Source organism: Streptomyces sp. BE303 (genome assembly GCF_036290945.1).
In the GTDB taxonomy this organism is placed as follows: domain Bacteria; phylum Actinomycetota; class Actinomycetes; order Streptomycetales; family Streptomycetaceae; genus Kitasatospora.
In genome coordinates this window covers 1-42,768 of sequence record NZ_JAQYWZ010000309.1, presented here as the reverse complement: position 1 = coordinate 42,768, position 42,768 = coordinate 1, and the positions used below count along the sequence as shown (strand labels likewise).

Annotated in this window: 35 protein-coding genes and 3 pseudogenes; 25 read left to right on the top strand and 13 right to left on the bottom strand. The window is 73.8% G+C overall.

The window, feature by feature from the left end:
- From PUR56_RS03675 to PUR56_RS03655, 5 genes and pseudogenes are all read right to left on the bottom strand, one after another.
- Positions 1 to 354, bottom strand: a pseudogene (locus tag PUR56_RS03675) (ubiquinol-cytochrome c reductase cytochrome b subunit); the annotation flags it as partial.
- A gap of 269 nt (positions 355 to 623) precedes the next feature.
- Positions 624 to 2,144, bottom strand: a complete 1,521-nt coding sequence (locus PUR56_RS03670; RefSeq protein ID WP_329879653.1) for an MFS transporter — start codon at positions 2,142 to 2,144, stop codon at positions 624 to 626.
- Between the two features lie 148 nt (positions 2,145 to 2,292).
- The gene (locus PUR56_RS03665) at positions 2,293 to 2,961 is read right to left on the bottom strand and encodes a TetR/AcrR family transcriptional regulator (protein ID WP_329879652.1); all 669 of its coding nucleotides are present in this window, start codon (positions 2,959 to 2,961) and stop codon (positions 2,293 to 2,295) included.
- A 150-nt stretch (positions 2,962 to 3,111) separates the two neighbouring features.
- Complete coding sequence (locus tag PUR56_RS03660) at positions 3,112 to 4,293, bottom strand: terpene synthase family protein (RefSeq protein ID WP_329947824.1); 1,182 nt, start codon at positions 4,291 to 4,293, stop codon at positions 3,112 to 3,114.
- Between the two features lie 78 nt (positions 4,294 to 4,371).
- Positions 4,372 to 4,959: a GNAT family N-acetyltransferase gene (locus tag PUR56_RS03655; RefSeq protein ID WP_329947823.1), complete on the bottom strand. Its 588-nt coding sequence runs from the start codon at positions 4,957 to 4,959 to the stop codon at positions 4,372 to 4,374.
- 188 nt (positions 4,960 to 5,147) lie between these two features.
- Between PUR56_RS03655 and PUR56_RS03650 the strand changes: the two genes are divergently transcribed.
- The 12 genes from PUR56_RS03650 to PUR56_RS03595 all read left to right on the top strand — a co-directional run bounded on the left by PUR56_RS03650 (position 5,148) and on the right by PUR56_RS03595 (position 18,552).
- Positions 5,148 to 6,467 carry an ATP-grasp domain-containing protein gene (locus PUR56_RS03650; RefSeq protein WP_329947822.1) on the top strand — a complete coding sequence of 440 codons (1,320 nt, stop codon included), beginning with the start codon at positions 5,148 to 5,150 and terminating at the stop codon, positions 6,465 to 6,467.
- Positions 6,464 to 7,348, top strand: coding sequence for a Rossmann-like domain-containing protein (locus PUR56_RS03645; protein ID WP_443034430.1), 885 nt, complete (start codon positions 6,464 to 6,466; stop codon positions 7,346 to 7,348). The genes PUR56_RS03650 and PUR56_RS03645 overlap by 4 nt, the downstream gene beginning before the upstream one ends.
- A 5-nt stretch (positions 7,349 to 7,353) precedes the next feature.
- A complete protein-coding gene (locus PUR56_RS03640) occupies positions 7,354 to 8,556 on the top strand; it encodes a PLP-dependent cysteine synthase family protein (protein WP_329947826.1) in 1,203 nt (400 codons plus the stop codon).
- Positions 8,553 to 9,719 (top strand): dipeptide epimerase, encoded by a 1,167-nt coding sequence (locus tag PUR56_RS03635; RefSeq protein ID WP_329947821.1) that lies wholly within the window; start codon positions 8,553 to 8,555, stop codon positions 9,717 to 9,719. The genes PUR56_RS03640 and PUR56_RS03635 overlap by 4 nt, the downstream gene beginning before the upstream one ends.
- A complete protein-coding gene (locus PUR56_RS03630) occupies positions 9,716 to 10,942 on the top strand; it encodes an MFS transporter (protein WP_329947820.1) in 1,227 nt (408 codons plus the stop codon). Before PUR56_RS03635 ends, PUR56_RS03630 begins: the two co-directional genes overlap by 4 nt.
- Positions 10,939 to 11,787 (top strand): class I SAM-dependent methyltransferase, encoded by an 849-nt coding sequence (locus PUR56_RS03625; RefSeq protein ID WP_329947819.1) that lies wholly within the window; start codon positions 10,939 to 10,941, stop codon positions 11,785 to 11,787. Before PUR56_RS03630 ends, PUR56_RS03625 begins: the two co-directional genes overlap by 4 nt.
- A 75-nt stretch (positions 11,788 to 11,862) precedes the next feature.
- Positions 11,863 to 13,416 (top strand): ABC transporter substrate-binding protein, encoded by a 1,554-nt coding sequence (locus PUR56_RS03620; RefSeq protein WP_329947825.1) that lies wholly within the window; start codon positions 11,863 to 11,865, stop codon positions 13,414 to 13,416.
- On the top strand, positions 13,413 to 14,360 hold the full coding sequence (locus PUR56_RS03615) for an ABC transporter permease (protein WP_329947818.1): 948 nt from the start codon (positions 13,413 to 13,415) through the stop codon (positions 14,358 to 14,360). The genes PUR56_RS03620 and PUR56_RS03615 overlap by 4 nt, the downstream gene beginning before the upstream one ends.
- 106 nt (positions 14,361 to 14,466) lie before the next feature.
- The gene (locus PUR56_RS03610) at positions 14,467 to 15,261 is read left to right on the top strand and encodes an ABC transporter permease subunit (protein WP_329947817.1); all 795 of its coding nucleotides are present in this window, start codon (positions 14,467 to 14,469) and stop codon (positions 15,259 to 15,261) included.
- Positions 15,258 to 16,739, top strand: a complete 1,482-nt coding sequence (locus PUR56_RS03605; protein ID WP_329947816.1) for an ABC transporter ATP-binding protein — start codon at positions 15,258 to 15,260, stop codon at positions 16,737 to 16,739. Before PUR56_RS03610 ends, PUR56_RS03605 begins: the two co-directional genes overlap by 4 nt.
- Positions 16,736 to 17,512, top strand: a complete 777-nt coding sequence (locus PUR56_RS03600; protein WP_329947815.1) for a hypothetical protein — start codon at positions 16,736 to 16,738, stop codon at positions 17,510 to 17,512. The genes PUR56_RS03605 and PUR56_RS03600 overlap by 4 nt, the downstream gene beginning before the upstream one ends.
- Positions 17,513 to 17,826: 314 nt before the next feature.
- Positions 17,827 to 18,552 carry a VOC family protein gene (locus PUR56_RS03595; RefSeq protein ID WP_329947814.1) on the top strand — a complete coding sequence of 242 codons (726 nt, stop codon included), beginning with the start codon at positions 17,827 to 17,829 and terminating at the stop codon, positions 18,550 to 18,552.
- Here PUR56_RS03595 and PUR56_RS03590 read toward each other — a convergent pair.
- Positions 18,536 to 19,177, bottom strand: coding sequence for a hemerythrin domain-containing protein (locus PUR56_RS03590; protein ID WP_329947813.1), 642 nt, complete (start codon positions 19,175 to 19,177; stop codon positions 18,536 to 18,538). The two genes, PUR56_RS03595 and PUR56_RS03590, sit on opposite strands and share 17 nt — an antisense overlap.
- Before the next feature lie 186 nt (positions 19,178 to 19,363).
- The gene (locus tag PUR56_RS03585) at positions 19,364 to 19,960 is read right to left on the bottom strand and encodes a TIGR03086 family metal-binding protein (RefSeq protein ID WP_329947812.1); all 597 of its coding nucleotides are present in this window, start codon (positions 19,958 to 19,960) and stop codon (positions 19,364 to 19,366) included.
- Positions 19,961 to 20,007: 47 nt separating this feature from the next.
- Between PUR56_RS03585 and PUR56_RS03580 the strand changes: the two genes are divergently transcribed.
- The 4 genes and pseudogenes from PUR56_RS03580 (at position 20,008) to PUR56_RS03565 (ending at position 24,712) form a co-directional block, all read left to right on the top strand.
- A complete protein-coding gene (locus tag PUR56_RS03580) occupies positions 20,008 to 20,145 on the top strand; it encodes a hypothetical protein (RefSeq protein WP_329947811.1) in 138 nt (45 codons plus the stop codon).
- A 136-nt stretch (positions 20,146 to 20,281) separates the two neighbouring features.
- A complete protein-coding gene (locus PUR56_RS03575) occupies positions 20,282 to 20,854 on the top strand; it encodes a DoxX family protein (protein ID WP_329947810.1) in 573 nt (190 codons plus the stop codon).
- Positions 20,855 to 21,326: 472 nt separating this feature from the next.
- A pseudogene (locus tag PUR56_RS03570) lies at positions 21,327 to 21,761 on the top strand (RNHCP domain-containing protein); the annotation flags it as partial.
- A gap of 365 nt (positions 21,762 to 22,126) precedes the next feature.
- Entirely contained in the window at positions 22,127 to 24,712 is a 2,586-nt protein-coding gene (locus PUR56_RS03565; protein ID WP_329947809.1) for a collagenase, read from the top strand.
- 182 nt (positions 24,713 to 24,894) lie between these two features.
- Here PUR56_RS03565 and PUR56_RS03560 read toward each other — a convergent pair whose 3' ends face one another.
- Positions 24,895 to 25,656: a PP2C family protein-serine/threonine phosphatase gene (locus tag PUR56_RS03560; RefSeq protein ID WP_329947808.1), complete on the bottom strand. Its 762-nt coding sequence runs from the start codon at positions 25,654 to 25,656 to the stop codon at positions 24,895 to 24,897.
- A 176-nt stretch (positions 25,657 to 25,832) separates the two neighbouring features.
- On the opposite strand from PUR56_RS03560, the gene PUR56_RS03555 reads away from it, so the two are divergent.
- From PUR56_RS03555 to PUR56_RS03540, 4 genes are all read left to right on the top strand, one after another.
- Entirely contained in the window at positions 25,833 to 26,429 is a 597-nt protein-coding gene (locus PUR56_RS03555) for a TetR/AcrR family transcriptional regulator (protein ID WP_329947807.1), read from the top strand.
- A gap of 107 nt (positions 26,430 to 26,536) precedes the next feature.
- Complete coding sequence (locus PUR56_RS03550; RefSeq protein ID WP_329947806.1) at positions 26,537 to 27,754, top strand: MFS transporter; 1,218 nt, start codon at positions 26,537 to 26,539, stop codon at positions 27,752 to 27,754.
- 185 nt (positions 27,755 to 27,939) lie between these two features.
- Positions 27,940 to 29,067, top strand: a complete 1,128-nt coding sequence (locus PUR56_RS03545; RefSeq protein ID WP_329879654.1) for an LLM class flavin-dependent oxidoreductase — start codon at positions 27,940 to 27,942, stop codon at positions 29,065 to 29,067.
- The gene (locus PUR56_RS03540) at positions 29,064 to 29,717 is read left to right on the top strand and encodes an FMN reductase (RefSeq protein ID WP_329947805.1); all 654 of its coding nucleotides are present in this window, start codon (positions 29,064 to 29,066) and stop codon (positions 29,715 to 29,717) included. Before PUR56_RS03545 ends, PUR56_RS03540 begins: the two co-directional genes overlap by 4 nt.
- A gap of 109 nt (positions 29,718 to 29,826) precedes the next feature.
- On the opposite strand, the gene PUR56_RS03535 is transcribed toward PUR56_RS03540, so the two are convergent.
- Positions 29,827 to 30,231, bottom strand: coding sequence for a winged helix-turn-helix transcriptional regulator (locus PUR56_RS03535; protein WP_329947804.1), 405 nt, complete (start codon positions 30,229 to 30,231; stop codon positions 29,827 to 29,829).
- A 273-nt stretch (positions 30,232 to 30,504) separates the two neighbouring features.
- Between PUR56_RS03535 and PUR56_RS03530 the strand changes: the two genes are divergently transcribed.
- From PUR56_RS03530 to PUR56_RS03520, 3 genes are all read left to right on the top strand, one after another.
- The gene (locus PUR56_RS03530; protein WP_329947803.1) at positions 30,505 to 31,863 is read left to right on the top strand and encodes an MFS transporter; all 1,359 of its coding nucleotides are present in this window, start codon (positions 30,505 to 30,507) and stop codon (positions 31,861 to 31,863) included.
- Positions 31,864 to 32,074: 211 nt separating this feature from the next.
- Positions 32,075 to 33,187, top strand: a complete 1,113-nt coding sequence (locus PUR56_RS03525; protein ID WP_329947802.1) for a Dyp-type peroxidase — start codon at positions 32,075 to 32,077, stop codon at positions 33,185 to 33,187.
- On the top strand, positions 33,184 to 33,981 hold the full coding sequence (locus PUR56_RS03520) for a family 1 encapsulin nanocompartment shell protein (protein ID WP_329947801.1): 798 nt from the start codon (positions 33,184 to 33,186) through the stop codon (positions 33,979 to 33,981). The genes PUR56_RS03525 and PUR56_RS03520 overlap by 4 nt, the downstream gene beginning before the upstream one ends.
- Before the next feature lie 51 nt (positions 33,982 to 34,032).
- On the opposite strand, the gene PUR56_RS03515 is transcribed toward PUR56_RS03520, so the two are convergent.
- Together PUR56_RS03515 and PUR56_RS03510 are read right to left on the bottom strand one after the other, a co-directional pair.
- Positions 34,033 to 34,224, bottom strand: a complete 192-nt coding sequence (locus PUR56_RS03515; RefSeq protein WP_329947800.1) for a hypothetical protein — start codon at positions 34,222 to 34,224, stop codon at positions 34,033 to 34,035.
- Between the two features lie 148 nt (positions 34,225 to 34,372).
- Positions 34,373 to 37,606 (bottom strand): AfsR/SARP family transcriptional regulator, encoded by a 3,234-nt coding sequence (locus tag PUR56_RS03510; RefSeq protein WP_329947799.1) that lies wholly within the window; start codon positions 37,604 to 37,606, stop codon positions 34,373 to 34,375.
- 294 nt (positions 37,607 to 37,900) lie between these two features.
- Between PUR56_RS03510 and PUR56_RS03505 the strand changes: the two genes are divergently transcribed.
- Complete coding sequence (locus PUR56_RS03505) at positions 37,901 to 40,066, top strand: ATP-binding protein (RefSeq protein WP_329947798.1); 2,166 nt, start codon at positions 37,901 to 37,903, stop codon at positions 40,064 to 40,066.
- A 29-nt stretch (positions 40,067 to 40,095) separates the two neighbouring features.
- On the opposite strand, the gene PUR56_RS03500 is transcribed toward PUR56_RS03505, so the two are convergent.
- Together PUR56_RS03500 and PUR56_RS03495 are read right to left on the bottom strand one after the other, a co-directional pair.
- A complete protein-coding gene (locus PUR56_RS03500) occupies positions 40,096 to 40,728 on the bottom strand; it encodes a hypothetical protein (RefSeq protein ID WP_329947797.1) in 633 nt (210 codons plus the stop codon).
- Positions 40,729 to 40,730: 2 nt separating this feature from the next.
- Positions 40,731 to 42,179 (bottom strand): hypothetical protein, encoded by a 1,449-nt coding sequence (locus tag PUR56_RS03495; RefSeq protein ID WP_329947796.1) that lies wholly within the window; start codon positions 42,177 to 42,179, stop codon positions 40,731 to 40,733.
- A gap of 447 nt (positions 42,180 to 42,626) precedes the next feature.
- On the opposite strand from PUR56_RS03495, the pseudogene PUR56_RS03490 reads away from it, so the two are divergent.
- Positions 42,627 to 42,768, top strand: a pseudogene (locus PUR56_RS03490) (electron transfer flavoprotein subunit beta); the annotation flags it as partial.

Sequence of the window (42,768 nt, the reverse complement as noted above, 5' to 3'; positions counted from 1 at the left end):
CAGGGCGGCCCAGTGGTGGATCTGGCGGACCAGCAGACCGCCGCGCACCTCGAAGCTGATGTCGACCGTCGACGCGTACGCCTCGGACATCGGGATGCCCTTGAGCGGGACGTACACGCCGTCGTAGATCACCTCGCCCATCGACGGCTTGAAGAACAGCGTCAGCCAGACGCCGGTCAGGATGATGACGACGAAGCTGTAGAGGCAGATCTCGCCCAGCATGAAGGACCAGTGGTCCGGGAAGATCTTGCGCAGGTTGGCCCGGGCCAGGGTGTAGATCCCCAGCCGGCCGTCCGCCCAGTCGGCGGCGCGCTGCCCCCGCCCGGCTCCGGGGCGGCTCTCATTCGGGGTCATGTCCACGCACCTCGGTCGAAGTGAAACGGGGATCTGTCCCCGTTTCGAAGCTGGACCCAGGATAAACGGGGGGTGATCCCCACTTCTAGTGGGGGGTGCGTTCCGGCGGTTTCCCGTCCGCCCCGCGCCCCCCGCGCCCCGCGCCCCGCGCCCCGCAGCCCTCGCGGCCCCGCCCGCCGCCGCCCCGGCCGGAGACGGCGAACGGCCCGCCCGGTGTCCTTTCGAACACCGGACGGGCCGCAGCGCACCGTCGCGTCACACCACGAGGGTCAGTGCACGAGCACCGGCACCTCGTTGGTGTTCGCCGCACCCTCGCCGGCCGTCGCGCCGTCGGGGCGCCCGGCGTTGATCAGCACGAAGGCGATCGCGGCGGCCAGCACCAGGATCCCGAAGGACCACCAGATCGCGGTCGAGAAGCCGTGCACCATGCCCTGGAACTGCACCGCCTTGGCGGCGTCCGGGGTGGTCGCGCCGCCCAGGTGGGCCGCCAGCCAGGTGGTCGTCGCGCTGGCCGCGATGGTGTTCAGCAGGGCGGTGCCGATGGCGCCGCCGACCTGCTGCGAGGTGTTGACCATGGCGGAGGCCACACCGGCGTCGCGCGGCTCGACGCCGTGCGTGGCGAGGCTCATCGCCGGCATGAACGCGGTGCCCATGCCGAGGCCCATCAGGACCAGACCGGGCAGGATCAGCGCCGGGTAGGAGGTGTCCAGGTCGATCTGGGTGAGGATCAGCATGCCGATCGAGGCGACCAGGAAGCCGGGCGCCATCAGGTACCGCGCCGGGACGCGGGTCATCAGGCGGGCGCCGATCTGGGTCGAACCGGCGATCATGCCGGCCACCATCGGCAGGAAGGCCACGCCGGTCAGGACCGGGCTGTAGTCGAGCACGATCTGCAGGTAGTAGGTCAGGAAGAGGAAGAGACCGAACATGCCGATCACGGCCAGACCCAGCGACAGGTAGACCCCGCCGCGGTTGCGGTCCAGGATGACGCGCAGCGGCAGCAGCGGAGCCTTCACCCGCGCCTCGACCGCCACGAACGCGCCCAGCAGCAGGACGGCGGCGACGAACAGGCCGATCGTGATGCCGGAGGACCAGCCGTCCGACTCGGCCCGGGTGAAGCCGTAGACCAGGGCGACCAGGCCGGTGGTGACGAGGATGACGCCGGGGACGTCGAGGCGGTTGCGGTTGCGGCCCTCGGCCGGCTCGCGGATCACCATGACGGCGCCGATCGCGGCGGCCACGGCGAACGGGATGTTGACGAAGAAGGTCCAGCGCCAGTTCAGGTACTCGGTCAGCAGGCCGCCGAGGATCAGGCCGATCGCACCGCCACCACCGGCGATGGCGCCGTAGATGCCGAACGCCTTGGCGCGCTCCTTGGCCTCGGTGAACATCACGGCCAGCAGCGAGAGCGCGGCGGGCGCGAGCAGTGCGCCGAAGACGCCCTGGAGGGCGCGGGCGCCGAGCAGCATGGCGGTGTTGGCGGCGGCGCCGCCGAGCGCGGAGGCGAACGCGAAGCCGGCCAGGCCGACCACGAAGGTCCGCTTGCGGCCCCAGAGGTCCGCCACCCGGCCGCCGAAGAGCAGGAGTCCGCCGAAGGCCAGCGCGTACGCGGTGATCACCCACTGGCGGTTGCCGTCGGTGATGCCCAGGTCCTCCTGGGCGGAGGGCAGCGCGATGTTCACGATGGTGGCGTCGAGGACGACCATCAGCTGCGCGAGCCCGATGAATATCAGGGCCTTCCATCGCCTCGGATCGGGCTGGACGGCGGGCAGGGAATCGGTTTTTGGCATGGCGGTACTCACTTCACGGTGCGAGGCGTGCGGAACGGTGCGGACGGAAACGGTGCGGATCGGAAGTACATCAGGACGAACCGCGCGAACGGGCGCGCGGAGGTGGCCGCGCGGTGGTCCCGCGGTGACGGGTCGGTGACTCGGTGGGTCAGTGGTCGGTGTGGAAGTCCTCGAAGGTCGCGGCCCGGCCGGGCAGGACGGAGCGCGCGGGCGCCCGCATGCCGTCCAGGAACAGTTGCAGGTGCCGGTGGACGAACTCGTCCAGCACCACGCAGGAGGTGCCCGGCAGGGGGCGGGTGAGCTGGCTCATCGCGATGAACAGATCGCCGTGGTCGACGTCCGCGCGCAGTTCGCCGGCCGCCTTCGCACGCTCCAGCAGACCGCCGACGACGCTCATCAGGCGCTCCCGTGCCTCGACCAGGTCCGGATCGAACATGTCGACCCGGTTGGTCAGCATCGGGCAGAGCGCGCCGATCTTCTCGTCGACGGTCCGGTGCGCGAACCGCTGGAGGGCGTCGAACGGGCCGGCTCCCTCGGCGGCCGCCGACTCCGCGTTCGCCACGATGCGGTTCTTGACGAGCAGTGCCACCTCGCGGATCAGCGCGGCCCTGGTCGGGAAGTTCCGGTAGAGCGTAGCGTTTCCGACGCCGGCCCGCTTGGCGATTTCGTCCAGCGGCGCATCCGCGCCGTGCTCGACGAAGGCGTCGCGGGCTGCCAGCACGATCCGCTCACGGTTCCGGCTCGCGTCCGCACGCAGCTTCGGCGTGCGGACCGGCGGCTCCGCGGTGCGGGTCGGCTCGACGGCGGCGGTGCTCACTCGGTGCTCCTCCCGGATTCCGGGGAATCTCTCCCCGCTTAGTCCTACGAAGAGCCAAACGGGGAATCCCTCCCCGGAAATTTCACTTTCGAATGTGACCTGCGTCACATCTCGGGGACTCCCTCGTCCGCCGGTCCGCCGGTCCGCCGGTCAGCCGGTGGCGACCGTGTAGCGGCCGGTCCGCGGGTACCAGGCGTGGTCGCCTGCCAGCCAGTCCTTCAGTCCGCCGGTGAAAGCCGCCACCGTCCGCCCGGCCTCCGGACCGAACTCCTCCGCCAGGTGCGGGACGTCCTCCCGGGCGATGCGGTCGAAGCAGTCCAGCCGGGCGTTCATCAGGTCGGTGACCGTGTCCACCGCGGTCTGCCGGGAGCAGCGCAGGAAGTGCCGGAAGACCGGGACGGCGTTGTTGAGCTCGCCCTCCAGCTCCGTCTCCTTGCGGCAGGAGTAGAGGTCGTTGCGCAGGTCCACGTTGTCGGCGAACGCCTCGATCAGCGCGGTGACGGTCGGGTGGGAGAGCAGCTCCGGCGGCAGGTCCCGTCCCCGGACGTGCAGCGGCAGCACGGTGGACAGTGGCGTCCCGGCCGTGCGGCGGCGCATCTGGAGGTACTCGACCGGATCGGGGACGCGCCCGGCGAGGGTGTTGTCCAGCTCCCAGAGGTTGGCGGCGGCGAAGTCCAGCGCGGCGTCCCGGAGCCGGCGCCGCAGGTCCGGCGGGAGCACGGCCGCGGAGCGGGCCCAGACGTCGGCCAGCGCGACCTCGACGGGGTGCTGCGGCTGTGCCGGCCCGGTCCGGTCCCGCGGATCCGGCGCTCCGGCCGTCCGGTGGCGCGGGTCCGGCGATCCGGCCCGGCGCCGCGGGCCCGGCGCGGCTGCGGCGGCCGACGGCATGCAGGCGGCCAGGCGGGCGACGAAGCGTCGCGCCCCCGCCGCGTCGCCGGTCGCCTTGACGGTGACGAAGTGGTCGTCGACGGCGAACGCCCAGACGTTCCAGTCGCCGACCAGCAGCAGTTCCTCGACCGGTAGGTCCGGCTGGGTGAGCGCCGTGAACAGCGCGAGCTCCTGCCGGTCGAAGCGCTCCCGGCTCCACACGCCCGCCGGACCGGTGAGGCCGGTCAGCTCCGCCCACTGCGCCGCCCGGGCGCGGGCGGCGGCCTGCCGGGGGTTGAGCCGGGCGGGGTACGGCATGGCGAAGACCGGTGGTCGCGACGGGAGCTCCGGGAACGCGTGGGCCCGGCGGGCCAGGGCGGCGACCGTGCGCTCGGCGGAGTCGCCCAGGCCGGAGGGCAGGCCGGTGAACACGCCCGGTGCGGCGCGGTTGCGGTGTGCGGACACGGTGGCGGCCCCTTCCTGCACGGGTCGGTCGCCAGTCTCGTGCAGGGCCGGTCCGCAGATGCGGGAGCGATCGGAGGTTCACCCGATCGGGTGACCGCCCCCGCCGCGGGCCAGTGCCACGGGCCGGCGGAGCGGGATCTCGAAGTGGACGGTGGCCACGCCGGGGCCGTGCTCGCCGGTCGGCCGGGCGTCGTAGACCTCCTCGGCGAGGCTGCGCCAGAACCCCTCGGCGCCCGGGACGGCGGTGTTGGTGTGCAGGTAGAGCCGCCGGTAGCCGCCCTCTTCGGAGGCGAACTCGCAGGCCCGGCGCACCAGTTCACGGGCCAGGCCGTGCCGTCGGTGCTCCGCCCGGACGTACACCCGGACCAGCTGTGCGGTGGTGCCCGAAGGGTAGCGCTCGGCGACCTCGCGCGGGTGCGGCGGGTGGGCCGGGCCGGTGGAGTGCAGTGCGGTGGTGGCGACCACCTCGCCGTCGCGCACGGCGACCAGCAGCGCGTGCCGGGGGTGGTCGAGGTAGTGCCCCTGGAGGTCGACCACGTCGGCGTGCCAGTCGGGCACGTAGCCGTAGCCGAACTCGCGGTAGAACGTGTCGAGGATCAGCCGGCGCGCACCCGGGACATCCGCGGGCAGTGCATGCCGTACCAGATAGGGGTATTGACGATTCATCAGGAAACTCCGACGGGACGGACCGGGGTGGGTGACTGTTAGCGTACATGAAAACCACTTTCATCTAACACGGCAACGGAAGTGCGTGCCGGCGTGTTGAAAATGAAAACGAATCCCGTTACGTTCCTCTCGCGGCCTGCCGAAACCGGCCTGCCGCCGTGTCTGCGTGTCCGTCGAGAGGGAGAGTCGTGGCGCATCTGCTGGTGATCGAGAGCTGGGTCGGCTCCATGAGCAGGTTGCTGCCAAGGGCGCTGGGGGAGAGCGGCCACCGCTTCACCTTTCTCACCCGCGACCTCCACCACTACCTGCGGGCGGCCCCCGCCGACGGCCCGCACCCGCTGCTCGCCGCCGAGAACATCCTCACCGTCGACACCAACGACCCGGCCGTGCTGCTCCCGTACGCCGAACGGCTGCACGGGCTGCTCGGCTTCGACGGGGTGCTCTCCTCCTGTGACTACTACCTGCCGCAGGTCGCCCGGGTGGCCCGCCGGCTCGGCCTGCCCGGGCCCGACCCGGAGGCGGTCACCGCCGCCTGCCGCAAGGACCTCACCCGCGGCACGCTCGCCGGGGCCGGCGTCCCCGGGCCCGCGTACGCGCTCTGCTCCGACCGCGACCAGGCCCGCGCCGCCGCCCGGGCGATCGGCTACCCGCTGGTCGTCAAGCCGGTCGACCTGTGCGCCGGGATGTTCGTCCGCGAGGTCGCCGACGAGGCCGGGCTCCTCGCGGCCGTCCGGGCCGTGGAATCCTTCCCGGTCAACGCGCGCGGCCAGCGGCGGGACCCGGTGGTGCTGATCGAGGAACTGCTCACCGGTCCCGAGGTCAGCGTCGAGACGGTCTCCTCCGGCGGTGTCGCCCACGTCGTCGGGATCACGGACAAGAGCATCGGCGGCGCGCCCGCGTTCGTCGAGACCGGCCACATGTTCCCGGCCGCGCTCGATCCCGCCGACGCGGCCGCCGCCGCCGACACCGCCGTCGCCGCGCTGTCCGCGCTCGGCCTCGACCAGGTCGTGGCGCACACCGAGATCAAGCTGACCCCCGCGGGGCCCCGCGTGGTCGAGGTCAATCCGCGCCCCGCCGGGAACCGGATCACCGAGCTGGTCCGGCGGGTCACCGGCGTGGACCTCGCCGCAGCGGCCGTCGACGTCGCCCTCGGACGCCGGCCCGACCTGGCAGTCCATCCGACCGGCGTCGTCAGCGCGGCCATCGCCTTCCTGGTCCCGGGCGAGTTCCCGGTCGCGGGGGAGGGGCGGGCGGGTGCGGGGCTGCTGGACGGGTTCGACGGCGAGGCCGAGGTCCGCCGGGACCCCGCGGTGGTCGAGCTCAGCCTCGCCGGTCCCGGCCGCGAGGTGCGGCCGGCCACCAGCAACAACGAGTACCTCGGGCACGTCATGACCGCCGACACCGGCGGCCCCGGCGCCCGCGGCACGGCCGAGCGCCTGCTCACCGGGCTCACCCCCCGGTACGCGGTGGCGGACTGTCCGGCCGAGCCCGCGGCGGTGCCCGCGTGAGCCCGGCCGCCGCTCCTGCCGCTGCGGCGACGGCCGCCACCGTCGCTCCTGCCACGGCCACGACGGTCGCCGCCCCGTCCGCGTTCGACCTGGTCGCCGACCGGGCCCGCGCCGGCTCGTACGGGCCGGACCCGGCCGGCCTGCGGATCGCGCTCGCCTTCACCACCGCGCAGGCCGTCCGGCACGCCGGCCGCGCCCAGGGGTACCGCAACGAGGTGCTCAGCCTCCGGCTCGACGCCGCCGTCGGCTCCTGCGCCGTCGAACCGGGCGAACTGCCCGCCGGAGCGCTCGACGACTGCGTCGGCGCCCGCGTCGACGAGCTGCTCGACCACCCGCTCGCCGCCGTCCGGGTCGCCGCACTCGACGCCTACCTGGGCCACTGCCGCCCGCACACCTCCGCCCGCGGCGCCCGGACGCTCACGCTGCCGGCCGGGTCCTCGCTGGAGAAGTCCCGCGCCCGGGCCGCCGCGGTGGTCCGTCTGCTGCCGCTCGCCGAGGTCTGCCGCGTGCTGGTCGTCGGCGTGGTCAACTCCCTGCTGGAACAGCTCCGTTCGAGCGGTGCCGAGTACCTCCCCTGTGACCTCAAGGGCGGTGTCACCGAATGGGGCGAGCCCGTGCACGCCGACGCCCTCGCCCGACTCGACGACTGCGACGCGATCCTCGCCTCCGGCATGACCCTCGGCAACGGCACCCTCGACCCGCTGCTCGCCCACGCACGCACCACCGGCAAGCCCCTGGTGCTGTTCGCCCAGACCGGCAGCGCCGTGCTGCCCCGGCTGCTCGGCGACGGGGTCAGCGCCGTCAGCGCCGAGCCCTACCCCTTCTTCTGGCTCGACGGCGGCCCCACCGACCTCCACCTGTACGGGGGCGGGGCCCGGTGACCGCACTGCTCGACTCCGGCGCCGTACTGGGCAACCCCGGTCTGCTGTCACTGCTCGGCCACACCCCGCTGGCCCGGATCACCACCCCGCTGCCGCACCCGCACCCGGGCTTCTGGGCCAAACTGGAGGGCCTCAGCGCGGGCGGCATGAAGGCCCGCTCCGCGGTCGCCATGCTCCGCGGCGCCCACGCGCGCGGCGAACTCCGCCCCGGCGCCACGGTGGTGGAATCCACCTCGGGCACCATGGGCGTCGGCCTGGCCTTCGCCGGGCAGGCGCTCGGCCACCCGGTCGTGCTGGTCGGCGACACCGAACTCGAACCGTCCATGCGGCAGTTGCTGCGCGCGTACGGCGCCCGCCTGGAACTCGTCGAACGGCCGGCCCGGCACGGCGGCTGGCAGGCCGCCCGGCTGGCGCGGCTGCGCGAGGTGCTCGACCGGCTGCCCGGCGCCTACTGGCCCGACCAGTACAACAACCCGGACAACGCCGCCGGTTACCTGGCCATGGCCCAGGAGATCACCGCCGACCTCGACCACCTCGACGTCCTGGTCTGCAGCGTCGGGACGGGCGGACACAGCGCCGGCCTCGCCGAGGCGCTGCGCCGCCGCTGGCCCCGGCTGCGGATCATCGGCGTCGACTCGGTGGGCTCGACCATCTTCGGACAGCCCGCCCGGCCCCGTCTGATGCGCGGCCTGGGCAGCTCCATCCACCCGCGCAACGTCGCCCACCAGGCCTTCGACGAGGTCCACTGGGTCGGCCCGGCCGAGGCGGTCGACGCCTGCCGGCGGCTGGCCCGGGGCGCCTTCGTCAGCGGCGGCTGGTCCACCGGGGCGGTGGCCCTGGTCGCGGCCTGGGCGGCCCGGGTCCACCCCGGCGCCGCCGTGGCCACCGTCTTCCCCGACGGCCCGCACCGCTACCTCGGCACGGTCTACGACGACGCCTTCTGCCGGCGGCACGGCCTGGACGCGGAGCGGGCGGCGCTCCGCCCGATCGAGATCCCGCACCCGGCTGCCGTCGAGGTCAGCGGCTGGGCGCGCTGCCGCACGGGGGGTGCGGCACCCGCCACCGCGGTGGCGGCCGTCCCCGCCGCTCCGACGGCCCCGGCCGTACCGCCGGGCCTGGTGGTCCCGCCCCCGGCCGGCCCGCCGGACCGGGCGGGCGTCGGGGCCGCGACCGGCGGCGACACCGTCCGACCCGAGGAGGACCGATGAGGCTCGACGTCCGTACCGTACGGCTCCGGCTCGCCGAGCCGCTGCGGATCTCCCGCTCGGTCACCACCGAACGCGACGCCGTCCAGCTCGCGCTCGGCCACGGCGGACTGACCGGACACGGCGAAGCCGTCAGCAGCGTCTACCTGCACCTGCCCACCGACCGGATCCGGCGCGAACTCGACGGACTGCGACCCGCGTTGGAGCGGTACCCGGACCCCGAGCAGGCGCTCGCCGAACTCCGCTTCGCCGCAGTCCCGTTCGTCTGCCTCGCGGCCGGCGTGCTGGCCGCCGTCGAGGCGGCCCTGCTCGACCTGGTCGGCAAGCGGGCCGGCGAACCCGTCCACCGGCTGCTCGGCCGGGCCGAACCGGTGGTCGTCGCGACCGCCCGCACCATCGGCATCGAACCGCCCGCGCGCGCCGCCGTGCAGGCCGCCCGGCTCGCCGACGCGGGGTTCACCGTGCTGAAGGTCAAGGCAGGCTCCGCCGATCCGGGCCTCGACCTCGTCCGGGTCCAGGCCGTCCACGAGGCCGCCCCGGACGCCCGGTTGCTGCTGGACCCCAACGGCGCCTGGACGCCTGAGCAGGCCCTCCAGCTGCTGCCCGCCTTCGCCGCCACGGGTGTCGAGGCCGTGGAGCAGCCGATCGCCCCCGGCAGCCCGGACGTGCTCGCCGCCGTCGCCGCGCGGTCGCCGATCCCGGTGATCGCCGACGAGGACGCCGTCGCCTTCGAGGACGTCCGCCGGATCGCCGGGCGGGTCCACGGGGTCAACCTCAAGCTCGCCAAGTGCGGCGGCGTCCACCAGGCGCTGCGGATCGAGGAGGAGCTGCGCGGCAGCGGGACCGAGCTGATGTTCGGCTGCCTGGCCGCCAGTTCGCTCGGCATCGCGCCCGCCGTCCACCTCGCCGACCGGGCCCGCTGGATCGACCTGGACGGGCACCTGCTGCTCGCCCACGACCCCTGGCAGGGCATCGGCGGAACCGACGGCACCGTCCGCACACCGGACCGGGCGGGCCTCGGCGTGCTGCCCGTCCCGGACGCCGCCCCGGACGCCGCCCCGGGGCCGGTGGCGGGGTCGGTGCCGGAGGCCGCCCGAGGGGCTGTCCGGGGCCCCGCCGGCGAAGCCCACCCCCGCGCCGGCACCCGCCCGGTGGCCGGCCGGTGAGAATACTGCGCGCCGTACGGTCCTTCCCCGTGCCCGTACGGCTCCTCCTGGTCAACCAGCTCGGCGTCAACACCGGCTTCTACCTCCTCATCCCGTACCTGGCCGGCCACCTGGGCCACGACCTCGGCCTCTCCGCGCTCGCCGTCGGCGCCGTGCTCGGACTGCGCAACCTCAGCCAGCAGGGCCTGTTCATCCTCGGCGGCTCGGCCGCGGACCGGCTCGGCGCGCGCCGCGTCATCATCGCCGGGTGCGCGCTGCGCAGCGTCGGCTTCGGACTCTTCGCGCTCGGTGACTCGCTCGGCATCCTGCTCGCCGCGTCGGCGCTCAGCGGGCTGGCCGGCGCGCTCTTCAACCCGGCCGTGCGCACCTACGTGGCGAACGAGGCCGCCGACCGCAAGGCCGAGGCGTTCGCGCTGTTCAACATGTTCGCCACCACCGGCGCGCTGGCCGGTCCGCTGCTCGGCACCGTCCTGCTGCTGGTCGACTTCCGGGCCGCCGCGCTCACCGCCGCCGGCATCTTCGCCGTCCTCACCGTCGCCCAGGCCCTCGCCCTGCCCGAGCGGGCCGTCCCGCCGCCGCCGCGCGGCGTGCTCGCCGACTGGCGCGAAGTCGCCTCCGACCGGCGGTTCCTGGCCTTCTCGCTGGCCATGGTCGGCCTGTTCGGGATGGAGAGCCAGCTCTACCTGCTGCTGCCCGACGCCGCCCGCCGCGCCACCGGGTGGGAGGGGGCGGTCAGCCTGGTCTTCCTGACCAGCACCCTGGCCAACCTCACCCTCCAACTCCGCATCACCACGAGGCTCCAGAGGGACGGGCCGGCCACCCGGTGGATCCCGCTCGGCCTCGCCGTCGCCGCCACCGGCTTCCTGCTGCCGCTCGTCGTCCCCGGCCTGCCCGGCGTCCTCGGCGGCGTGCTGCTGCTCCAGACCGGCCTGATGACCGCCCAGCCGTTCGTCCTGGCGCTCATCCCGGCGTTCGGGCGCCCCGGCCTCACCGGCACCTACTACGGCCTCTACTACGTCGTCTCCGGCTTCGCCGCCGCCCTCGGCAACACGGCGGTCGGCCGGGCCATGGACAGTGCCGCCACCGCCCCCTGGCTGCTCTGCGCCGCGCTCGGTCTCGGCTCCGCCGCCGCACTCACCCGGCTGCACCGCGCCGGACGGCTCCCGGCGCCCGCCCGCCCCCTTCCCACCCCCGCCCGCCCTCTCCCCAGCGAGGCCCGATGACGCCCCGGCCCCTCCCGACCGAGCCGGCCGCCCCCGCGGCCGGTCACCGCAACCTCCTCACCGACGATCCGGAGCTCTACGAACTCCGCTTCCCCGACCCGGGATTCACCGCCGCGCGGTGGGCCGAGTCGGTGCTCCGCGGCTACGGCGCCGGGCCCAACGTGCTCGACCTCGGCTGCGGCACCGGCCGGGACGCCGAATGGCTGCACCGCGCCGCCGGGCGGACCGTCACCGGCCTGGACAGCTCCGCGACGATGATCGAGTACGCCCGCGCCCACCACCCCGGGCCCGTCTACCACGTCGGCGACATGCGGACCTTCCCCTTCGCCGCCGGGCGGTTCGACGCGGCGCTCTGCCTGGACAGCGCGCTGCTCTACTGCCACACCAACGAGGACCTCGACGCCCTGCTCGGGCGGCTCGGCCGCCACCTGCGCCCCGGCGGCCTGCTGGTCGCCGAGATGCGCAACGGCGCGTTCTTCCTCGGCCGCACCGAACTCCTGGACGCCCCGAGGACCGACACCGTCACCCGGGACGGCGTGACCCACACCTCGCACACCACGCTGTGGATCGACCGGGCCGCCCAACTCCTGCGCCGCACCCGCACCTGGACCAGTGACGACGGCGCCGCGCCGGTGGCGCAGCACTCCGCCTGGCGGCTCCTCTTCCCGCAGGAACTGCGTCACCTGCTCGCCGCCCACGGCTTCACGGTGCTCGCCCTCTACGACCGCCCCGGCCCGCGCACCGAACCGCCCTGGACGGACGGCGACCTCCCCGCCGACACCGCCGACGAAGACCGCCTCCACCTGGTCGCCAGGCTGGACCACCGCACACGAAAGAGAAGTTGACCCATGGACCGTCCGCACGCCTCCCGGCCCGCCCCCGGCTCCCCGAACCCCGCCGCCCGCCCCGCGGCGCGCCCGATGGCCCGCCGCACCCTGCTCGTCGCCTCCGCCGGAGCCGCCGGAGCCCTCGGGCCGGCCGCCTGCTCCCCGGGCCCGGCCGGCACCCCCGGAGACGCCGCCGCCGGCGCGTCCGGCACCCCCCGGCGCGGCGGCCGGCTGCGCGCCCTCTTCGCCGGCGGCGGGGCCAACGAGACCCTCGACCCGCACCTGGTCAACCTGTTCGCCGACGCGGCCCGGGCCAAGGCGCTCTACGAGAAGCTCGCGGACTCCGGCTCCGACCTCGCCGCCGTCCCCCGTCTCGCCGCCGGATGGGAGCCCAACGCCGGACTCGACACCTGGACCGTCCGCCTGCGCGAGGCCGTGTTCCACGACGGCCGGCCGGTCACCGCCGCCGACGTCCTGCACAGCTACCGCCGAATAGCCGACCCCAAGCGGGCGTTCCGGGCCCGGGCGTCCCTCGAACCGGTCGACCTCGCCGCCAGCCGCGCGATCGACGCCCGCACCGTGGAGTTCCGGCTCAAGCGCCCCTACGCCGAGTTCCCCAACGTCCTGGCCGCGTTCGGCGCCTACATCGTCCCCGAGGGCACCGAGGACTTCCAGCACCCGGTCGGCTCCGGCCCGTTCTCCTTCGTCTCCTTCAGGCCCGGAACCTCGTTGCTGGTGCGGCGGTTCGACGGCTACTGGGACGGCGCACCGCACCTCGACGAACTGGAGATCCTCGCCGCCGCCGAGGAGTCCGCCCGGGCCAACGCCCTGCTCGCCGGACAGGCCGAGTACGCCCACGAGTTGACCCCCGCCACCGCCCGCGCGCACGAGCGCGGCGGACGGATCGGCATCGTCCGGCTGCGCAACAGCGCCATGCAGGGCTTCGTGATGAAGACCGACCGGCCGCCCTTCGACGACGTCCGGGTCCGGCAGGCGTTCTTCCTCATCGCCGACCGGCAGGAGCTGGTCGACGGCGCGCTCTCCGGCGCGGGCGAGATCGGCAACGACCTGTTCGGCAAGGGCGCCCAGTACTACCCGGCCGGTCTCCCGCAGCGCGCCCAGGACCTCGACCGGGCCCGCGCGCTGCTGCGCGAGGCGGGCGCCGAGGGCCTGAAGGTCACCCTCGACACCTCCCCGGTCGCCGCCGGCTTCGTGGAGGCGGCCGGGATCCTCAAGGACCAGGCCGCCAAGGCCGGCGTCACCGTGGAGGTCAAGGTCGGCAGCAAGGACACCTACTGGAAGGACATCCTGGACGGCGGCGTGTTCGCCTCCTACCGGTCCGGCGCGCTGCCCGTCGAGTCGCACATCTCCCAGCGGCTGCTGTCCGGCTCCACCACCAATGCCACCCACTGGCGCCGCCCCGACTTCGACGACCTGTACACCCAGGCCCAGTCCACGGCCGACCCGGCCGCGCGCGCCGCCCTCTACGAGCGGATGCAGCGCCGGCTGTACGACGAGGGCGGCTTCCTGATCTGGGGCTTCGCCGACTGGATCGTGGGCACGGCGCAGCGTCTGCGCGGCGTCTCCGCCGAGGCTCCGGCCAACACCCTGGACTGGGCCAGGTTCGACAAGGTCTGGCTGGCATGACGACGCCGCTGCGCGGCTGGGCCCGGCGCCGGCTGCTGCTCGGCGCCGGGCAGATCGCGGCCGTCCCGGTCCTGGTCTTCGTCCTGACCGAGGCGCTGCCCGGCGACGCCGCCGTCACCCTCGCCGGGGACGACCCCGACCCGGCGAGGATCGCGGCGATCCGGGCCGCGCTGCGGCTGGACCGGCCGGCGGTGGAGCGGTTCGCCGACTGGGCGGGGGAGCTGGTCCACGGCGAGCTCGGCCGCTCGCTGGTCAGCGGTCGCCCGGTCGCCGACTACCTCGCGGACGGCCTCGCCCCGACCGTCCTGCTGGCCTCGGTCACCCTCGTCCTGCTCGTGCCCGTGGCGGTCGGCCTCGGCATGCTCGCCGCCCGCCGGGAGGGCGGCCCGTTGGACCGCGCGATCAGTACCGCGACCCTCGGGGTGTACGCGGTACCGGAGTTCGCGCTGGGAGTGCTGCTCACCGCGGTCTTCGCGATCCGCCTCGGCTGGCTGCCGCCGACCGCCGTCGGCGGGGTCCGGGAGCAGCCGGCCGTCCTGGTCCTGCCGGTCGTGGTGCTGCTGGCCCGCCCGGTCTGCTCCGTCGCCCGCCTCGTCCGGGCCGGGCTGATCGAGGCGATGGCCGCGCCGTACGCCGTCCACGCGCTGCGCTGCGGCGTCCCGCCCGCCCGCGTCCGCTGGACGCACGCCCTCCCCAACGCGCTCGCCCCGGCCGCGCAGCAGCTCGCGCGTACGGCCGACTGGCTGCTCTGCGGCGTCATCGTGGCCGAGGCCCTCTTCGTCATCCCCGGCCTGGGCACCGTCCTGCTGGACGCCGTCGCCGCCCGCGACGTTCCCGTGGTGCAGGGCCTCGCCGTGCTGTTCGGCGTGGTGACGGTCGTCCTCAACCTGGCCGCCGACCTGGTCGCGCGCCGGCTCGCGCCGCGCACGGAGGTGGTGGTGTGACCGGCCCCCGCCCGCCCGGGCCCTCGCCTGCCGGGCGCGCGCCCGACGGGCCTTCGCCCACGGCCGCCCCCCGGGGTCGGGCCGCCACGCCGAGGGAGGCGACGGAGTGAGGAAGTACGCCTTCGGTACGGCGCTGATCGCCGTGCCGCTGCTGATCGCCCTGGCCGGACCGCTGGTCGCCGGGGCGCCGGGGCCGCGCGCGGTGTCGTTCACGGCGGGCGGCGGGCACTGGCTGGGCACCGACTTCACCGGCCGTGACGTCTGGCGTCAAGTCCTGCTGGGCGGCCGGTCGGTGGTGCTGGTGGCGATCGCGGCGACGGTGCTCGCGTACGCGCTGGCGCTGCCGCTCGCGCTGGCCGCCGCGCTGACCGGGCGGGCCTGGTGGGAGGAGGTGCTGCTGCGGCCGCTGGACGTGCTGATCGCCGTGCCCTCGCTGCTGCTGGTGCTGCTGGTCGCCACCGCGCTGGAACCCGGTCCGGGCGGGCTCGCCCTGCTGGTCGGGGTGGCGGCGGTGCCCGACGTCGCCCGGGTGGTGCACGCGGCGGCGGTGGCGGCGGCGGCCCGGCCGGTCGTGGAGGCGTTGCGGTTGCACGGCGAGTCGTGGTGGCGGATCGCGTTCGACCAGGTCACCCGGACGATCCGTCGTACGGTCGCCGCCGACGCCGGGACCCGGCTGGTCGGCGCGCTCTACCTGGTCGCCACGGCGGCCTTCCTCGGCGTGGGCGTGCAACCGGACGCCGCCGACTGGGCGGTGATGGTCGACCGCAACCGGCCGGGACTCTTCCTCCAGCCCTGGGCGGTCGTCGTTCCGGCGCTGCTCGTGGCCGGGCTCTCCACCGGCACCAATCTGCTGTTCGACGCCGCCCTGCACCGGGCGGGCGGGAAGGAGGTCCGACGGTGACCGAACCGGAGCTGGTGAGGGTGGACCGCCTGGGTGTCGCGGTCGGCGGGCGGACGCTGGTGGACGGCGTCAGCCTGCGGGTCCGGCCCGGCCGGGTGACCGCGCTGGTCGGCCCGTCCGGCAGCGGCAAGACGACCACGGCGCTCGCCCTGCTCGGCGTGTACCCGGACGGCGCGCGGGTGACCGGCACGGTCACCGGCGGGATGCCGGGCACCGGGCGGCCCGGCGCCCCGGGCCCCGGCGCCGTGCGCGTCGGCCACGTGCCGCAGCACCCCGCCACGGTGCTCAACCCGGCCCGCCGGGTCGGCGTGCTGCTGCGCGACCTCGCCCGGGTGCACGGCGGCGGCCCGGAGGCCGTCCGACGTGCCCTGACGGACGCTGAACTGACCGATGTGGAAGGGGTGTTGAGCCGGTACCCGCACCAACTGTCCGGCGGCCAGCAACAGCGCGTGGTACTCGCCCAGGCGCTGCTGACCGGCGCCCGGGTGATCGTCGCCGACGAGCCCACCACCGGCCAGGACCCGGGGACGGCGGCCCGGGTCGCCGCGTTGTTCGGCCGACTCGTCGCGCGCGGCACCGGACTGCTGCTCCTCAGCCACGACCTGCGCACCGTGCGGGAACTGGCGGACGAGGTGGTGGTCCTGGAGGCGGGCCGGACGGTGCGGACCGGTCCGCCCGCGGACGTCCTGCCGGCCGCCGAGGAGCCGGCCCCGTCGGCGCCGTCGCGGTCCGGCCGACCGGAGCCGGGGCCGGTCCGCCTCTCCGTCACCGGACTCACCGCCCGGCACCCCGGGGGCGCGGCGGTCCTGCACGACGTCGGCCTGACGCTGCGGGCGGGGGAGTGCCTCGCCCTGGTCGGCCGCTCCGGCAGCGGCAAGACCACCCTGGGGCGCTGCCTGGCCGGGCTGCACCCGCGTCACGACGGCTCCGTCCGGCTCGACGGCGAGCCGTTGCCGCGCAGCGTCCGGCGCCGGGGACGGCGGGGGCTGTCGGCCGTCCAGTACGTGTTCCAGGACGCCAGGAGCACGTTCGCGGACCACCGCCCGGTTCTCGACCAGGTGGCCCGGGCGGCCGTCCGCCTCCGCGGCCGCTCGTCCTCCGAGGCCGCCGACGAGGCCAGGACCCTGCTGGCCGCGCTGGGCCTGGACCCGGCGAAGGCGTCCCGACCGCCCGCCGGACTCTCCGGCGGCGAGTTGCAACGGGCCGCCCTGGCCAGGGCGCTGGTCGTCGACCCGGCTGTGCTGGTCTGCGACGAGATCACCTCGGGGCTGGACGCCGACACCCGGACGGCGATCCTCGCCCGTCTCGCCGAGCGGCGGGACCGCACCGGCCTCGCGCTGCTCTTCATCTCCCACGACCTGGCCGCCGTCGGCGCGCTGGCGGACGCGGTCGTCACGATGGCGGAGGGCCGGCTGGTCACCGGCCCGCCCGCCCGGGCGACGGAGTGTCAGACCCCTGGGCTAACGTCGCCGGCATGAGCACCGTGATCGCAGCCGTCCCCGCCCCCGAGGCACTCGCCGCACTGGTCGACGTCCTGGCCGCCCGGGCCGCGTCCGGCGCGGACGCCACCGGCCTCGCGGAGACGGCCCGCCGGGCGTTCGCCGCCGAGCGGCCGGGCCCGTTGCCGGACCACTGGTGGCTCGCCGTCCCCGGCGAGACGTACGAGGAGGCGTTCACGGTCCTCGGTCTGCACGACCGGATACCCGTCACCGTCCGGTACGGCCTGGCCGCGCAGGAGGACGACGAGAAGGACACCCCGGAGCCGGTGCACCGGGTGTTCGTCACGCCCGAGTACGCGGGGTGGCGTCTGATCTACGCGGAGTCTCCGCTGCGGGAGACGACCTGGTGGCCGCACGACGTCGTCGAACGCCTGAGCGCCGCCTGCGGCAAGGCCCAGGTCTTCTACCAGGACCCGTTCGCCGACTCCGTCATCTGGGCGGCCGCCGAGCACGGCGCGCTGGTCCGGGGCTACTGGCGCGCCGACGATCCGGAGTGGACGGGGGAGCCGTTCCCGTGGGAGTCGCTGCCCGGCGCGGCCGGCTCCGAGGGGGAGACGGCCGACGATGACGACGATGACGACGACGCCGAGCCCAACGCCTCGCGGGTCACGTCGATCAGCGCGGCTGCGGCGGGCCTGTCCGTCGACCCTGCCGCCATCACCGCCGAGACCCCCGTCCGTGGCCACGGCTGGCTCGCCCTGACCGCACCGGGAGCGGGCCACGACGGCTTCGAGGGGGCGCCCGAGCTCTGACCCGCCCCCGCCCCCGCGCCCGCCCGCCGGAACCGCCGACCGCCGCAGCGGCCACCCGCCCGGCCGTCAACCTCCGCGCTCCGCCGTGGCGGCGCCCGTGTGCGGCGCGCGCGGCGGCCCGCACCCGCGCCGCCCTGCGTGCCGTGCCGCGCCGGGGTCGCCTCGTCGGCCTAGGCTGAACTCGCCCGGGCGGCCGGTCGGCCGTGCGAGTCGGGAGGGGCCCGGCGGCCGGGACCAGGAGGTACGCGATGGGCAGCGGTGAGGCAACGGCCGCGGTGCGCTGTGTAGCGGCCGTTCCGTGCTGGGTGAGCCTGGTGGCGCGCGATCTCGACGCGGCCAAGGCGTTCTACGGACCGCTGTTGGGGTGGGAGTTCGAGCCGGCGCCGGATCGTTTCGGCCCGTACGTGCACGCGGTGGCCGGCGGGGAGGCGGTCGCCGGACTCGGTGTGGCGGGCGGCGACTGGGACATGTCCGTCGCGTGGACCAGCTTCTTCGGCACCGAGAGTGCCGATGCCGCGGCCGACGCGGTCCGCGAGCGCGGGGCGACGCTCGCCGTCGGCCCGCTCGCCTTCGACGTCGGCCGGGTGGCGTTCGCGGCGGACCCGGCGGGCGCGCTGTTCGGGATCTGGGAGGGCCCGCCGGGCCGGGCCCGGCAGCTGGACCTGCCGGGCGCCCCGGTCTGGATCGAGCTGCGCACGCCCGACCCGTTCGCGGCCGCGCTCTTCTACGGCGAGGTGTTCCGCTGGGACGGCCGGGACCCGGAGCGGTTCGAGGTGCGCTGGGAGCACGACCGGGTGGTGCTGCGGGCGGAGGGGCACAGCGTCGCCGCGCTCGCCAGTGAACAGGCGGGCGGTCCGACCGGAATGCGCCCGCACTGGGAGGTGTCGTTCTCGGTGCCGGACACCGATGCCGCGCTGCTCGGGGCGGAGGCGCTGGGCGGGACGGCGATCGGTCCGGCCTTCGACTCGCCCTACGGGCGGGTCGCGCGGCTCCAGGACCCGGAGGGCGGCCGGTTCGCGGTGATCAGCCCGAAGCGCTGACGCCGTCGGGCGAGGCCCCGCCGAGGTTCCGGGCGACCTCCTCCCGGGTGGCCCGCAGCCGTTCGGCGAGTGCGGCCCGGGCCCCGGGCGGCAGGGCCTTGCGGGCGGCCGGGTAGAGCTGCCTCTCCTCCGTCGCGAGGTGCCGGCGGAGCAGCTCGGTGAGTCCGTTCAGCAGGGTGCCGGAGGTCGGATCGCCGGGGGGAAGGGCCTGGAGGTCGGCGAGGTACTGGCCGATCGCGAGGTGGTCGTGGATGCACTGGAAGACCAGTGCGCCACCGTCCGGCACGTCGTGCTGGACCACCGGGAACAGGTGCTCCTCCTCCGCGGCGCAGTGGCTGAACAGCAGGTCGGTGAGGAGACCGACCGGCTCGTCGGGCAGGCCCGGGGGCGCCTCCGATCCGGCGGACCCCGGTCCGGGGGCCGCCTCGGGCGCCTCCGCCGGCGCCCGGGCCGCCCCCGTCTCGTCCGTGGCACCCGCGGTCCCCGTCGTCGCCGGGGTCGTCGCCGGGGTCGGGGACGGTTCGGACGGCTGTCCGGGCCCGGCGGCCTCGATCCGGGCGAGCAGTTCCTCCACCGCTCGGTGCTCCGCGGTGAACTCGTCCAGGATGTCCGGCCTGCGGCTCATGGTGCGCCCGCCTCCTGTCCGGTCTTGTCCGGTCCAGTACGTTCTCGTCCGATGTGTCCGACATCTCCAGTATCCGGCGTCGCGGCAGGTGTCCGGACGCCCCTCGGCGGAAGTGCAGGTCAGGGGTGCGGGCCGGGGGCCCCGACGCGGACGCGCAGGGCGGCGTTCCCGTGGCGACCCCTCGGGTCAGGGGTGGTCCCGGCGCCCGGTGAGGGCGAGCATGCGGGCCTGCGGGTCGGCGTCGTCCGGGACCGGGAGCGGGGGGTCGAAGAGGCCGCTGCCGGACAGGTCGCCGTAGCCGGTGTACTCGCCGAGCGCGAACTCCACCAGGCCGGCGGGCAGCCGGGTGCGGTGGCGGATGCCCTCGGCGAGGTCCCAGGTGTGCACGACGGCGTCGGCGGTGAGCTGATCCAGGTAGTACTGACCGGAGACGTCGCCGAAGGACAGGTGGACGGTGAGCTCCGTGGCCCCGGGAAGGGCGAACGCGTCCCGGGAGGCTTCGGCGGCGGCCGTCCACGTGGCGACGGGATCGGTTCCGAGCACGTCGCCGTCGAAGCGGCCGCCGACCTCCGAGGTCGTCGAGCCCATCAGCATCTCGGGCACCCAGAGCTGCTCGGCCGTGAGGTGGTTGACCAGGTCCCGGACGGACCAGTCGGCGCACGGTGTGGGCGCGTCCCACTGGTCGGGGGTGACCAGCCGCAGCCGGTCGCCGAACGCGGCCAGCGCCTCGGCGTAAGGGGTGTCCTGCCGTGCCGCCGCCCGGTCTTCCCTGCGATGAGCCATACCTCCACCCTGCCCTGTCGCGCCCGGGGACGCGCGCCGGTGGTCCGGTGGCAGGACCCTCGGCGGGGCCCGCCGGGCCCCGCCCCGCCGAGCTGCTCAGGGTCGGCAGCCGGGTCCGCCCCGCCGGGCTGCTCCGGGTCCGCCCCGTCGCGCGCCACTGCGCGCCGGTCTACACCACTCCTTGACCCGGCCCCGCCAAATTTCCCCGTCCCGTCAGTTGTTCAAATTCAAACTTCCAGGTACGGTCGAACAGCGCTGGTTCGAATTTGAACAACCAGCTTCCTCGACCGACCGACCGACCCCCCATCGATGGAGACGCGCATGCCGAGCAGCAGCCCGAGCACGACCGCCCCCACCACCACCTCCGCTTCTGCCCGGGCGATCCCCGAGTTCGGAGCGACCTCTCCGCACGCCTACGACGTCGGCCTGCTGCTGCTGCGCGTGGCGCTCGGCCTGACCATGGCCGCCCACGGCGTCCAGAAGCTGTTCGGCTGGTTCGGCGGCGGGGGTCTCGACGGCACCGGTCGGTTCTTCGAGGTGAGCGGCTACCCCGCGCCCAGGGCCATGGCCGTCGTGGCCGGCCTCACCGAGGTCGGCGGCGGACTCGCTCTCGTCGTCGGCCTGCTGACCCCGCTGGCCGCCGCAGCGATCCTCGGCACCATGCTCAACGCCCTCGCCGTCACCTGGAGCGGCAACTTCTTCGCGGCGAAGGGCGGCAGCGAGTACGAGCTGCTGCTGATCGCTGTCGCCGCCGCGCTCGCACTGACCGGCCCGGGCCGCTACGCCGTGGACCGCTACCTGCCCGTGGTGCGCTCGCACCGACTGCTGTACGGTGCCGCCGCCGTCGTGGTCGGCCTGGTGACGGCCGGCATCGTTCTGCTCGTGCGCAAGTGACGGACCCGCACCACCGCGGTTCGCGGCCGTGCACCGGAAAACCGGTTGCGAGGGCCTGAGCCGCCGGGCTTCAGCAGGGGCCGCCGGTCGACCGGCGGCCCCTGCCGTGTCCGCGCGTGTCGCGACCGGCGACGGTCCCCTGTGACGTGATGAAAGTGGTGGGTTCGTGCCCAGGTCGACAGCGAGCGCTCTTCGTACGTCCCGGACGGAGCCCGCATCGCCCGGACCGGCCGCCACCCGGCCGGTCTGACCCGACCGCGGTTCCGCCTCCGGGGCGGACGGACGGCGCTCACCTCATCCTGGGCCGACCGTTCCGACCGCATCCCTCAGGGAGCCACCCGACGTGTCCCGACGACACCGTGACCGCCTCGAACACCGCACCGACCACCTCGAACTCTCCGCCGAGTACGCGGAGTTCCAAACCCACGGCCATGCCCGTTCCCGTGCCGACGCCCGTCCGGACCCGTCCGACCGCCGCGCCGACCGCCGCGCCGACCGCCGCGCCGACCGCCGCGCCGACCGCCGCGCCGGCCGGCGCTCCGGCGAGCCGACCGGCCGCGCCGCCGAGTCGTTCCGCTGCCGGAACTGCCGGCTGGACGTACCGCTGCGCGCGCCGGGCACCGCGCACCGGAACCACTGCCCGAACTGCCTGTTCAGCCTGCACCTCGACGACCGCGTCCCCGGCGACCGGGCGTCCGAGTGCCGGGCCCGGATGGAACCGATCTCGATCTCGGTGCGCGGTGCGGGGGAGTGGGTCATCATCCACCGCTGCACGGCCTGCGACGAGTTGAGCGCCAACCGGACCGCCGGGGACGACAGTCCGCTGCTCCTGCTCAGGATGGCCACCCGGCCGCTGGCCCACCCGCCGTTCCCGCTGGAACGCCTGGCGGGACCGGCCGGACTCTAGGGCGGATGCCGGGCGCCGGGTCACCCGCCGGAACCGGCGCCCCGTCAATCCGGCGCCCCGTCAATCAGCTACCCCGGCCCCGGTCAGGGTGCCCTCGGCGACCCGGTGCGACCCGGCCCACCGTCGCCCGGGGCCGCGCCCCGGCCGGGCCAAGGCCGCCTCCGCGCACGGAACTCCACGCGGACGCGGCCGTTCGCTTTTCGTCCGTTCCGAGGCCTTCCCCTCGTCATGTGATGTGTGCCATTGTACATGTCACACTCCCCACCGGTGCTCGACGGGGCCGCCCCACGGCGCCGTCGCAACGGTCCTCACCCCCCCCACCGGCCGCGCCCCCAACGCGGCCGACCAGGCCCGGAGGCCCCCACGTGAGAGCCGCACGCCCTCTGCACCAAATACCCCGTCTCGCCAGGCTGTTGACGCTGGCCCTGGCACTGCTCCTGTCGGTCGGGCTGTTCGCGCCGCGCAGCCAGGCCGCCCCCGCCCCGGCCTCGCCGCAGCCCGGCGGCGGCTCGCCCGCAGCCTCGGCCGCCCCCACCGACCCGGCCCCCCAGCCGGCCATCGGTGAGACGCCCGACGACCACGGCAAGAACCGGCCGGTGCCCGCGCGCGAGCGCGCCCCGTTCTCGACGACCGCGCCCGACAAGGCGGCCGACAGCGGGTCGAAGGCCGCCAAGAACAGCGCTCTCGCCAAGAGCTTCGGCGAGAGCGCGGCCGCGGCCGCCGAGCAGCCCTGCAACGTGTCCGACTTCACCGGCCGCACCGGCAGCGCCCTGGTCCAGACGATCAAGAGCGCCGAACTCGGCTGCATCAACGACCTGTTCGTCCTCACGGGAGGGGACGCGAGCGGGGCCTTCCGCGAGTCCCAGATGGTCACCGTGGCGAACGCCCTGCGCGACACCGCCGCCGCCTACCCGGGCGACAACTCCACCTCCACCGCCCAGCTGGTGCTCTACCTGCGCGCCGGCTACTTCGTGCAGTGGTACCACGCGTCCGACGTCGGCACCTACGGCACCGCCCTGCAGAACGCGATCCGGCCCGCGCTGGACGCCTTCTTCGGCAGCGCCCACTCGCGTGACGTCACCGCCGCCAACGCCGCGACGCTCGGCGAGGCGATCACCCTGATCGACAGCGCGCAGGAGAACGTCCGCTACCTCCCGGTCGTCAAGCGCCTGTTGGGCGCCTACGACGCCACCACCCACAACCCCGCGGGCATGGGCAACGCGCTCAACAGCGTCTTCACCGTGCTCTGGCGCGGCCACCAGACGGCCGGCTTCGCCGCCGCTGTCCAGGCGGACCCGAGCGTGCTCGACACGATGTACTCCTTCGTCACCGCCAACAACGCGCAACTCGGCGGTGACTACAGCTTCCTGGTGTACAACGCGACCCGCGAGCTCGGCCGCTTCCTGCAGTACGCGCCGCTCAAGGCCAAGGTCCGGCCGCTGGAGAAGGGCCTGGCCGACCAGTCCTCGCCGTCCGGCCGCACCGCCTACCAGTGGGCGGCAGCCGCGGAGATGGCCGAGGCCTTCGACCCGGGCAACTGCTCCTACTACGGCACCTGTGACTCGGCGAGCCGGCTCAAGTCGGCCGTCCTGACGGTCAACTACACCTGCAGCCCGAGCATCCGCATCATCGCCCAGGCCCTGGACTCCGGTCAGCTCGGCACCGCCTGCTCCAGCCTGACCGCCCAGGACGCGTACTTCCACGCGGTGGCGAAGGACAACGGCCCGGTGGCCGACGACAGGAACACCACGATCGAGGTCGTGGTCTTCCACTCCCGGTTCGACTACGGGGTGTTCGCTGCCAGCGTCTACGGCATCGACACCAACAACGGCGGCATGTACCTGGAGGGCAAGCCCGCCGAGGCCGGCAACCAGCCGCGCTTCCTCGCCTACGAGGCCGACTGGGCCCGCCCGGAATTCCAGATCTGGAACCTCAACCACGAGTACACCCACTACCTCGACGGCCGGTTCGACATGTACGGCGACTTCAACGCCGGCATGACCACCCCGACCGTCTGGTGGGTCGAGGGCTTCGCCGAGTACGTCTCCTACTCCTACCGCAAGCTCTCGTACGACGCGGCGATCTCCGCCGCCGGCCTCCACACGTACAAGCTCTCCACCCTCTTCGACACCACCTACAACAACTCCGACAGCGAGCGGGTCTACCGCTGGGGCTACCTGGCCGTCCGCTACATGCTGGAGCAGCACCGCTCCGACATGGACGCCGTGCTCGCCAAGTACCGTTCCGGCGACTGGGCCGGCGCCCGTAGCTACCTGACCGGCACCATCGGCACCCGGTTCGACGCCGACTTCGACCGCTGGCTGACCGCCTGCGCCGCCGGCTCCTGCGGCACCACCAACCCGCCGGGCAACCAGCCGCCCACCGCCGCGTTCGGCACCGCGATCGGCGAGCTGGCCGTCACCTTCACCGACCGCTCGACCGACCCGGACGGGAGCATCACCGCCCGCGCCTGGGACTTCGGCGACGGCACCACGGCGACCACCACCAACCCGACCAAGTGGTACGCCAAGGCGGGCACCTACACCGTCACGCTCACGGTGACCGACAACAAGGGCGCCACCGCGAGCAGCCGGCAGAACGTCACCGTCGCGGGCCTGCCCGAGTGCTCCGGCGCCGACGTCCGGCAGCTCGACAAGAACTGCCGGCGCAGCAACCTCGCGGCGACCACCGGCAACTACACCCACTTCTACCTGTACCTCCCGGCCGGCGTGAAGCAGCTGAAGCTCACCAGCACCGGCGGTACCGGAAACGCCGACATGTACTTCAACACCGGCAGCTGGGCGTACACCAACGCCTACACCGCCCGGTCCGTCAACGCCTCCAACAACACCGAGACCCTCACCATCACCAACCCGCCGGCCGGCTACGTGTTCGTCAGCCTCTACGGCCAGCAGGGCTTCTCCGGCGCGAACATCAAGGCCGAGTACTGACCCGGCCCGACGTCCGCCCCACGTCCGACCGCTGACCTCGACGCACTGACGTCGAACTGCCGAGGTCGAACCACTGGGGTCGAACCACCGACCGACCGGCTCCGGCCGGCGGGTCCACCGGGTGCCCCCGGCGGCGCGCGACGCGCACCGCCGGGGGCACCTCCGTGGTCGTCCCACCCCGCTCACGCCCCGATCCGTACCAGCGCCAGCGTGATGTTGTCCGGGCCGCCGGCCTCGATCGCCGCCTTCCAGAGTGCGAACGCGGCCCGTCCGTCGGCCCGTCCGGGATCGTCGGGCGGGAGGTCGAGCAGGGCGAAGAGCTCGTCCTCCGGGAGCGGGTCGGTCAGCCCGTCGCTGCACACCAGGTACCGGTCGCCGACCGCCAGCGGGGCGCGGCGCACGTGCGGTTCGACGAAGGTGAGGCCGAGCGAGCCACCGAGCGACTGGGTGACCAGCGAGGTGGTGCGCCGACCGGGTTGCAGCGGCGGACTGTCGTCCACGCTGACCCGGCGCAGCCCCGTCCCCTCGACCCGGTAGACCCGGCTGTCGCCGACGTTGAACACCACGGCCTCGTCGGGCAGCAGCACCAGGCCCGCGACCGTCGTCCCCATCGCGGCCAGCTCCGGATCGTCGGCCGCCGCCGCGTACACCGCCCGGTTGCAGTCCTGGAGCGCCTCGCGGACGGTCTCCTCGCTGACCAGGCCCGGGCCGGCCGCCGCCAGCCGCCGCGCGACCAGGGAGCTGGCCACCTCGCCGCCGGGGTGGCCGCCGAGGCCGTCGGCGACCGCCACCACGCACGGCGGGCCGACGGGGAAGAGCATGGTCTGCGGATTGGTGGTCACCGTCGCACAGAGCGTCCACGGCCCGACGGCCAGGCTGTCCTCGTTCTGCTCCCGCACCAGGCCCTCGTGGCTCAGCGCGCTCACCTCGATGTAGGCCGTCATCGGTTCGCCGTCCTTCCGGAGCTCCGGGCCGGCCGCGCCCGACTCCTCCCATTGTCGCGCGTGCCGTCCGCGCCGGGTGGGCCGTCCGTGCCGGGTGGGCCGTCCGCGCCGTCCGCGCCGGGCGGGGCCCGCTCCCGGGTATTGCACCGACCGATCCAAAAAGCTACGGTGCTGCCATGGCGAGACCGCGCACCTTCGACGAGGACCGGGCGCTGGACGCGGCGATGCGCGCGTTCTGGGCGAACGGTTACGAGGCCACCTCCACGCAGGACCTCTGTGCGGCGACCGGTCTCGGGCGGAGCAGCATCTACAACACGTTCAGCAGCAAGCACGACCTGTTCAAGCGGGCGCTGGCCCGCTACATCGACCTGATGACCATCCCGCAGATCGCCCTTCTGGAGGACCCGGAGCTGCCCCCGGCGGCGCGGATCCGGGCCCTGTTCGAGCGGATCGTCGACGCCGAGTTCGCCCTGCGCCCGGAGGGGCGCAGCATCGGCTGCCTGACGGTGAACACCATCGTCGAACTGGCCGGGCGCGACCCCGAGGCGGCCGCGATGGTGGGCCGGGACCAGGAGATCCGGCTGGTCGCGCTCCGGGGGGTGCTGGCGGCGGGGCAGCGGTCGGGCGAGATCGCCTCCCGCCGGGATCCGGGCGACCTGGCCCGGTTCCTGAACGCGGTGATCGGCGGCATGCGGGTCGCCGCCCAGGGCGGGGCCGACCGGGCCGCCCTCGAAGCCGTCGCCGCGACCGCGCTCGACGCCCTGGCCCCCTGAGGTCACCGCCCGACCGGACCTCCCTTCCGCCTTCCCTTCCGCCTTCCTGTGCCTTCGCCTGCCCTAATTTTGAACCGATCAATCCAAAACCATCTGGGAGCAACACCGTGCCACGTGCCGTGTACGTCCTCGCCCTCGGCATCTTCGCGATGGTGACCAGCGAGTTCGCGGTCGCCGGGCTCATGCCGCAACTGGCGGAGGGCCTCGACGTCACCGTCCCGCAGGTCGGCTACCTGATCACGGCCTTCGCGGTCGCGATGTCGTTCGGCGGCCCGTTCCTCACCGTCGCGGTCCTGAGGATGCGCCAGAAGAACGCCCTGATCCTTCTCTTCGCGATATTCCTGGCAGGGAACCTGATCGCCGCGACCGCCTCCGGCTACCCGGTGATGCTGGTGGCCCGGGTGGTCACCGGCGTCGCGGCTCAGGCGTTCTTCGGCGTCTCGATCTCGCTCTGCGCGCAGCTCGCCCGCCCGGAGATCCGTGGGCGGGCCATCGCCGTCGCGATGAACGGCCTGATGCTCGGCACCCTGCTGGGACTGCCGCTGGCCACCGTGATCGGGGAGCACCTGGGCTGGCGGGCCGCCTTCTGGACGGTCGCCGTGCTCACCGTGGTCGCCGCGCTCTGCACCCTCGCCGGCGTGCCCGACGTCGACCATGCCGAGGGCGGCGGTTCCGTCCGCTCCGAACTGGGCGTCTTCCGCAACCCCAGGCTCTGGCTGACCTTCTCCACCAGCACCCTGATCATCGGCGCGACCTTCGCCGCGTTCAGCTACGCCAACCCGATCCTCACCGAGGTCACCGGCTTCTCGGCCGGTTCCGTCCCGCTGCTGCTGGTCGCGTACGGCGCGGCCACCGTCGTCGGCAACACCGTGGTCGGGCGCTTCGCCGACCGCTTCGCGGTGCCCGTGCTCACCCTGGGCCTGGCGCTGAACGCCGTCTTCCTGGCGGGCTTCGCGCTCTTCGCGGACCTGCCGGTGCCGGCCGTCGCGTTCCTGCTGGGCATCGGTCTGGTCGGCGTCACGATGAACCCCGCGATGGTGTCCCGGGTCCAGCGCACCGGCAACGCCCGCCCGCTGGTGAACACCGTCCACTCCTCCTTCATCACCCTGGGGATCATCATCAGCACCTCGTTCGGCGGCCTCGCGATCGACGCGTGGGGCCTGCGCGCGCCCCTCTGGCTGGGCGCCGGCCTCGCCGTCGCGGGCCTGCTCACCCTGCTCCCCGAGGCGCTCGGTACCCGCCGCGCCCGACTCGCCCACCCCACCCCCGCCCCCACCGACCGCATCCCCGCCGACCGCACCCCCGAGCCCGCCTACACCGACTGACCTCCCCGCCCGGCCCCCGCTCCCGCCCCCGGCAGCCCTCGACAGCCCGGGGAGGGGGTCGGTGGGCAGCCGGGGGCGAGGAGAGGGGCGCTCGGGGGAATATCGGCGGGACGGTCGATGCTAAGGTGGTTGAAACTTTGACGATCGGATCCCGACCGGGATTCACCAGGAGTGTGGTGAGCAGCATGCAGTTCGGAATCTTCACCGTCGGCGACGTCACCCCCGACCCGACCACGGGCCGCACCCCGAGCGAGCACGAGCGGATCAAGGCGATGGTCGCCATCGCACGCAAGGCCGAGGAGGTCGGGCTGGACGTCTTCGCGACCGGCGAGCACCACAACACGCCGTTCGTGCCGTCCTCGCCGACGACCATGCTCGGGTACATAGCCGCGCAGACCGACCGCATCATCCTCTCCACCTCGACCACCCTGATCACCACCAACGACCCGGTGAAGATCGCCGAGGACTTCGCGATGCTCCAGCACCTCGCGGACGGCCGGGTGGACCTCATGATGGGTCGCGGCAACACCGGCCCGGTCTACCCGTGGTTCGGCAAGGACATCCGCCAGGGCATCCCGCTCGCGATCGAGAACTACGCGCTGCTGCACCAGCTGTGGCGCGAGGACGTGGTGGACTGGCAGGGCCGCTTCCGCACCCCGCTGCAGTCCTTCACCTCCACCCCGCGCCCGCTGGACGGCGTCGCGCCGTTCGTCTGGCACGGCTCGATCCGCAGCCCGGAGATCGCCGAGCAGGCCGCCTACTACGGTGACGGCTTCTTCGCGAACAACATCTTCTGGCCCAAGGAGCACTTCCAGAAGCTGGTCAACCTCTACCGGGAGCGCTACGCCCACTACGGGCACGGCACCGCCGAACAGGCGTACGTCGGGCTCGGCGGCCAGGTGTTCATGCGGAAGAACTCGCAGGACGCGGTGCGCGAGTTCCGCCCGTACTTCGACAACGCGCCGGTGTACGGGCACGGCCCCTCGCTGGAGGAGTTCACCGACCAGACCCCGCTCACCGTGGGCAGCCCGCAGGAGGTCATCGAGAAGACGCTGACCTTCCGCGAGTCCTTCGGCGACTACCAGCGCCAGCTGTTCCTGATGGACCACGCGGGCCTGCCGCTGAAGACGGTGCTGGAGCAGCTGGACCTGCTCGGCGAGGAGGTCGTGCCGGTCCTGCGCGCCGAGTTCGCGAAGGGCCGCCCGGCCGAGGTCCCGGACGGGCCGACCCACGAGGCCCGGGTCGCGGCCGAGCTCGCCCGGCAGGGCGAGCAGCAGCAGGAGCAGCAGGAGACCACGGAGGTGACCAAGTGACCGCGTACCGACTGGTGGTGGTCAGCGCCGGCCTGAGCAAGCCGTCCTCGACGCGGCTGCTCGCCGACCGGCTGGCCGAGTCGACGAGCCGCCGGCTCGGCTCCGCCGGGCGGCCGGTGGAGGTGACGGTGGTCGAACTGCGCGACCTCGCCACCGACATCGCGAACAACTTCGTCACGGGCTTCCCCGGCGCCGCACTGCGCGAGGCGATCGAGGAGGTCACCCGCGCCGACGGCCTGATCACGGTGACGCCGATCTTCGCGGCCTCGTACAGCGGGCTGTTCAAGTCGTTCTTCGACGTGGTCGACCCGGACGCGCTCACCGGCAAGCCGGTGCTGATCGCGGCCACCGGAGGCACGCCCCGGCACTCGCTGGCGCTGGAGCACGCCGTCCGGCCGCTCTTCAGCTACCTGCGGGCGGTCGTCGTCCCGACCGCGGTGTACGCGGCCACCGACGACTGGGGCGCCGCGGGGGACCGGCTCACCGACGGCCTCCCCGGGCGGATCGACCGGGCGGCCGGCGAGCTCGCCGCGCTGCTGGCCGGCCGCGTCCCCTCGGCCCGGCCGGAGCAGGCCGCCCCGGGCGCGCAAGCCCCGGCCGCCCAGGCCGTGGTCCCGTTCGCCGAGCAGCTCGCCGCCCTGCGGGTCTGACGGCGAGGCGGCGGGAGCGGCAGGGCGCCGGCGCCGCGCGGCGAACCCGCGGCAAGAAGGGGCGGACCCGACCCGGGCCCGCCCCTTCGCCGTGCTGCGCGGAGGGTGCTCAGACCGCGCGCGCGTCGTACGAGGCGCGGGCCGTCGCGATCTCCCGCTGATGCGACTCCGTCCACGTCACCAGCGACTGGATGGTGGCGTGCAGCGTCCGCCCCAGCGGCGTCAGCGCGTAGTCCACCCGGGGCGGCACCACCGGGTGGACCGTCCGTTCGACCAGGCCGTCACGCTCCAGCTGCCGCAGCGTGACGGTGAGCATCCGCTGGCTGACCCCGTCGATCTCGCGCCGCAGCTCGGTGAAGCGCAGCGAGCGGCGGTCGAGCAGGGCGATGACCAGCAGCGACCACTTGTCGGCGATCCGGTCGAGGATCTGCCGGACCTCGCAGTCCTCCCGGGTGTCCCACTGGAGCACGTCGTAGCCGTCCTCGGTACCCGCGCAGTGCGTCGGTAACTTCAAAGTGCCTTCTTCCACAGCTCCTGATGCTGCCTCAGGATGGCCAGTGGTTACAAGAGGGAACCGACCGGCCGAAGAGGAACCGGCTCGTTCTGTCGCCCTCGCCTCCCCGCGCACTCCCAGGAGACCTCCGTGTCCGTGTCATCAGCCGTGCCCGAAACCGGAAGCCCGGGCCCTGTCGGAAGCCCGGGCCCTGTCGGAAGCCCGGGCCCGTCCGGCGGCCGGGTCGACGCCGCCTCCGGGCCCCCGTCCCGCTTCGGCGGGCGGGAGGCAGCCGTGCTCCTCGTGCTCTGCGGCGCGATCTTCCTGGAGGGCATCGACGTCGCGATGCTCAACGTGGCGCTCCCGTCGATCCGCGCCGACCTGGGGATGAGCACCGGTTCACTCAGCTGGGTGCTGAGCGCCTACGTGCTCGGTTACGGCGGGTTCATGCTGCTCGGCGGCCGGACCGCCGACCTGCTGGGCCGGCGCCGGATGTTCCTGCTCTGGCTCACCGTCTTCGTCCTCTTCTCCGGCCTCGGCGGTCTCGCCACCGAGGGCTGGATGCTCATCCTGGCCCGCTTCGTCACCGGCCTCTCCGCGGCCTTCATGACCCCCGCAGGACTGGCCGTCATCACCACCGCCTTCGCCGAGGGGCCCCGCCGCAACCGCGCCCTGCTCGTCTACGCGGGCACGGCGGCGGCCGGCTTCTCGCTCGGTCTGGTGGCCGGCGGGCTGCTCACCGCCGTCAGCTGGCGCTGGGTCTTCTTCGCTCCCGTCCTGCTGGCCGGCGCCCTGCTGATCGCCGCACTGCCGCTGATCCCGCGCGACGAGGCGCCCACCCGTCGCGCCGGCGAACGCTTCGACCTGGCCGGCGCCGCGACCGCCACCGGCGCGATGCTGCTGCTGGTCTACGCGGTGGTCAGGCTCGGCGAGCCCGGCGCCGAGGCACTCTGGACGGTGGCCTCGCTGGCCGGCGGACTGGCCCTGCTGGCCGCCTTCGCGGCGATCGAACGGCGCTCCGCCGCACCGCTGGTCCGTCTCGGCCTGCTGCGCTCCGGGCCGCTCCTGCGGGCCAACCTGGGCGCGCTGCTCTTCGCCGGCTCGTTCTTCGGCTTCCAGTTCGTCGTCACCCTGTACCTCCAGGACCTGCGCGGCTGGAGCTCCCTCCAGACCGGGCTCGCGCTGCTCGCCGTCGGCATGGACGCGGTACTGGCCCCGACGCTCACGCCCCGGCTGGTCGAGCGGTTCGGCAACGCCCGGGTGATCCTCGGCGGCTTCTGCCTGGCGGCCGTCTCGTACGCACTGTTCCTGCCGGTCGGGCTGGACTGGACGTACCCGATGATGTTCCCGACCATGATCCTCACCGGACTGGCGTTCGCGCTCGCCTACGGGCCGCTGACCATAGCCGCCACCGACGGCGTGGCCGAGGAGGAGCAGGGGCTGGCCGGCGGGCTGCTCAACACCTCCTTCCAGTTCGGCGCGGCACTCGGCCTCTCGGTGGTGACCACCGTCAACCTGGCGGCGACCGGCACGGACGGTACCGCGCAGGCCGGGCTGGACGGCTTCCGTGCCGCGCTGGTGGTGCCGGTGGCGGCGGTCGTGCTCGGCGCCCTGGTCACCGCGACCGGCCTGCGCCGCCGCACCCGCGGCTGACCCCCGCGCCACTGCGCCGCACCGTCGCGCCCGGCCCCGCGCCGGCCCCGCCCCAGGACCTGCCCCGGGGACCGTGTCACCTGCCGGCCCGTACCGGACGGATCCTCCGTCCGGTACGGGCCTTCGCGCGTTCGGGGCGGCGACCGCGCCGTAATGTCCGCTCTGGGGTGTAATCGTACGGACGATCAGACCCCGGAGACCGGAGTCCGCCATGCCCTCCGTGCCGCCCCCGTCCGCCGCCCGACTCCCGGCCGCCGACCCGGCGCCGCCCGCCGACCCGCCCGACGCGCAACCCGTCCTCGCCCCGCTCACCAGCGCCGCGATCTTCCTGGTGCTCACCGTCGACCCCGGTGGCGAGCAGACCGTCCGCGCGCTGCTCCCCGACCTCGCCGGACTGCGCCGCTCCGTCGGCTTCCGCGCCCCCGACGCGGGCCTGACCTGCGTCACCGGCATCGGTTCCGACGCCTGGGACCGCCTCTTCGCCGGCCCCCGTCCGGCGGCGCTGCACCCCTTCCGGGAGGTGGCCGGAGCCCGTCACCGCGCCCCGGCCACCCCGGGCGACCTGCTGTTCCACCTGCGGGCCGCCCGCATGGACCTCTGCTTCGAACTGGCCGGCCAGCTCACCCGGCGGCTCGCCGGGGCGGCCACCGTCGTGGACGCCGTCCACGGCTTCCGCTACTTCGACGACCGTGACCTGCTCGGCTTCGTCGACGGCACCGAGAACCCCGAGGGCCGGGCCGCGGACGCCGCCGTCCGGGTCGGCCCCGAGGACCCGGAGTTCGCGGGCGGCAGCTACGTCGTCGTGCAGAAGTACCTGCACGACCTGGACGCCTGGAACAGGCTGCCGGTCGAGGCACAGGAGCGGGCGGTCGGCCGTACCAAGCTCACCGACATCGAACTCGACGACGACTCCCAACCCGCCGACTCGCATGTCTCCCTGACCACGATCACCGGCCCGGACGGCGAGGAACGGCAGATCATGCGGTTCAACATGGCCTTCGGATCGTTCGAGGACGGTGGCGAGTTCGGCACCTACTTCATCGGCTACGCGCGCGACCCGGAGGTGACGGAGGAGATGCTGCGGAACATGTTCGTCGGCCGCCCGCCGGGCGCGTACGACCGGCTGCTGGACGTCTCCACCGCCGTCACCGGGACCCTCTTCCACGTGCCGACCGCGGACTTCCTCGACGACCCGCCGCCCGCACCCGCCGCGGACACCGCCGACGCCCCGCCCGTCCCCGCAGCGCCGCCCCGCGCCCCGTCCCTCGCCTCCTTCGATGGCTCGCTCGCCATCGGCAGCCTGAAAGAGACCCCGTCACGATGAACAACCTGCACCGCGACCTCGCCCCCGTCTCGGCCGCCGCCTGGGAGGAGATCGAGGAGGAGGCCCGGCAGACCTTCAAGCTGCACGTCGCCGGCCGCCGGGTGGTCGACCTGAGCGGCCCCGAGGGCCTCGCGCTCGCCGCCGTCGGAACCGGCCACCTGACCTCCATCGACCCGCCCGCGGACGGTGTCGTGGCCCACGCCAGGGAGGCCCGGCCGGTCGTCGAACTGCGCGTCCCGTTCACCGTCTCGCGCGAGGCCGTCGACGACGTCGAGCGCGGCTCCCGCGACTCCGACTGGCAGCCCGTCAAGGACGCCGCCCGGGCGCTCGCCCTGGCCGAGGACCGCACCGTCTTCGAGGGCTACCGGGCCGCGGGGATCGAGGGCATCCGCGCCGGCGCGTCCAACCCGGCGGTGCCGCTCCCGGCCGACGTCCGGGACTATCCCACCGCCGTCAGCCAGGCCCTCACCGTCCTCCGCCTCGCCGGCGTCGGCGGCCCGTACGCCCTGCTCCTCGGCGCCGGGGCCTACACCGCCGTGAGCGAGACCTCGGACCACGGCTACCCGGTGGCCGCACACATCGCCCGCCTGCTCGACGGCGAGATCATCTGGGCCCCGGCCGTCGAGGGCGCCTTCCTGCTCTCCGCCCGTGGCGGAGACTTCGAACTGGTCCTCGGCCAGGACGTCTCCGTCGGGTACCTCTCCCACACCCCTGACACCGTGGACCTCTACCTCCAGGAGTCCCTGACCTTCCGCCTCCTCACCGCGGAGGCCGCCGTAGCCCTGGGCGGCTGAGAAGTCGGGCGGGGTGCCTCACTCGTCAGAGCAGGCACCCCGCGCAGGGGTTCAGTCGTTGACGGTCCGAGCCGCCCAGATCGGCATGGCGATGACGGACCCGGTGTTCGACGACAAGGAACCGCCCGGTATCGGTCGGGCGGCGCTTTCGGTCGTGAGCTGGTGAGCTCCCAAGGTGCCTGCCAGCCCCAGGGCGGCAACGAGGGCCGCGCGAATGACCGAGTTTTTCATGTTCATGGTCATGTACTTTTGATCCCGATCTACGCATGTCAAAGTTTCAACATGGCGCCGTCCGATTGGCGGTGCGGCGCTGCCATATGCGGAATCGTAGTACGGCTGGGGCTGGATGGAATCACTGATCCATGTGAGCGGATCATGGGATCGATATTGCTCACAGTTGTGGTGTTTCTGTGGAAATTGCTTGCATGAGGTGATCGAGATCGGTCGGACTCGACACTTCAAGTGCATGCAGGAGGGTAAGTGCGCGTCTGGCGGCTGTTCGGGCGGCGGGGGTGTCCCCGAGGCGGGCATGGGCGTCGACGAGTAGTTCCCAGGCGCGGGCCTCTTCCTGCGCGGCGTGGAGCTGGCGGGCGAGATCCGTCGCCCGGGTCAGCGTGTCGATGGCCCGTTCGATATTCCCCTGTGACAGATCGACCCGGCCCAGTCCTCGCAGCGCGGCTGCCTCCTCGCGCGCTGCGCCCACTGAGCGGGCCAGGTCCAGGGCTCTCGCGTGGTGGGCGGAAGCCTCGCTGTGGCTTCCCGTCGACTCAAGAAGATCGCCGAGGCCGTTGTGAGCGTCCGACTCGTGCCGGACACTGCCGAGTTCGCGGAACGTCGTGAGTGCGGAGTGGTAGAGGTCCTGAGCGGCAGGGAACTCATCCGGGATCTCAAGAGTGGCGGCGAGATTCGTCTTGATGGTGGCCAGGTCGAGCTGGGAAACATGCCCGTCGTTGATTCTGATAATCCGTTCGAATGCCTTTCTGGCTGGTCTGCGCTCGCGCATTCCGAGTCTGATCTCGCCGATATTGTTGAGGATCTTGAATTCGAGACTCGAGTCCGAAAATGACTGGGCGTGCGGTAGCGCCTCGGTCAGCGATTCGAGTGCCGCCCGGTGATTCCCCATGGAAATGTGAATGACGCCGATATTGCAGAGGAAGCGGGCCGTGTTCCAGTGGTCGTCGAGGGTTCGGCGCACTTCCATCCCGCTCAGCTGGACGGCGAGCGCGGATGCGAGGTCGCTCTGAGCCCAGTGGACCTCGGCTTGTTTGCCCAGGACCTCGGCCTCCGCCTCCGGGTCCGCCGAGGCCCGGGCGAGTGTCAACGCGTGGGTGAGCGTCCGGCCCGCCTCCGGGTAGCGGGAAAGGCGGATGAGTGTCGACCCCAGGTCGAGCAGTGCCCATGCCTCGCGCTGAGTGTTCCCGGTCGCGCGCCAGTGCAGGACGCTCGCGAGATGTGCTTGATATGCGTCGGCCCAGTATCCCTGGGAGTCGAGGTCGGCGCCCAGCACGTGCGCCAGCCATCCGGCGGCCTCTCGCAGGCCGTTCTCCCGCAGCGACGCAGCGAGGGCGAGCAGGCCCGCTCGTTCGGCCTCCAGCCAGGTGCGCGCGGAGGCCGGTTCGCGTAGTCCGAGTTCGGCCAGAGTGTCGTACGGAAAAGCGAACTGACCCGGAGTCGGCAAATTCTGGCGAGGTCGGTTCGGATAGACGGCCCGGTCCGCCATGTCACCCGCGTGAAGGGTGAGACCCGCAAGCCGCCGCAGCGCGCCGTCGCGCTCGTCTGCGCTGTCCTCCTGGTGTGCGAGTGCGACGGCGTACTCCTGGAGCAGATCGTGGAACTGGTAGCGCTCGGGCGAGCGTTCCTGGAGGAGGTGCAGACGTAGAAGGCTTTCGAGGATCTGGTCCGTCTGGTCGAGGGGGCGATCGATGAGGGCCGTCGCGGCGGGGAGGCCGAAGTCGGGTCCGGGATGGAGACCGAGGTGTCGAAAGGCGCGGCGCTGCTCGGCCGAGAGCTCCTGATAGGAGACCTCGAAGGCGGAGGCCACCGTGGCGTAGCCGTCACGGATCTCGAGAAGCCGGTTGCTCTTTCTCGAGAGCCGTTGGATCAGATGGTCGAGGGACCACGAAGGTCGGGCCCGGAGCCTGCTCGCAGCCAGCTCGATCGCGAGCGGAAGCAGCCCGCATCGGCGCACCACTTCGGCGAGCTGGCTCGATGCGCAGGCTCTTTCGGGGCCGATGAGTTGGGCGAACAAGTCCATCGCGTCCTTGAGCGGGAGGACATCGAGGAAGAGTGACCTCGCACGAGACAGCTCGGTAAGACGCCGGCGGCTTGTGACAATCACTAGGGAGGTGGGGGCGGACGGCAGGATGTCCCGGACCTGCTCGGGACCGACGGCGTCGTCGAGGACGACGATCGCCCTTCGTTCGGCCAGAAGTTTGCGGCACAGCGCGCTGAGGTCCGCGCTGTCCGAGGGCATGTCCGCGACGCCGACGCCCAGGAGTCGCAGGAGATTGGCAGCTGCGGTGGTCGAGGTGAGCGGCTGGGGGCCGCCCTGGGCGCGCAGCGGTATGTAGTACTGGCCCTCGGGGAACTCGTCCCGCAGTAGATGTGCCACGGTCAGGGCGAGCGCGGTCTTGCCGACTCCTGCCATCCCTGATATCGACTCCACCGTGATCACGCCGCCTCCGGCCAGGGCCGATGTCGGACCTGACCGCAGCCGGTGTAACTCCGCTACCCTTCCGACGAGATGCGGGGGCGCCGGGAGATTGGACCGACTGTCCTGCTCGGGGTGGCGTACTGGCGTTGCCTGTCGGGCGGGGGTCTGGGCTCCCCGAGGATCGCGACGGGTGAACAACTCGGCGACCGGGGCGCCCCGCAGCATCCGCTCGTGGAGGCGGGTGAGGGCGGCGCCGGGGGCGGTGCCGAGGTCGGCGCGGAGGCGGCGGACGACGGCGGGGTAGACGGCGAGCGCCTCGGCCTGGCGGCCGGCGCCGTGGAGGGCGACCAGCAGGTGGGCGGCGACGCGTTCGTCGGTGGGGCGCTCCTCGCGGAGCGCGGTGAGTTCGGGGATGAGTTCGCTGTGGCGGCCGAGCCGGAGGTCGATCTCGACCCGCAGGAGGGTGGTGGCGAGGCGCTGGTCGGCCATGGTGGCGCGGGTGGACTGGGCCCAGCCGCCGGGGAGTCCGGCGAGCGGTTCGCCGCGCCACAGTTCCTCGGCCCGGCTCAGGACGGTCCGCGCCTGGACGTCGTCCCCGTTGTCGGCGAGTTGGCGGGCTCGCCGCGAAAGGTCGACATAGCGATGCCAGTCGATCAATTGGGGGTCGGTGCGAAGCGCATACGTGTGCGATCGGGTGTCGATGGTGGGGACGTCCCGGGGCGCGCTGAGGCCTTCCGCGTCGGCGGCCTTTCGCAACTCGCTCCGAATGCGGGAGACGTGACTGTAGATGCTGGCCAGCGCGCTGGGCGGCGGTTCCTCGTCCCAGATCCTGTTGGCCAGCCACTCGTGCGAGAGCGGTCGCCCCACCTCCAGGGCCAGGGCGGCGAGCAGGCGGCGACGCTTGTCCGAGCGAATCGCCAACAACTCGCCGTTCACCGAAAGTTCAACCGAGCCCAGAAGATGGAACTCCATTCGACGCCCCCCGCCGGTTGGCTACCAGCTTGCCGTGTCGGAGGTGAGCATCCCACGCTTTCGGGCGCCGCTGCTATACCGTCTGCCTTCTTCAGGGATCGAGGTTATTGGCATATTCTCCATATGACCATGCGTCATGTGGTATCGGCTGCACGGTATTTGATCACCTCTGATCACCGTCGGGGTCCTGCCACTCGGATACGTCGTTCTGCGGGTAGGGGGACCAGTGGAGCCTGTGACGTTCACGGAGCCGGATGCGCAGCCGGGTGCACGGCCGGCCGGCGGGAGCGGCCGGTGAGTGAGGCGGATCAGCAGCCGACGGGCGGGAGTTACTCGGTCTCCGGCACCCGGGTGGGCGGTTCGGTGGTCCAGGCCGGGTCGATCCGGAGCGTGCACATCCACGGCGGGCCCGCCCCGGCCCCGGCGCTTCCCGTGCCACGCCAACTCCCCCCGGTGCCACGACGCTTGGTCGGACGCGAGGACGATCTCGCGGCGCTGGACCGGTCGTTGGGCGACGCGACCGACGCCGCCGACGTCACGGTGGTGGTGACCGGTCCGGCCGGGGTGGGCAAGACGGTGCTCGCCACCCAGTGGCTGCGCGGCCTGTCCGGCAGGTTCCCCGACGGCCAGCTCTACGCCGACCTGCGCGGTCACGCCCCGGGCGGGCCGGCCGACCCGGCCGAGGCGCTGGGCGCCTTCCTGCGGGCCTTCGGGATCACGCCGGTGCCCGGCAGCCTGGCGGAGGGGGCCGCGCTGTGGCGCTCGCTGGCCGCCGAGCGCCGGATCGCCGTGCTGCTCGACAACGCCTCCACGGCGGCGCAGGTCCGCCCGCTGCTGCCCGGTTCGGAGCACGCCGTCGTCGTGGTCACCAGCCGGCGCCGCCTCACCGGCCTCGGCATAGACGGGGCCGTGTTCCGCAAGGTCGACCTGCTCTCGGACGACGCGGCGGCGCAACTGCTCACCCAGCGGGTCGGCGAGGACCGGGTGGCCCGCGAACGCGCCGCCGCAGCCGAGGTGGTGGAGCGCTGCGCGGGCCTGCCGCTCGCGGTCTGTCTGGCCGCCGCCCGGATCGCGGCCCGCCCGGTCCAGTCGCTCGCCGCCACCGCCGAGGCGCTCGGCCACGAATCCGACCGGCTCGCCGCGTTCGACGTGGAGGGAGAGGCCGTGCACCATGTGCTGGACGCGTCCTTCGAGGTGCTGGACGCGGACGCGGCGCGCTTCTACCGGCTTCTCGGTCTGTTGCCCTTCCCCGTCTTCACGCTCGATGTCGCCTGCGCGGTGGGCGACTTGGCACCCGGTGTGGCGGACCGGCTGCTCGACGGCCTGATCGACGTCCACCTCCTGGAGGAGATGGAGGGCGGATTCCGTTTTCACGATCTGGTGAAGTTGCACGCCCGGGCGCTCGCCGTCGAGGTCCGTGACGCGCCGGAGGGCCGGGCCGCCGTCGACCGTGTCCTCGACTGGTACCTGGCCTCCGCGACCGCCGCCGAGGCGCTGCTCAGCCCGAGCCACCGCACCCTGGGCCGTGACTACACGCGGCAACCGGTGCCCCGCGCAAGAGAGTTCACCGAAGAGGCGGAGGCCCTCGGCTGGCTGGACGCCGAGGCCGACCGGCTCGCGGACGCACTGCGCTGGGCCGCCGCCACCGACCGGACCGCCGTCGCCTGGCAACTCGTCGACGCCATGTGGCCGTTGTTCCTCCGGCGGCGTCCGGCCCGGCTCTGGATCGAGGCGCACCGGATCGGCCGGGCCGCCGCCCGCGCGGCCGGCGACCGGGCCGGGGAGCTGCGGATGCTCACCTCCGGCGGCACCGGCCTGCGCAACGCCGGGGAGGGGGAGGAGGCGGCCGCCTGGTTCGAGGAGGCGTTCGCGCTGGCCCGGACGGTCGGCGACCCGCTCGTCGAGGCCGACGCGCTCTACGGCCTGAGCCAGACCCACCGGACGGCGGGCCGGCTCACCGAGGCGGCCGAGTGCCTCCGCGGGGCGGTCACCCTGCGTGAGGCCCGGGGCTACGCCCGTGGCACCGCCCTCGCCCGTCTGGCGCTGGGTGACGTCCTGCTCGCCGCCGGGCGGGCCGCCGAGGCCGTCCCGGTGATCACCGGCGCCCACCGTGAGCTGGCCGCCGTGCCCGCCGCGTACGAGGCCGCCCGGGCGCTCGCCTTCCTCGGTCAGGCGCACGCGGCGCTCGGTGCGGACGGGGAGGCGGAGCGTTGCTACGCGGAGGCGCTGGCCGAGTTCCGTACCGGTCAGGCCCGGCACTGGGAGGCCCGTGTCCTCGAACTCACCGGCGACCTGGCCCGTGACCGCGGGCGCCTCACCGAGGCGGCGGCCCGGTACCGGGAGTCGCTGTCCCACTACCGGGCGCTGGCCGCCCCCGACGCCGCCCGCCTGGCCGCCGGCCTCGACGCCCTGGGGGCCGCCGCCTCCCCGCCGGACGACGGGGAGGCGGGCCCGGAGTAGTGGTGCCGCCGGGCGCGGGTCGGTTCGGCTCACCGGCCGTCGGGCCGTCCGGGTGGGCGCCCGGTCGGCGGGGCGGTCGGCGGGGAGGGTGTGCCGGGCCGCCGTCCGCGGCCGAACCTGCCGCCGAGCGACCCGTGCGGGGAGGACGCCGAGGCGGCCAACGTGGTGATCTCGGCCAGTGCCCGCCCGGCGGCCAACCAGGCGTGGGCGAGCGAACCGACGGCCGACCGCGGCCAGGAGGACGGCGGACCGCCGGTGCCGGGCCGGAGCCGGAGGGCCAGCCGCCCTCCCGTCCGGGCGAGGACGAGGAACGAGCCGCCGCCGCACTCGGCCGAGGCGACCGCGCAACCGGGGTACGCCCGCAGGACGGCGGCGAGCCGGGCGAGTGCCTGTCGGGGATCGGGCGCGCGGAGGTGGAGGACGTCGGCATGGTGGCGCCACCGGCCGGCGTCGGGGTCGGTGAGGTCGAGCGCCAGGTGCTCGTCGACGAAGGTGCGGGCGAGCGGGTCGCCGTCCGGATCGTTCCGCAGGCAGCTGGTGAGCAGACCGTGGCAGAAGCCGGCGGGGGAGTGGACGCGGGCCTCGAAGAGCGAGGCGGGCGCCCCGGCCGACGGCGCGAGGCCGTCGGCCGGGGCGAGCCGCACCGTGTGCAGTGCGGCCACGGTCACCCCCACCCGCCGTGTCCGCCGTGTCCGGCAGATCCGCCGGGTTCGCCGGGCCCGGCGAACCCCGCGCCCCCCGAGGACGACACGAGCGACAGGGGCGGGGGAAGGGGCAGCGCCGGTGGTTCCGGCGCGTGGGCGGGTTCGCCCAGACCGAGGACGCGGTAGAGCAGCCGCCGCATCCGCCGGTCGAACCGGCCCGGCTCGGAGCTGATCCGCGCGGCGATGGCGGCGTACTCCTCGGGCCGGTACTGCTCCGCCGCGTACGCGAGCTGGGCGGTCAGCGGGTGGGCGGGGGTGAGTGACGGCGCCGTGCGGGCGAGCAGCGCGCCGGGCGACCGCGGATTGACGTCCCGGTGCGGGTACTCGGCGAGCAGGATCGGCGCCCGGGTCATCGTGCCGTACAGGGTGACGGAGCCGTGGTCGCCGATGATGAAGTCGGCCGAGACGAGCAGCGGCCGCCAGTCCTCCTCGGGCGAGAGCACGGTGACCGCCCCGCGCGAGGTCGCCGTCGCCCAGGAGCGCACGGCCCAGGGGCTGTGTTGGGCGGCGACGTTGGGGTGGACCAGCAGCGCGGTCCGGTAGCCGTGCCGGGGCAGTTCGGCGGCCAGCCGAGGCAGGACCGCGTCCAGCCTGGTGAACAGCGAGCCGCTGCCCCAGGTGGAGCAGACCACCACCAGCCGCTCGTCGGGCCGCAGCCCGAGCGCCGCCCGGTACCGTTCGCGGGCGGGGAGCGCGGCGGCGATCCGGTCGTAGCAGCCGTCGCCGACCACCTCGGCGATCGGCAGCGCCTCCGGGCAGCCGCGGCCGAGTTCGGTGAGGTCGTCCTGGTGGGCGAGCGCGTACGCGGTGGGCACCAGCTGCCCGTTCCAGGTGACGTACTCGGGCCCGAGCCCGGCGACCGTTCGAGCGGACCGCCCGGACTCGGCGCCCACCGGTTCCGTACCCGCCGCACCCCCGTCCGTCGGGTCTCCTCCTACCGCGCGCTCGCCGGCCGAGCCCCCGCCCGTCGCCTCCGCCGGGCCGGTCGCGCCTGCCACCCCTGCCTGCCCGGGTGACAGTTTGATGTGCCCGGCCCCGTGCGGCAGCCGGACGAGCGGGCCGCGCAACTGCTCCAGCCCCTGCGAGCCGGCCGCCAGCACCAGGTCGAACTCCCGCCGGACGGCCTCCGCCCACGGCAGCACCGTGCCACCGAGCCGCCGGACGTGTGCCGCCGCACCCCCGTTGAAGGCGTGCGGCGCCACCGTGAACTGGACGTGGACCCGCAGGTCCGCGCCGAGCAGCGGGTAGATGTCGTGCAGCCGCTGGCCGTACACCATGGAGTGCACGACCACCAGCACCTCCTTGCAGTCGGTCAGCGTGGCCCACGACCGCCGGTTGCCCGGCCGCTCCCCGCCCTGCTGTCCGTTCCGCCGTTCCCCGTGGCGGACTTCCCCGTGCACCAAGGTCATGTCGGTCCCCCTCCTTGATCCCGGTCCGGGGCCCCGGGTCTCGGCGGCCCCGACGAGGGTCTGCCCGGGCGGTCTGGCGGATTCCATGACGGGTCCTGGCAGGTGCTTGCGCAAACCTTGCGCGCAGCCTTTCCCCGGTCCACCGCCCGGCCCGTTCCCGCGGCTCGCCGGCTCGCTGGCTCGCGGGCGCCGTTCGCGGCCCCTCTGCCGGACCCGCCGGAGGGCCGAAGGGTACTGAGTTCCTTTACGAGGGGTACTGAGTGCCGTATTCTCTCGGGAGAGCCTCTGACGCCAGTCGAAGAGAGCCGACAGGGCATGCCGGTCCAGGTGGCGCGCGCCGCACGCAGGGCGCGGTGCGCCGGACTTGGCACTCAGTACCCTCGGCATGACCTGAGGCCGTGGACCAGTGCACCCGTACCAAGTGCACCCGTACCAGGAGAACCGCTCATGAGCTTGAGGATCGTTGTCTGTGTGAAGCACGTGCCGGACGCGACGGGTGACCGTCGTTTCTCGGACGATCACACCACCGACCGGGAGGGCGTGGACGGCCTTCTGTCGGAGCTGGACGAGTACGGCGTGGAGCAGGCGT

Excerpts from the sequence above, each read along its gene's own strand:
- PUR56_RS03655 (WP_329947823.1), bottom strand. The coding sequence starts at position 4,959 with ATGAATCGTCAATACCCCTATCTGGTACGGCATGCACTGCCCGCGGAT.
- PUR56_RS03545 (WP_329879654.1), top strand. The coding sequence starts at position 27,940 with ATGCAGTTCGGAATCTTCACCGTCGGCGACGTCACCCCCGACCCGACC.
- PUR56_RS03590 (WP_329947813.1), bottom strand. The coding sequence starts at position 19,177 with ATGAGCCGCAGGCCGGACATCCTGGACGAGTTCACCGCGGAGCACCGA.
- PUR56_RS03520 (WP_329947801.1), top strand. The coding sequence starts at position 33,184 with ATGAACAACCTGCACCGCGACCTCGCCCCCGTCTCGGCCGCCGCCTGG.
- PUR56_RS03495 (WP_329947796.1), bottom strand. The coding sequence starts at position 42,179 with ATGACCTTGGTGCACGGGGAAGTCCGCCACGGGGAACGGCGGAACGGA.
- PUR56_RS03670 (WP_329879653.1), bottom strand. The coding sequence starts at position 2,144 with ATGCCAAAAACCGATTCCCTGCCCGCCGTCCAGCCCGATCCGAGGCGA.
- PUR56_RS03635 (WP_329947821.1), top strand. The coding sequence starts at position 8,553 with ATGAGGCTCGACGTCCGTACCGTACGGCTCCGGCTCGCCGAGCCGCTG.
- PUR56_RS03625 (WP_329947819.1), top strand. The coding sequence starts at position 10,939 with ATGACGCCCCGGCCCCTCCCGACCGAGCCGGCCGCCCCCGCGGCCGGT.
- PUR56_RS03560 (WP_329947808.1), bottom strand. The coding sequence starts at position 25,656 with ATGACGGCCTACATCGAGGTGAGCGCGCTGAGCCACGAGGGCCTGGTG.
- PUR56_RS03575 (WP_329947810.1), top strand. The coding sequence starts at position 20,282 with ATGCCGAGCAGCAGCCCGAGCACGACCGCCCCCACCACCACCTCCGCT.
- PUR56_RS03615 (WP_329947818.1), top strand. The coding sequence starts at position 13,413 with ATGACGACGCCGCTGCGCGGCTGGGCCCGGCGCCGGCTGCTGCTCGGC.
- PUR56_RS03555 (WP_329947807.1), top strand. The coding sequence starts at position 25,833 with ATGGCGAGACCGCGCACCTTCGACGAGGACCGGGCGCTGGACGCGGCG.
- PUR56_RS03525 (WP_329947802.1), top strand. The coding sequence starts at position 32,075 with ATGCCCTCCGTGCCGCCCCCGTCCGCCGCCCGACTCCCGGCCGCCGAC.
- PUR56_RS03510 (WP_329947799.1), bottom strand. The coding sequence starts at position 37,606 with ATGGAGTTCCATCTTCTGGGCTCGGTTGAACTTTCGGTGAACGGCGAG.
- PUR56_RS03620 (WP_329947825.1), top strand. The coding sequence starts at position 11,863 with ATGGCCCGCCGCACCCTGCTCGTCGCCTCCGCCGGAGCCGCCGGAGCC.
- PUR56_RS03600 (WP_329947815.1), top strand. The coding sequence starts at position 16,736 with ATGAGCACCGTGATCGCAGCCGTCCCCGCCCCCGAGGCACTCGCCGCA.
- PUR56_RS03515 (WP_329947800.1), bottom strand. The coding sequence starts at position 34,224 with ATGACCATGAACATGAAAAACTCGGTCATTCGCGCGGCCCTCGTTGCC.
- PUR56_RS03585 (WP_329947812.1), bottom strand. The coding sequence starts at position 19,960 with ATGGCTCATCGCAGGGAAGACCGGGCGGCGGCACGGCAGGACACCCCT.